This window comes from Variovorax sp. 10N412, from assembly GCF_056394985.1.
Window position 1 is genome coordinate 1049784 of record NZ_JBFTIO010000001.1, and the last position, 55573, is coordinate 1105356.

Annotated in this window: 54 protein-coding genes and 1 tRNA gene (2 of these 55 only partly in view); 21 read left to right on the forward strand and 34 right to left on the reverse strand. The window is 67.6% G+C overall.

Annotated elements, in window-relative coordinates:
* Window positions 1–434: the final stretch of a Bug family tripartite tricarboxylate transporter substrate binding protein gene (locus tag AC1DJH_RS05175; protein WP_478184931.1), read on the forward strand. The gene continues 553 nt to the left of window position 1, outside the view; the window shows 434 of its 987 coding nt (coding positions 554–987); its start codon lies beyond the left edge, outside the window; the stop codon is at window positions 432–434.
* Here AC1DJH_RS05175 and AC1DJH_RS05180 read toward each other — a convergent pair whose 3' ends face one another.
* Window positions 435–998, reverse strand: coding sequence for a putative glycolipid-binding domain-containing protein (locus tag AC1DJH_RS05180; protein WP_478184932.1), 564 nt, complete (start codon window positions 996–998; stop codon window positions 435–437). It abuts the gene before it with no gap.
* A gap of 121 nt (window positions 999–1119) precedes the next feature.
* On the opposite strand from AC1DJH_RS05180, the gene AC1DJH_RS05185 reads away from it, so the two are divergent.
* The 3 genes from AC1DJH_RS05185 (at window position 1120) to AC1DJH_RS05195 (ending at window position 3753) form a co-directional block, all read left to right on the forward strand.
* Complete coding sequence (locus AC1DJH_RS05185; protein ID WP_478184933.1) at window positions 1120–1758, forward strand: YiiX family permuted papain-like enzyme; 639 nt, start codon at window positions 1120–1122, stop codon at window positions 1756–1758.
* A gap of 115 nt (window positions 1759–1873) precedes the next feature.
* Window positions 1874–3061: a Y-family DNA polymerase gene (locus AC1DJH_RS05190; protein WP_478184934.1), complete on the forward strand. Its 1188-nt coding sequence runs from the start codon at window positions 1874–1876 to the stop codon at window positions 3059–3061.
* An 11-nt stretch (window positions 3062–3072) separates the two neighbouring features.
* A complete protein-coding gene (locus AC1DJH_RS05195; protein WP_478184935.1) occupies window positions 3073–3753 on the forward strand; it encodes a TIGR02117 family protein in 681 nt (226 codons plus the stop codon).
* A gap of 10 nt (window positions 3754–3763) precedes the next feature.
* Here the strand turns inward: AC1DJH_RS05195 and AC1DJH_RS05200 are convergent, their stop codons facing one another.
* Window positions 3764–4825 carry a purine-nucleoside phosphorylase gene (locus tag AC1DJH_RS05200; protein WP_478184936.1) on the reverse strand — a complete coding sequence of 354 codons (1062 nt, stop codon included), beginning with the start codon at window positions 4823–4825 and terminating at the stop codon, window positions 3764–3766.
* A gap of 147 nt (window positions 4826–4972) precedes the next feature.
* Here AC1DJH_RS05200 and AC1DJH_RS05205 point away from each other — a divergent pair, with 147 nt between their 5' ends.
* The gene (locus AC1DJH_RS05205) at window positions 4973–6226 is read left to right on the forward strand and encodes a DNA topoisomerase IB (RefSeq protein ID WP_478184937.1); all 1254 of its coding nucleotides are present in this window, start codon (window positions 4973–4975) and stop codon (window positions 6224–6226) included.
* Here AC1DJH_RS05205 and AC1DJH_RS05210 read toward each other — a convergent pair.
* From AC1DJH_RS05210 to AC1DJH_RS05230, 5 genes are all read right to left on the reverse strand, one after another.
* Window positions 6169–6849, reverse strand: a complete 681-nt coding sequence (locus AC1DJH_RS05210) for a hypothetical protein (RefSeq protein WP_472116297.1) — start codon at window positions 6847–6849, stop codon at window positions 6169–6171. The two genes, AC1DJH_RS05205 and AC1DJH_RS05210, sit on opposite strands and share 58 nt — an antisense overlap.
* A gap of 171 nt (window positions 6850–7020) precedes the next feature.
* Window positions 7021–7200 carry a DUF3606 domain-containing protein gene (locus AC1DJH_RS05215; RefSeq protein WP_435435151.1) on the reverse strand — a complete coding sequence of 60 codons (180 nt, stop codon included), beginning with the start codon at window positions 7198–7200 and terminating at the stop codon, window positions 7021–7023.
* Window positions 7201–7314: 114 nt separating this feature from the next.
* Window positions 7315–8811, reverse strand: a complete 1497-nt coding sequence (locus tag AC1DJH_RS05220) for a class I adenylate-forming enzyme family protein (RefSeq protein WP_478184938.1) — start codon at window positions 8809–8811, stop codon at window positions 7315–7317.
* A 3-nt stretch (window positions 8812–8814) separates the two neighbouring features.
* On the reverse strand, window positions 8815–9810 hold the full coding sequence (locus AC1DJH_RS05225) for a Bug family tripartite tricarboxylate transporter substrate binding protein (RefSeq protein WP_478184939.1): 996 nt from the start codon (window positions 9808–9810) through the stop codon (window positions 8815–8817).
* Between the two features lie 42 nt (window positions 9811–9852).
* The gene (locus AC1DJH_RS05230; protein ID WP_478184940.1) at window positions 9853–12180 is read right to left on the reverse strand and encodes an acyl-CoA dehydrogenase; all 2328 of its coding nucleotides are present in this window, start codon (window positions 12178–12180) and stop codon (window positions 9853–9855) included.
* Between the two features lie 139 nt (window positions 12181–12319).
* On the opposite strand from AC1DJH_RS05230, the gene AC1DJH_RS05235 reads away from it, so the two are divergent.
* From AC1DJH_RS05235 to AC1DJH_RS05245, 3 genes are read left to right on the forward strand one after another with little or no spacing between them, the layout of a single operon-like run.
* A complete protein-coding gene (locus AC1DJH_RS05235) occupies window positions 12320–13102 on the forward strand; it encodes a citryl-CoA lyase (RefSeq protein ID WP_478184941.1) in 783 nt (260 codons plus the stop codon).
* Window positions 13103–13115: 13 nt separating this feature from the next.
* The gene (locus AC1DJH_RS05240; RefSeq protein WP_478184942.1) at window positions 13116–14279 is read left to right on the forward strand and encodes an acyl-CoA dehydrogenase family protein; all 1164 of its coding nucleotides are present in this window, start codon (window positions 13116–13118) and stop codon (window positions 14277–14279) included.
* Between the two features lie 14 nt (window positions 14280–14293).
* The gene (locus AC1DJH_RS05245; RefSeq protein WP_478184943.1) at window positions 14294–15655 is read left to right on the forward strand and encodes an MmgE/PrpD family protein; all 1362 of its coding nucleotides are present in this window, start codon (window positions 14294–14296) and stop codon (window positions 15653–15655) included.
* Here AC1DJH_RS05245 and AC1DJH_RS05250 read toward each other — a convergent pair.
* The 10 genes from AC1DJH_RS05250 to yaaA all read right to left on the reverse strand — a co-directional run bounded on the left by AC1DJH_RS05250 (window position 15624) and on the right by yaaA (window position 25353).
* Window positions 15624–16370 carry an arylmalonate decarboxylase gene (locus AC1DJH_RS05250; RefSeq protein ID WP_478184944.1) on the reverse strand — a complete coding sequence of 249 codons (747 nt, stop codon included), beginning with the start codon at window positions 16368–16370 and terminating at the stop codon, window positions 15624–15626. The genes AC1DJH_RS05245 and AC1DJH_RS05250 overlap by 32 nt on opposite strands.
* Before the next feature lie 101 nt (window positions 16371–16471).
* Window positions 16472–17482 carry a Bug family tripartite tricarboxylate transporter substrate binding protein gene (locus tag AC1DJH_RS05255; protein WP_478184945.1) on the reverse strand — a complete coding sequence of 337 codons (1011 nt, stop codon included), beginning with the start codon at window positions 17480–17482 and terminating at the stop codon, window positions 16472–16474.
* Between the two features lie 94 nt (window positions 17483–17576).
* The gene (locus tag AC1DJH_RS05260) at window positions 17577–18731 is read right to left on the reverse strand and encodes a mandelate racemase/muconate lactonizing enzyme family protein (protein ID WP_478184946.1); all 1155 of its coding nucleotides are present in this window, start codon (window positions 18729–18731) and stop codon (window positions 17577–17579) included.
* A 100-nt stretch (window positions 18732–18831) separates the two neighbouring features.
* Window positions 18832–19719: a LysR family transcriptional regulator gene (locus AC1DJH_RS05265; protein ID WP_435435141.1), complete on the reverse strand. Its 888-nt coding sequence runs from the start codon at window positions 19717–19719 to the stop codon at window positions 18832–18834.
* A 13-nt stretch (window positions 19720–19732) separates the two neighbouring features.
* Window positions 19733–20623: a LysR family transcriptional regulator gene (locus AC1DJH_RS05270; protein ID WP_435435140.1), complete on the reverse strand. Its 891-nt coding sequence runs from the start codon at window positions 20621–20623 to the stop codon at window positions 19733–19735.
* Between the two features lie 101 nt (window positions 20624–20724).
* Window positions 20725–21630, reverse strand: coding sequence for an SDR family NAD(P)-dependent oxidoreductase (locus tag AC1DJH_RS05275; protein ID WP_478184947.1), 906 nt, complete (start codon window positions 21628–21630; stop codon window positions 20725–20727).
* Window positions 21631–21752: 122 nt separating this feature from the next.
* Complete coding sequence (gene queF / locus AC1DJH_RS05280; protein ID WP_478184948.1) at window positions 21753–22652, reverse strand: NADPH-dependent 7-cyano-7-deazaguanine reductase QueF; 900 nt, start codon at window positions 22650–22652, stop codon at window positions 21753–21755.
* Entirely contained in the window at window positions 22649–23551 is a 903-nt protein-coding gene (locus AC1DJH_RS05285; protein WP_472116259.1) for an alpha/beta fold hydrolase, read from the reverse strand. Before AC1DJH_RS05285 ends, queF begins: the two co-directional genes overlap by 4 nt.
* A 20-nt stretch (window positions 23552–23571) precedes the next feature.
* On the reverse strand, window positions 23572–24414 hold the full coding sequence (locus AC1DJH_RS05290; protein ID WP_435482945.1) for a 2OG-Fe(II) oxygenase: 843 nt from the start codon (window positions 24412–24414) through the stop codon (window positions 23572–23574).
* A gap of 153 nt (window positions 24415–24567) precedes the next feature.
* A complete protein-coding gene (gene yaaA / locus AC1DJH_RS05295; protein ID WP_472116257.1) occupies window positions 24568–25353 on the reverse strand; it encodes a peroxide stress protein YaaA in 786 nt (261 codons plus the stop codon).
* Window positions 25354–25459: 106 nt separating this feature from the next.
* On the opposite strand from yaaA, the gene AC1DJH_RS05300 reads away from it, so the two are divergent.
* Both AC1DJH_RS05300 and galU read left to right on the forward strand, forming a co-directional pair.
* Window positions 25460–28339, forward strand: a complete 2880-nt coding sequence (locus AC1DJH_RS05300) for a valine--tRNA ligase (protein ID WP_478184949.1) — start codon at window positions 25460–25462, stop codon at window positions 28337–28339.
* Window positions 28340–28441: 102 nt separating this feature from the next.
* Complete coding sequence (gene galU, locus AC1DJH_RS05305; RefSeq protein WP_472116251.1) at window positions 28442–29332, forward strand: UTP--glucose-1-phosphate uridylyltransferase GalU; 891 nt, start codon at window positions 28442–28444, stop codon at window positions 29330–29332.
* A 69-nt stretch (window positions 29333–29401) separates the two neighbouring features.
* On the opposite strand, the gene AC1DJH_RS05310 is transcribed toward galU, so the two are convergent.
* From AC1DJH_RS05310 to cysM, 3 genes are all read right to left on the reverse strand, one after another.
* Window positions 29402–29635 (reverse strand): sulfurtransferase TusA family protein, encoded by a 234-nt coding sequence (locus tag AC1DJH_RS05310; RefSeq protein ID WP_472116248.1) that lies wholly within the window; start codon window positions 29633–29635, stop codon window positions 29402–29404.
* A complete protein-coding gene (locus AC1DJH_RS05315; protein WP_472116245.1) occupies window positions 29625–30200 on the reverse strand; it encodes an NUDIX domain-containing protein in 576 nt (191 codons plus the stop codon). Before AC1DJH_RS05315 ends, AC1DJH_RS05310 begins: the two co-directional genes overlap by 11 nt.
* A gap of 61 nt (window positions 30201–30261) precedes the next feature.
* A complete protein-coding gene (gene cysM, locus AC1DJH_RS05320) occupies window positions 30262–31164 on the reverse strand; it encodes a cysteine synthase CysM (protein WP_435435129.1) in 903 nt (300 codons plus the stop codon).
* 42 nt (window positions 31165–31206) lie between these two features.
* On the opposite strand from cysM, the gene AC1DJH_RS05325 reads away from it, so the two are divergent.
* A tRNA-Leu gene (locus tag AC1DJH_RS05325) sits at window positions 31207–31291 on the forward strand.
* 130 nt (window positions 31292–31421) lie between these two features.
* Here AC1DJH_RS05325 and AC1DJH_RS05330 read toward each other — a convergent pair.
* Complete coding sequence (locus tag AC1DJH_RS05330; protein WP_478184950.1) at window positions 31422–32354, reverse strand: SDR family oxidoreductase; 933 nt, start codon at window positions 32352–32354, stop codon at window positions 31422–31424.
* 55 nt (window positions 32355–32409) lie between these two features.
* Here AC1DJH_RS05330 and AC1DJH_RS05335 point away from each other — a divergent pair, with 55 nt between their 5' ends.
* Both AC1DJH_RS05335 and AC1DJH_RS05340 read left to right on the forward strand, forming a co-directional pair.
* Entirely contained in the window at window positions 32410–33474 is a 1065-nt protein-coding gene (locus AC1DJH_RS05335) for a CDP-6-deoxy-delta-3,4-glucoseen reductase (protein ID WP_472116239.1), read from the forward strand.
* A 29-nt stretch (window positions 33475–33503) separates the two neighbouring features.
* Window positions 33504–34481 (forward strand): Bug family tripartite tricarboxylate transporter substrate binding protein, encoded by a 978-nt coding sequence (locus AC1DJH_RS05340; RefSeq protein WP_478184951.1) that lies wholly within the window; start codon window positions 33504–33506, stop codon window positions 34479–34481.
* Between the two features lie 106 nt (window positions 34482–34587).
* On the opposite strand, the gene AC1DJH_RS05345 is transcribed toward AC1DJH_RS05340, so the two are convergent.
* From AC1DJH_RS05345 to AC1DJH_RS05380, 8 genes are all read right to left on the reverse strand, one after another.
* Window positions 34588–35349, reverse strand: a complete 762-nt coding sequence (locus AC1DJH_RS05345; RefSeq protein ID WP_435440664.1) for an ABC transporter ATP-binding protein — start codon at window positions 35347–35349, stop codon at window positions 34588–34590.
* A 16-nt stretch (window positions 35350–35365) separates the two neighbouring features.
* Complete coding sequence (locus AC1DJH_RS05350; protein ID WP_435440652.1) at window positions 35366–36145, reverse strand: ABC transporter ATP-binding protein; 780 nt, start codon at window positions 36143–36145, stop codon at window positions 35366–35368.
* A 20-nt stretch (window positions 36146–36165) separates the two neighbouring features.
* Window positions 36166–37374 (reverse strand): branched-chain amino acid ABC transporter permease, encoded by a 1209-nt coding sequence (locus AC1DJH_RS05355; protein WP_472116230.1) that lies wholly within the window; start codon window positions 37372–37374, stop codon window positions 36166–36168.
* A 10-nt stretch (window positions 37375–37384) separates the two neighbouring features.
* Window positions 37385–38314 (reverse strand): branched-chain amino acid ABC transporter permease, encoded by a 930-nt coding sequence (locus tag AC1DJH_RS05360; RefSeq protein WP_435440650.1) that lies wholly within the window; start codon window positions 38312–38314, stop codon window positions 37385–37387.
* Window positions 38315–38555: 241 nt separating this feature from the next.
* Window positions 38556–39848 carry a replication-associated recombination protein A gene (locus tag AC1DJH_RS05365; RefSeq protein WP_478184952.1) on the reverse strand — a complete coding sequence of 431 codons (1293 nt, stop codon included), beginning with the start codon at window positions 39846–39848 and terminating at the stop codon, window positions 38556–38558.
* Between the two features lie 16 nt (window positions 39849–39864).
* A complete protein-coding gene (gene lolA, locus AC1DJH_RS05370; protein WP_435482933.1) occupies window positions 39865–40497 on the reverse strand; it encodes an outer membrane lipoprotein periplasmic chaperone LolA in 633 nt (210 codons plus the stop codon).
* 181 nt (window positions 40498–40678) lie between these two features.
* On the reverse strand, window positions 40679–43114 hold the full coding sequence (locus tag AC1DJH_RS05375) for a DNA translocase FtsK (RefSeq protein WP_478184953.1): 2436 nt from the start codon (window positions 43112–43114) through the stop codon (window positions 40679–40681).
* A 95-nt stretch (window positions 43115–43209) separates the two neighbouring features.
* The gene (locus tag AC1DJH_RS05380) at window positions 43210–43884 is read right to left on the reverse strand and encodes a Crp/Fnr family transcriptional regulator (protein WP_435440646.1); all 675 of its coding nucleotides are present in this window, start codon (window positions 43882–43884) and stop codon (window positions 43210–43212) included.
* Between the two features lie 180 nt (window positions 43885–44064).
* On the opposite strand from AC1DJH_RS05380, the gene trxB reads away from it, so the two are divergent.
* From trxB to rpmG, 3 genes are all read left to right on the forward strand, one after another.
* Window positions 44065–45024: a thioredoxin-disulfide reductase gene (trxB, locus tag AC1DJH_RS05385; protein ID WP_472116222.1), complete on the forward strand. Its 960-nt coding sequence runs from the start codon at window positions 44065–44067 to the stop codon at window positions 45022–45024.
* A 181-nt stretch (window positions 45025–45205) separates the two neighbouring features.
* A complete protein-coding gene (rpmB, locus tag AC1DJH_RS05390; protein ID WP_007830293.1) occupies window positions 45206–45439 on the forward strand; it encodes a 50S ribosomal protein L28 in 234 nt (77 codons plus the stop codon).
* 11 nt (window positions 45440–45450) lie between these two features.
* Window positions 45451–45624, forward strand: coding sequence for a 50S ribosomal protein L33 (gene rpmG, locus AC1DJH_RS05395; protein ID WP_007830291.1), 174 nt, complete (start codon window positions 45451–45453; stop codon window positions 45622–45624).
* 171 nt (window positions 45625–45795) lie between these two features.
* Here rpmG and AC1DJH_RS05400 read toward each other — a convergent pair whose 3' ends face one another.
* The 3 genes from AC1DJH_RS05400 to AC1DJH_RS05410 form a co-directional block, all read right to left on the reverse strand.
* Window positions 45796–47010 (reverse strand): DesA family fatty acid desaturase, encoded by a 1215-nt coding sequence (locus AC1DJH_RS05400; protein ID WP_435482930.1) that lies wholly within the window; start codon window positions 47008–47010, stop codon window positions 45796–45798.
* A gap of 132 nt (window positions 47011–47142) precedes the next feature.
* On the reverse strand, window positions 47143–48414 hold the full coding sequence (locus AC1DJH_RS05405; protein WP_478184954.1) for an RsmB/NOP family class I SAM-dependent RNA methyltransferase: 1272 nt from the start codon (window positions 48412–48414) through the stop codon (window positions 47143–47145).
* Between the two features lie 53 nt (window positions 48415–48467).
* A complete protein-coding gene (locus tag AC1DJH_RS05410; protein WP_478184955.1) occupies window positions 48468–50321 on the reverse strand; it encodes a M48 family metallopeptidase in 1854 nt (617 codons plus the stop codon).
* Window positions 50322–50369: 48 nt separating this feature from the next.
* Here AC1DJH_RS05410 and AC1DJH_RS05415 point away from each other — a divergent pair, with 48 nt between their 5' ends.
* Window positions 50370–50603: a DUF1653 domain-containing protein gene (locus tag AC1DJH_RS05415; protein WP_478184956.1), complete on the forward strand. Its 234-nt coding sequence runs from the start codon at window positions 50370–50372 to the stop codon at window positions 50601–50603.
* A gap of 69 nt (window positions 50604–50672) precedes the next feature.
* On the opposite strand, the gene AC1DJH_RS05420 is transcribed toward AC1DJH_RS05415, so the two are convergent.
* Entirely contained in the window at window positions 50673–50990 is a 318-nt protein-coding gene (locus AC1DJH_RS05420; protein WP_435493828.1) for an I78 family peptidase inhibitor, read from the reverse strand.
* A gap of 36 nt (window positions 50991–51026) precedes the next feature.
* On the reverse strand, window positions 51027–51623 hold the full coding sequence (gene purN / locus AC1DJH_RS05425) for a phosphoribosylglycinamide formyltransferase (protein WP_478184957.1): 597 nt from the start codon (window positions 51621–51623) through the stop codon (window positions 51027–51029).
* A 133-nt stretch (window positions 51624–51756) separates the two neighbouring features.
* Here purN and AC1DJH_RS05430 point away from each other — a divergent pair, with 133 nt between their 5' ends.
* The 4 genes from AC1DJH_RS05430 to AC1DJH_RS05445 form a co-directional block, all read left to right on the forward strand.
* On the forward strand, window positions 51757–52938 hold the full coding sequence (locus AC1DJH_RS05430; RefSeq protein WP_478184958.1) for an acyl-CoA dehydrogenase family protein: 1182 nt from the start codon (window positions 51757–51759) through the stop codon (window positions 52936–52938).
* Between the two features lie 12 nt (window positions 52939–52950).
* Window positions 52951–54066, forward strand: a complete 1116-nt coding sequence (locus tag AC1DJH_RS05435) for an acyl-CoA dehydrogenase family protein (protein ID WP_478184959.1) — start codon at window positions 52951–52953, stop codon at window positions 54064–54066.
* A gap of 85 nt (window positions 54067–54151) precedes the next feature.
* On the forward strand, window positions 54152–55522 hold the full coding sequence (locus tag AC1DJH_RS05440; RefSeq protein WP_478184960.1) for an alpha/beta fold hydrolase: 1371 nt from the start codon (window positions 54152–54154) through the stop codon (window positions 55520–55522).
* A 9-nt stretch (window positions 55523–55531) separates the two neighbouring features.
* Window positions 55532–55573: the 5' portion of an enoyl-CoA hydratase gene (locus AC1DJH_RS05445; protein ID WP_478184961.1), read on the forward strand. The gene runs 747 nt beyond the window's last position; only the first 42 of its 789 coding nucleotides appear in the window; the start codon lies at window positions 55532–55534; its stop codon lies beyond the right edge, outside the window.

The following is a 55573-nucleotide window of genomic DNA, read 5'->3' on the forward strand; positions in this document are numbered from 1 at the left end:
ACATTCCCTACCAGGGCGGCGGGCCGCAGCTCAACGATGCGCTCAGCGGGCAGTTCGAGGTGCTGTCGACCAACGTCGCGGCGCAGCAGCTGCAGTACATCGAGAGCGGGCGCTTCCAGGCACTGGCGGTCGGTGCGCCCGCGCGCATCGAGGCGCTGCCCGCGGTGCCCACGCTGGCGGAACTGGGTTTCGAGAAGGCCAACCGCGACTCGCTGTTCGGCATCTTCGCGCCGGCGCGCACGCCGGCGGCGCTGGTGCAGCGGCTCAATGCGCAGGTCAACCGGGTGCTCGGGAGCGAAGCGGTGCGCGAGCGGTTGCGCGGTGCGTACAACCTGCCGGCGGGTGGAAGCAGCGACGACTTCGTGCAAGAAATCGCCGCCGACCGCCGGCGCAACCGCGCGCTGGTGGCGGGGGATCGGTCGCAGTTCGACTGATCAGTTGTCGGCGGCCCAGAGCCGCGGATAGTCGCGCACAAAGCCGTCTTCAGTGACACCCAGCGTGGCCGCATAGTCGAAGCGCTTGGCTTCGTAGGCGTATTCGCCGTCGCCCGTGCGCCGGTAGCGCTGCGCCAGCTCGCTCAGCACGCCGCCGCCCTCCAGGTCGACCCAGGCGGCCGGCGCATCGGCGCTCTCGCCCTGTGCCAGGTTGAGCCGGCGCAGCTGCAGCAGGTTGGTGGCGGGCGTGAAGCCCAGGTCGAGGTCCACGCAGTGCGACAGGTCGGGCACCGCCTCGTCGTTGAGCTTCCAGTGGCCGCGCGCGTCGCGGGCAATCGACAGGTCGACCGCCGCATCCCCCAGCCAGCCGCGCACCGTGCCCCATTGCGTGTGCCAGTGCAGGTCGCAGCGCACGCGGTAGTGCAACTGGCCGATGCGCCCGCCTTCCAGGCGGAACACGGCCGCGCCGTCGAGCTGCCAGGCCGAGGCGTTGCGTTCGAGACGGCAGGCATCGTGACCCGGTGCGTCGAGCCTGCGCCAGAGGATGGAGGCGACGGTTTGCATGGCGCGGATGATGGCACCGCCATGCTGCAGTGCGCAAGCAATGACCCGCGGCGCCCGCAGGTGGCGGTCAGGTTCGCGGTTGCCTGGCTAGGCGCGAGGTGTGCCGCACAATGCGCGCCACATGACCTTCAAGCTCCCCGCGGCGCTGGCGCTGCCTCTGTCCGCAGCGCTCGCGCTGCTCCTGTACGCCCTGCCCTTCGGCACCAGCCACGCCGCCGCGCTGAAAGACGGCGACATCGTCTTCCACACCTCGCGCTCGGCCCAGAGCGTCGCGGTGCAGCGCGCCACCGGCTCCCGCTACAGCCACATGGGCATCGTGCTGTTGCGCGGCGGCAAGCCCTACGTGTTCGAGGCGGTGCAGACCGTGCGCTACACGCCGCTGGCACAGTGGACGGCGCGCGGCAACGGCGGGCACTACGTGGCGAAGCGGCAGCGCAATGCCGACGCGCTGCTGACACCCGGCGCCATCGCGCGCCTGCACGCGAAGACCTCGGACTTCGAAGGCCGCCCCTACGACCTGACCTTCGAATGGTCGGACGGGCGCATCTACTGTTCCGAGCTGGTGTGGAAGCTCTACCAGCGCGCGCTGGGCGTGCGCATCGGCGAGCTGCAGAAGATCCGCGAATTCAACCTGAACGACCCGGCGGTGCGCGCCAAGATGCGCGAGCGCTACGGCGACAGGGTGCCGATGGACGAGCCCGTCATCTCGCCGGTGGCGATGTTCGACTCGCCCCTGCTCACGACCGTGGAAACACGCTGACCCAATCGCCCCGCGCGGGCGCGCGGCGCCGGGCCGGGAGACAATTGTTGCCGTGAGTTCCCAGAACCCGTCCTCCCCATTAGCGCCCCCCATCCGCCGCATCGCGCACCTCGACATGGACGCCTTCTACGGCTCCGTCGAGCTGCTGCGCTATCCGCAGCTCAAGGGGTTGCCGGTGGTGATTGGCGGCGGGCGGCGGCGCGTGGACGAGGCGATTCGCGACCTGCCCGAAGGCGGCACGCTGGCCGACATTCCGGTCGATTCGTTTCCCCGGCTCAAGGACTACACCGGCCGCGGCGTGATCACCACCGCCACCTACCCGGCGCGCCAGTTCGGCGTGGGCTCGGCCATGGGGCTCATGAAGGCCGCCAAGCTGTGCCCGCAGGCCATCATTTTGCCGGTGGACTTCGACGAATACCGGCGCTACTCGCGCGCCTTCAAGCAGGTGATCCTGGAGATTGCGCCGCTCATGGAGGACCGCGGCGTGGACGAGGTGTACATCGACTTCACCGACGTGCCCGGCGGCCAGCGCGACGGCGGGCGCTCGCTGGCGCGGTTGATCCAGAAGGCCATCCTCGACGCCACCGGCCTCACCTGCTCCATCGGCGTGGCGCCCAACAAGCTCATCGCCAAGATGGCGAGCGAGTTCGAGAAGCCCAAGGGCATCTCGGTGGTGTACGAGGGCGACCTGGAAAGCCGCATCTGGCCCCTGCCCTGCCGCAAGGTGAACGGCATCGGCCCCAAGGCCGACGAGAAGCTCAAGCGCTTCGGCATCGAGACGGTGGGCCAGCTGGCCGCGCGCGACCGCGACTGGCTCATGGCCACCTTCGGCAAGGCCACTGGCGCCTGGATGCACGAGGTGTCCTGGGGCCGCGACGACCGGCCCGTGGTGACCGAGAGCGAGCCGGTGTCGATGAGCCGCGAGACCACCTTCGAGCGCGACCTGCATGCGGTGCGCGACCGCGCCGAGCTGGGCGCGATCTTCACGCACCTGTGCGAGAAGGTGGCCGAAGACCTGCAGCGCAAGGGCTATGTGGGCAAGACCATCGGCATCAAGCTGCGCTACGACGATTTCAAGATCGCCACGCGCGACCAGACCATCGAGCGCTTCACGGCCGACGCGAAGACCATCCGCCAGACCGGCGGCCAGTGCCTCAAGCGCGTGCCGCTGGAGCGGCCGCTGCGCTTGCTGGGCGTGCGCGTGGGGGCGCTGGCCAGGGCGGACAGCCCCGAGGCGCAGGCGCCGGCCGGCCCGGGACGTGCGGCGACGCAGCCGGTGGCGACCACGGGGTCGCTGTTCTGAATGGGCCCGCGATGAAACGCTGGCTGCGCCGCGTCGCCTTCGCCTTGCTGGGCTTCGCGGCGCTGGTCGGCCTTTATGTGGCGACGGCCTGCGCGCTGATGTTCTGGCCGGCCAACGCCAAGTCGCCAGGCAAGGCCGCGCCCGAGGTGCAGGCCTGGGTGCTCAGCAACGGCGTGCACACCGACTACGTGTTCCCCATCCGCTCGGCCGCCGTCGACTGGCTGCAGGTGTTCCCGCTGCAAGACTTTCGCGCGCCGCCGCCCGATGCCGAGTTCATCGCCATCGGCTGGGGCGACCGCGAGTTCTACCTGAACACGCCCACCTGGGCCGACCTGACGGCGTCGCGCGCCTTCGGGGCGCTGTCGGGCGGCAACCGCGCGCTGTTGCATGTGAGCTACCTGCGGCGCGGGCAACTGGGGCGCGGCGCCTACGCGCTGCCGCTGTCGCAGGCGCAGTACGCCCGGTTGGTCGGCTACGTCCGAGCCGCCCTGCCCCAGGGCCGGGCCACGCCCATCGCAGGCGCGCACTACGACGACCAGGACGCCTTCTACGAGGCCAATGGCGGCTACAACCTGTTCGAGACCTGCAACACCTGGACCGGACGCGGGTTGCGGCAGGCGGACGTTGCCGTGAGCCGCTGGACACCGTTCGACTTCACGGTGACCTGGCACCTGCAAGCTGCGGCGCCTTGAGCGGTGGTGTTCAGGGCTTCGGCACGCCCACCGACCACGTCGGCCAGTTCGCGACGATGTGGTCCACCACGCGGCTGCCCACCAGCTCGATGTTTTCCACCGTCTCCGCAAAGCCGCCCGCCGTCTCGCCCGGCGCCGGGTCCAGGTGCTGCAGCGTGGTTTCCTTCGGGCTGCCCTGGTCGAAGTTGACCGCGCCGCGCAGGCTCATCACCCGGTCGGTGCCGTGGGTGCGCTTGATGACGAGGGTGATGGCGGCGGCTTCCATCTCGGTGATGACGTAGTCGTCCGCGCCGTAGAGCTTCGCGATGTACTGCGCCTGCTTCGACATGCCCGGGCCGTGGAAGAAGGTGTCGCCGGTCATGTGCGTGCCGGTGCCCACGAAGGGCGCGCGGCGGGCGGCCGCGTCGGGGTAGCGCAGGCGGTACTTGCGGGCCGACTCGGAGTCCTTGAGCGGCGTGTCGCCCGAGAGCTTCATGGCCCAGCTCACCAGGTCGGGGTTGAGCCGGAAGCGGCGGTAGTCCTCGTAGCCCTTGCGCGGCATGAAGGTCGGCTCGCCGGCCTTGTTCTCCTCGGGCGCCCAGCGGTGGCCCAGGTCGTAGTCGACCAGCCAGGTCGCCCAGCTCACCTCGCCGATGGTGCCGCGCGAAGGCGGCGTGCCGGCCACGCCCGAAATCACGTAGTAGGCCTGCGAGAAATCGAGCTGCGGGTTCAGCAGGATGGCCTGCATCGACGACGACGAATTGACCTTGCCCATGCCCAGCACCGCGCCGCACACGCCGTCGGCGTTGCAGTACACCGGCTGCAGCGCGCCCGGCACGGCCAAGGGCCTGGCGCCCTTCCAGTAGCGCTCGTACCAGTGCTGGAACTCGCCGGCGCGGTCGCCCGTGTTCTGGCCGATCTCGAACATGGCGGCGACGAAGACCTTGACCTTCACGGGTGCGGCCGGCGCCGGCGCCGATGCTGCCGGCGTGGATGTGGGTGTGGATGTGGCCGCGCACGCGGTGAGAAGCAGTGCCGCGGCGGGCACTGCCAGCCAGCGGGCGGTGAAGACGCAAGACGCGAGGGAAGTCATTCGGGTGGTCGATCGAAAGAAAAAGAAAAGGGAATGCGACGGCAAAAGCAACAAGCGCGCCCAGCGCACGGCCGGCTCTTGCGGCGTCCTACAGGCGGCCATTGTCGGCGCTGGCACAAGCGGGTTGTCGCTTCACCATCTCACCCCATGCCGGCCACCACCGTTTCTTCCGCCCCCGCTGCCAAGCCCCCGTCGAAGCCCACGCCCATCGCCAACGGGCTGGTCTACGTGAACCCCGACATGCCGGGCATCCAGCGCCTGAAACACGGCGAGCGCTTTCGCTACCGGGACGCGAAGGGCCGGTGGCTGCGCGATGTCGACGAGATCTCGCGCATCCGCATGCTGGCCATTCCGCCGGCCTACACCCAGGTGTGGATCTGCCCGCTGCCCAACGGCCACCTGCAGGCCACAGGCATCGACGCGCGCGGGCGCAAGCAGTACCGCTACCACGCCGACTGGCGCTCGATGAAGGACGAGAGCAAGTTCGAGCGCCTCGAGGCCTTCGCCCTGGCGCTGCCTCGCATCCGCGCCCGTGTGGCGCGCGACCTGCAATTGCCCCGGGGCAGCAAGACGCCCGGGCGCAGCCAGGTGCTGGCCGCGGTGGTGCGCCTGCTCGACACCACCCTGCTGCGCGTGGGCAACGAGGAATATGCGAGCACCAACGGCTCCTACGGCCTGACCACGCTGCGCAACCGCCATGCGGCGGTGCAGGGCCAGGCGCTGCGGCTGCGCTTTCGGGGCAAGAGCGGCGTGATGCACGACGCCAGGCTAGACGACCCGCGCGTGGCCAAGGTGGTGCGCCAGTGCCAGCAACTGCCCGGGCAGACGCTGTTCCAGTACGCGGACGACGACGGCGTGCCGCACAGCGTGTCGTCCACCGACGTGAACGAATACCTGGCCGAGGCCGCGCGCGGGGAACGCTTCACGGCCAAGGACTTCCGCACCTGGCACGGTACCGTGCAGGCGCTGGAACTCACCCGGCTGGCTTGCGAGCCCGGCCGCGCCGCCGCAGATGGCACCCGCTACACGGCAAAGGACATCCTGGCGGCCGTGGCCAAGCAGCTGGGCAACACGCCCGCTGTCTGCAAGAAGGCCTATGTGCACCCTGCGGTGCTGGCGCTGGGTAGCGCGCTGTCGGACGGCGACGAGGCCACGAGCGCGCTGTTCGAGAAGATCGGCGGCAGCAGCAAGGCCCGCACCTCACGCGGGCTGCATGCGGCGGAGCGCCGGATGCTGGCCTTCCTGAAGGTGCAACGCCAAGGCCAGGCGCGCGAGCGGCGTGCCACCCGGGTGGCCGTGCCCTCGCGCAAGGGCGCGGCGAAGCCGGCCAGCAACAGCAAGGCTCAGTTGCCGGTGGCCAGGACCAGGCGCACGCTGTCCGCCTCCAGCGTCACGGCATAGCCCAGGTCTTCGGCCAGGCTCTGCAGCGCGACCGCGTCGATGGCCAGGGCGCGCGGCGCACGGTGTGCTTCGAACACCGCATGCGTGGCACCCGGCTCGCGTGGCACGGCCGTGAGGCGCAGCGCATTGGCGCCGTCCGCCACGACGCGAATGGCGCCGGCGTCGTCCACGCTGTCGTGCAGGAAGCCCAGCGAACCCAGGAACAGGTAGCGCAAGGCGGCGGCGGCGGGCCAGCGCTGCTCGCCCTCTTGCGGCGCGAGCGCGTCGTCGGTCTCGAGCGACACACCGTGCAGGTCGAAGGCGGCGCGCATCAGCGTCACGCATTGCGCCACCAGCGCGCTGCGGCTGATGCCATCGTCGGTCGTGGCCAGTTCCCAGTCGCGCAGGGAACGGATAGCCTCGACCAGTTCGCTCACCTGGTTGTCGATCAGCGCCACGCGTTCCTCGCAGGCCTTGGGGTCGATGGCGGGCGCGGCGACTTGGCGCTTGAGCATCAGCAGCGCCATGCGGATCACCGAAACGGGCGCCGCCATGTCGTGGCGCAGGGCCGGCAAGGCCCGGGTCAAGAGTTCGTGGCGCACGCCGGCGGCGATCCAGCTGCGCGCGCTGGGAGAAGCTTTCATCGCGCGGCGGCCACGGGTGCAGGGTTGAACGGCACGGTCACGGTGTACTTCCTGAAACGAGAGGGGGAAATACGAGTATCGTGCCCACCCCTGGCAACGGGTGTAGGAGCGTGCCTACGATGACCACCCTGGCAGCCCGGCGGGCGCCGCACGGCGCGGCCAGGGCCCGGTTCAGGGCTTGCCGAGGTAGGTGCGCACGTCCTTCACCTCGACGCCGGCGGCGGCGATCGCCGAGCGCAGTTGCGCTTCGGTCACGCCCAGCGTCTGGGTCCAGTAGCGCACTTCGTGCAGCTCGTTCACGTTGATGCGGGCGGCGTCCTGCGGTCCGCGCTTGCTCAGGTCATCGGCCATGGTGGGTGTCCTTTGTAGAAGACCGCACGATGGCGCGCATGGCGGCACCGGGCTGGAGGACGCCGGCGCGCCTGCGTGCAGGAGAACGCCCGAAGACCCGAAGGGGCCTCCCCCTCAAGGCAGGCGGCAGCGTTCCTGCAGCGCGCGCTTGAGCAGCTTGCCGTTGGCCGTGGTGGGCATCGCGTCGATCACCTCGATGCGCGCCGGCCGCTTGTAGGGCGAGAGGTGCTCGACCAGATGGGCACGCAACGCCGCCTCGTCGAGCAACGCGCCGGGCTTGAGCTCGACGAAGGCCACGATCTGCTCGTTGCCGTCGGCCTCCGGCACGCCCACCACCGCGCACACGTGCACGCCGCCGAAGCGCCCGATCACCGCCTCGATCTCGGCCGGGTACACGTTGAAGCCCGAGCGGATGATCATTTCCTTCAGCCGCCCGACCACGAACAGTGCGCCGTCGCTGTCGAAGCGGCCCAGGTCGCCGGTGGCATACCAGCCGCCGGGGCGCGTCACCTGGGCCGTGGCGCCGGCGTCGCGGAAGTAGCCCAGCATCAGGCCGGGCCCGCGCAGCCAGATCTCGCCGGTGTCGCCCGGCGCCACATCGTGGCCGTCGACGGACACGATGCGGGCCTCGCCGCCCGCCACCGCGTAGCCCGCCGATGTGTCAGCGCGCGGCGCCTCGGTGCGCGTGAGGAACACCGAGCCCGCGTACTCCGACAGGCCGTAGCCGTAGTGCAGCGGCTGGCCGAACAAGGCCTCCACCCGCTGCTTGAGCGCCAGGTCGAGCGGCGCGGAGCCGGTGTACACGTAGCGAAGCTGCGGAAAACGCGGCGCGATGCCCTCGGCCTCGATGTGCGCGAGCAGGCGCGCATACATCGTCGGCGGGCCGAGCAGGTTCGACACCTGTTCGTGGGCCAGCGCCTGCAGCATGTCGGCCGGAGAGAAGCCGCCGCGCAGCACCAGCGACGCACCGCCCGTGAGCGCGGCCATCAGCACGGTGCCGATGCCGAAGATGTGCGTCATCGGCAGGAAGGCGTAGGCCCGGTCGCGCTCGCCCAGCGCGCGCACCTGCGCCGACACGCGCCCGAAGTGCAGCAGGCCACCGTGCGACACCATCACGCCCTTGGGCGTGCCCGAGGTGCCGGAGGTGAAGATGATCGCGGCGGTGTCGGCGAGTGCGGCGTCGGGCTCGGTGCGCGCCTGGGCACGCACGGCCGAGCGCATCACGCCCGGCAACGCGGCGGGTTGTGCACAGGCGCGTTGCGCATGCTTTTGGGCAGCCTCCGACGCGGCGACGGTGAAACAGCACAGCCGCGCATCGGCCCGATCGACGATGGCCGAAATCTCCCCCGGCGACATGCGCGCATTCACGCCGCACGACCACGCCCCCACGCGGCTGCAGGCCATGATCAGCGCGATGTGGGCGGCGCAGTTCTCCGCCACCAGCACCACGCGGTCGGTCGGCCGCACGCCGGCGTTCCGCAGGTCTTGCGCGGCCGCGTCGACCATCGCCTGCAAGGCCGCATAGGTCGTCGTGCCGCCTGGCTCGAAGAGAAAGACCGTGTCGGGCGTGCGCGCCGCGCGCGCCTCCAGCAGGTGATGAATGCGCTGCATCGCTTACTCGGCCTCGATGCCCTTGGACGCCGTGGCCCAGAGCCTGCGGTCCGACTGCCCCTTGGTCGCCAGCACCTCGGCCGCGCCCGACCACACGTCGTAGCCCTGCTCGCGCAGCCGGTTCGCGATGTCTTCGCGTGCCAGCATCTTCTGCGCGGCGGCGTTGATACGCGCGGCCAGCGCCGGGTCCATGCGCGCGGGGCCGTACAGGCCGAACCAGCCGCCCACGTCGTAGCCCGGCACGCCCGACTCGACCATGGTCGGCACGTCGGGCAGCATGCGGTTGCGCTGGCGCGAGGTCACGGCCAGCGCGCGCACCTTGCCCGACTGGATGAAGGGCTTGGAGGTGGCGATGATGTCGAACATCATGGTCACGGTGCCGCCCATCACGTCGGCCAGCGCCGGCGCGCTGCCCTTGTAGGGCACATGGGTCATCTGCACGCCGGTCATCTTCTCCAGCAGCGCGCCGCTCAGGTGGTTGGACGCACCCACGCCCGCCGAGCCGTAGAACACCTTGCCGGGGCGCGCCTTCGCATAGGCCAGCAGCTCGGCCACGTTGCGCACCGGCACGTCGTTGTTGACGACGAGCACGTTGGTGTAGTCCACCAGCGGCGCGAGGGGTGTGAGGTCCTTCATCGGGTCGAAGGCCATCCTGCGCTGCACGTTCGGGTTGATGGTGATGGTCGGGCTGGCGCCGAAGAACAGCATCGCGCCGTCCGGCGCGGCCTTGGCCACGGCGTCGCCGCCCAGCGAGCCGCTCGCGCCGGGCCGGTTGTCCACGATCACCTGCGTGCCCAGCTCCTGGCTCAGCGCGGGGGCCAGCAGGCGGGCCGCACCGTCCACCGGACCGCCGGCGGAGTAGCCGACCACCAGCTTGATGAGAGACGGCAGAGGGGGCAAGGGTTGCTGCGCGAACACGCTGGCAGGCAGTGCAGCGAGTGCCGCGCCGCCTGCCATCGCGGCCATGAGGTGGCGGCGCGAGAAGTGGGTCGATGTCATGAGCGTTGTCTCCTGTTATGAATTCTTCGGCGGCCGCATCGCTCAGGCCGGCAGGTCCAGAACCTGCCTGGCGAGGATGTTGCGCTGGATCTCGTTGGTGCCGCCGTAGATCATTGCGGCCGTGGACCCGATGAGCGGCGAGAGCACGTTGAAGGTCTGCCCGTCGAGCAACTGGTCGCCGGCGACGGCGCCCTGCTCCTCGCCCGTCTCGACCAGCAGCGCGCCGATGCGGTGAAAGGTCTCGCTGGCCCAGATCTTCAGCAGCGACACCGACGCGGGCAGCGGCTTGCCCGCGCGCACGATGTTCGCGAAGCCGGTGTAGGCGGCCGACAGGTCGAGCACGTCGAGCCGCAGCGCCGCGAAGCGCTGCGCGAACACCGGGTCGGCGAACAGGCGCCTCGCCTGCGCCAGCCGCGCGAGCTGGCCCAGCGCGTACTGCGACTGCTTGGGGCTGCCCAGAAAGATGCGCTCGAAGCCCAGCAGCGCCTTGGCAATCGTCCAGCCGCCATGCAGCTTGCCCACGAGGTTCTCGGCCGGCACGCGCACGTTGTCGAAGAACACCTCGCAGAACTCGGGCTCGCCCGCGAGCGTGTGGATCGGGCGGATGGTGACGCCCGGCGTGCGCAGGTCGCACAGCAGGAAGCTGATGCCCTCCTGCTTGCGTGCGTCCTTGCCGGTGCGCACCAGCATGAAGATGTGGTCGGCGTCCTGCGCGAGCGTGGTCCAGATCTTCTGGCCGTTGACGACGAAGTGCTCGCCCTGCGCGTCGCGCGCGGGCAGCGCCTCGGTGCGCAGGCCCGCGAGGTCGGAGCCGGCGTTGGGCTCCGAGTAACCCTGGCACCAGATGTTCTCGCCGCTCAGGATGCGCGGCAGAAAGCGCTGCTGCTGCTCGGGCGTGCCGTGCTGGATGAGCAGCGGCCCGATCATCACGATGCCCTGGTCGGGCGCACGCGCCACGCCGTGCTGTTCCAGCTCTTCGATCCAGGCGATCAGCTTGTCGGCGGGCAGGCCCATGCCGCCGTGCGCCTGCGGCCAGGCGGGCGCGATCCAGCCTTGCGCCGACAGCGTGAGGTACCAGTCGCGCATCTCGCTCCAGCGCGCGCGGTGCGACAGGTAGCGCAGCGCCTGCGGGTAGCGCTGCTGCAGAAAGGCGCGCACCATGCGGCGGAAATCGGCCTCTGGCATCGCGGACCAGTCGGCAGTGCGCGGGAACTCGCCGGTCCAGGTGGCGGCGCCGGTGGCCGCCTCGGCCTCGCCGGCCAGCACCGCATGCCGGCGCTGGTGCGCGCTGGCGTTGCCCAGCCACGCCGACAGGCACAGCACGCGCTTGTAGAACAGGCTCAGGTCGCACTCCTGCGTGTAGCCGATGGCGCCATGCAGTTGCACGCAAGCGCGCGACGCCTGCAGCGCGGCGGACGTGCAGCGCGCGTTCACGCGGCTGGCCTCGGCCTCGAGCCGTTCCGGTGCGAGCCCCTTGTCCGCCAGCGCGAGCACCTCGTCCAGCGTGGCCTGCGCCACTTCGAGGTGAATGAACATGTCGACGCAGCGGTGCTGCAGCGCCTGGAAGCTGCCGATGGGCTTGCCGAACTGCGAGCGCGTGCGCAGGTAGGCCAGCGTTTGCGCAAGCATGGCCTGCCCTGCGCCCAGCAGCTCGGCCGATTGCAGGATCTGCCCGGCCGCGAGCGCATGGCGCAGCGCGTCCTGCGCGGCCGGGCCTTCGGCCAGCACCGCACCGGGGGGCAGCGCGACCTGCTCGAAGCGCAGGTTGGAGGCCTGGCCGCCGTCGACCAGCGGCACCGGGGTTTCCGTCACGCCCTCGGTGCCGCGCGGCACCCACAGCAGCACCGCGTTGTCGTTGCCGCGCGCCGACACCAGCCAGCCGCTCGCGGCCGCGCCGGGCAGCACCATGAGCTTCTCACCCTGCAGCAGCACGCCGCCGGCGTGGCCCCCGCGCGCTTCGCAACCGCAGGCCAGCGGCACCGCGCTCAGGTCCCCGGCACTCTCCTGCCAGGCCAGCGCGGGCAGGCTGCGGCCGGCGACAAGCTCCACCAGCAGGCTGCGGGCCGGCGGTGTGTCCAGACGTGCCAGCAGCAGCGCGCTGAGACCGGCCACGGCCAGCAGCGGCTCGGGCGCCACGTGCTCGCCAGCGGCGCGCAAGACTTCGGCGGCGCCGTCGAGACCCAGCGCCAGGCCGCCGGCCGATTCGGGTGCCAGCATGCCGGGCCAGCCGAGCTCGGCGACGTGGCGCCAGCCTTCGGCCTCGTCGGCATGCGGCTGTTCCATGCCGCTGCGCCGCCGGGCGATGGCGCGGCTGCGCACGAAGTAGTCCAGGGCGGCTTCGCGCACGGCCGCGAGTGATTCGGAGTCCATGTGTGGGGTTGCCTCGTTGCGTTGCAAAGACGAACCGCAGCGTGCCCCAAGACCCCGGCGGCGGGCATTTGCATTTGCCGAAGGGAGGGTTTCGCAATCAGAGAACCTCCTCGCGCGCTGGAGGACTAGATTCGCAGCCATGACGAAAATCAAGAAATCGCTGCACACCGAGCTGGGCCACAGCACGCCGGACAAGATCACCGTGCGCGGGCGCGACCTGCCCTCCGAGATCCTCGGCCACCTGAACCTGGGCGACATGGCCTTCCTGGAGCTGACCGGGCGCATCCCGACGCCGCAGGAGTCGGTGACCTTCAACGCCATCGTCGTCACGCTGGTGGAGCACGGCATCACGCCCAGCGCACTGGCCGCGCGGCTCACCTACGCGGGCGCCCCCGAGGCGCTGCAGGCCGCGGTGGCAGCCGGCCTGTGCGGCCTTGGCACGGTGTTCGTCGGCAGCACCGAAGGCGCGGCCCGGATGCTCTACGAGGCGATTCCCTTCGGCGAGAAGCCCACGCGCCCGCTGGCCGACATGGCACGGGACATCGTGGCCGACCACCGCGCGCGCAAGCAGATCGTGCCGGGCCTGGGCCATCCGCTGCACAAGCCGATCGACCCGCGCACGCCGCGGCTGTTCCAGATCGCGGCGGAGAACGGCCTCTCCAGCCACTACGTCGCGCTGCTGCAGGCGGTGCAGGAAGAGGCCGAGCGCGTGTCGGGCAAATCGCTGCCGATCAACGCGACCGGTGCCATCGGCGCGATTGCGGCGGAGTTCGGCTTTCCGTGGAAGATCATTCGCGGCTTCGGCGTGATGGCGCGCGCCATCGGCCTGGTGGGCCACATCCTCGAGGAGATCGACGACCCGATGGCCATCGAGATCTGGCAACGCGTGGAAAAAGAGGCCGGTGGCCCGCGCTACGACTGACGAGCAACGACCGATGAACAACGCCAACGACAAGAGCTACCCCGACATCCGCGACGCCGTGCGCGACCTGTGCGCGCAGTTTCCCGACGCCTACTTCCGCAAGATCGACGAGGCGCGCGGCTACCCCGCCGAGTTCGTCGACGCGCTCACCAAGGCCGGCTGGATGGCCGCGCTGATCCCGCAGGAATACGGTGGCTCGGGCCTGGGCCTGACCGAGGCCTCGGTCATCATGGAAGAGATCAACCGCTGCGGCGGCAACTCCGGCGCCTGCCACGGCCAGATGTACAACATGGGCACGCTGCTGCGCCACGGCAGCGAGGCGCAGAAGCGCGACTACCTGCCGCGCATCGCGAGCGGCGAGCTGCGCCTGCAGTCGATGGGCGTGACCGAGCCCACCACCGGGACCGACACCACCAGGATCAAGACCACCGCGGTGAAGAAGGGCGACCGCTACGTCATCAACGGGCAGAAGGTGTGGATCTCGCGCATCCAGCATTCGGACCTGATGATCCTGCTGGCGCGCACCACGCCGCTGGCGGACGTGAAGAAGAAGTCCGAAGGCATGTCGATCTTCATCGTCGACCTGCGCGAGGCCATCGGCCACGGCATGACCGTGCGGCCCATCCTGAACATGGTGAACCACGAGACCAACGAGCTGTTCTTCGAGAACCTGGAGATTCCGGCGGAGAACCTCATCGGCGAGGAAGGCCAGGGCTTCAAGTACATCCTCGACGGGCTGAACGCCGAGCGCACGCTCATAGCGGCCGAGTGCATCGGCGACGGCTACTGGTTCATCGACCGCGTGACGGCCTACACCAAGGAGCGCGTGGTGTTCGGCCGGCCCATCGGCCAGAACCAGGGCGTGCAGTTTCCGATTGCCGAGGCGTTCATCGAGATCGAGGCGGCCAACCTGATGCGCTACGAGGCGTGCCGCCTGTTCGACGCGCACCAGCCCTGCGGCGCACAGGCCAACATGGCGAAATACCTGGCGGCCAAGGCGAGCTGGGAGGCGGCCAATGCCTGCCTGCAGTTCCACGGCGGCTTCGGCTTCGCATGCGAATACGACATCGAGCGCAAGTTCCGCGAGACGCGGCTGTACCAGGTGGCGCCGATCTCGACCAACCTGATCTTGAGCTACGTCGCGGAGCACATGCTCGGCCTGCCTCGGTCGTTCTGAAGGACGCCATTGCCATGAACCCCGTCGATCATCCGAGCAAGCTGCTCGCCACCTTCGCGGCCGAACTGCAGTTCGCCGACATTCCCGCGCCCGTGCTGCGCCGCACCGAAGACCTGATGCTCGACTGGCTGGGCTCGGTGCTCGCGGCGCGCACGGCGCGGCCCATCCGCAGCATCGAGCGCTTCGCGCAGCTGATGGGCCCGGCCGACGGCCCCAGCGAAATACTGACCTCGCGCCGCACCAGCTCACCGCTGTTCGCGGCGATGGTCAATGCCGCGGCGTCGCACTTCGTGGAGCAGGACGACGTGCACAACGGCTCGGTGTTCCACCCCGCCGCAGTCGTCATAGCGCCCGCGCTCGCGGTGGCGCAGAGCATTGGCGCGAGCGGCGCGCAATTGCTGACGGCGGTGGTCGCGGGCTACGAGGTCGGCATCCGCGTGGGTGAATTCCTAGGCCGCTCGCACTACAAGACCTTTCACACGACGGCGACGGCGGGCACGCTCGCGGCCGCCGCCGCAGTCGGTCGCCTGCTCGATCTCACGCCACAGCAGATGCTGCACGCCTTCGGTTCGTCCGGCACGCAGTCGGCCGGCGTGTGGGAGTTCCTGCGCGACGCGGCGGATTCCAAGCAGCTGCACTGCGCGCATGCGGCAACCAGCGGCCTGATGTCGGCCTACCTGGCGCAGGACGGCTTCACCGGCGCGGCGAAGATCCTCGAAGGCGCGCAGGGCCTGGGCGTGGGCATGTCGAGCGATGCAGACCCCGCGAAGCTCACCGACGGGCTCGGCACGCGCTGGACGCTGGCCGAAACCTCGTTCAAGTACCACGCCTCCTGCCGCCACACGCACCCCGCCGCCGACGCGCTGCTGCAGGTGATGACGCAGCACAGGCTGCAACCCGCCGACGTGTCGCGCGTGACCACGCACGTGCACCAGGGCGCCATCGACGTGCTGGGCCGCGTGACGGTGCCGACCACGGTGCACCAGGGCAAGTTCTCGATGGGCACGGTGCTGGGCCTGATCGCGGTGCATGGCCGCGCGGGCCTGGGCGAGTTCGACCGCGACTTTCTCGCGCCCGAGGTCTCGGCCTTCCGCGACAAGGTGGCGATGCAGCTCGACGACGAGGTCGACAACGCCTACCCCGCGCGCTGGATCGGCAAGGTCAGCGTGCACACCGCCGACGGGCGCACGCTGCAGGGCCGGGTCGACGAGCCCAAGGGCGACCCGGGCAACAGCCTGAGCCGCGCGGAGATCGAGGACAAGATGCAGCGCCTTGCGCACTACGGCGAAGGCGCCACGCCCGGCGAGGCGAAGGCGCTGTGCGAGCGCGTGTGGCAGCTGGAAGCTACGCCGCGCGTAGGCCGCTGGCTGGCCTGAACGGACTCCAGGCGAACAGCCGGCCCTGCCCGGGGGACCGCGCATCGAGCCCCGCGGTGCCCGCCAGGTCCCAGAAGCCGGCGGGCGAACTGGACACCACGGGCACTTGCAGTTGCGCCTCGACTTCGCGCACCGCATCGAGGGTGACGAGTCCGCCGCACGAAATGAGGATGCCGTCGGCGCCGGGCTGCGCCTCGAACACCTTCACACACAGGTCGACCAGCACCTGCGTGGGCACCTGGCCGACGGCCTGCACATCGGAGATCGAAAGCCCTTCCAGCGCCAGCGGCTCGAAGTCGCTCTGTTCGAGGTACTTGCGCAAATGCACGTTGACCTCGTCGATGTATGCCGTGGCGACCGCCACGCGCCGCACGTTCAGGTGCCGCAGCGCGCGGACGATGGCGTTGCTCATGGTGGTGCAGGGCAGCCCGGTGGCGCGCGCCATTTCGAGTTCGAGCTGCCGGTTGAACGCCACGCCGCGAAAGAAGCTCAGCGATGTCCCCATGAGCGAAACCGCGCTCACGCCCTCGTTCTTGAGCGCGACGGCCTTCTCGACCACGGTGTCGATCACGTCGAGGTAGCCGCGCGTCGATATTTCTCCAAGGCCCAGGCCCAGCGCGCTGAAGCGGATGCGATTGCCGTAGAGCAGCGCGCCGTCCACGGGCACTGCGCCGGCTGCTGGAGGAACGATCAGGCCCAGGTGAGGGATTGCCATGTCAATGTCTCCGGTTTGTGTTGTGCGTGCTGTCGTTCAGGGCGAGTGCACAGGCCATCGGGTACTCCCGCCGGCGTGAGCGTCACCGCGAACGGCAGGCGTCAGTTCCCTTCAACCACGATGTGCTGATCCGAGATGATCTTTTTCCATCGCACGGTCTCCGCAGCCATGTCCTTCCCAAGCTGAGCCGGCGTGGCGTAGGCCCGCAAGGTGCCCAGCGTGGCCGCGGCGGTGCCTGCCTCCGGCGCCTCGAGCACCGACTTCACGGCGGCCGAGAGCCTGTCGACCACATCGTTCGGCGTGCCGGCCGGCGCCAGCACGAAGATGCGCGGCGCCACGTCGAAACCGGGCAGCGCATCGGCCAGCGGCGCAACGCCTTCCACGCCTTCCAGCGGGGCCGTGTTCATCAACGCGAGCGCGCGCAGCTTGCCCGCCTTGGCCTGCGCCATGCCGGCCGTGGCGCTCACCACGCCGATGGGAATCTGCCCGCCGATCACGTCCGGCACGATCTGCGCGGCGCCGCGGTACGGCACGTGCACCACCGTGCTGCCGGTGGCCTGCTTGAGCATCTCGAAACCCAGGTGCTGCACCGTGCCCACGCCCGAGGTCGCGTACGAGTAGCGCGACGGATGCGCCTTGATCTCCTTCACCAGCTCGTCCGGCGTCTTCGCGGGAAAGTCGTTGCCCGTGACGATCATCAGCGGCGAGATGAACGCGCCCGCCACCGGCTTGAAGCTGGTGAGCGGATCGATGCCGATCTTCGGCTGCAGCAGCTTGGCGATGAGCAAGGCGCTGTCGCCCATCATCAGCGTGTAGCCGTCGGGCGGGGCCTTGGCGACGAACTCGGCCGCGATGAGGCCGGTGGCGCCGGTGCGGTTTTCCACCAGCACTTGCTGGCCCAGCGCGGCCGACAGGCGCACGCCCAGCAGGCGCGCCACCGCATCGACGCCGCCGCCGGCCGAATAGCCGACCACCAGGCGAATGGGCTTGTCGGGGTACTTCTGGGCCCAGGCCATGGGCGTGGCGAGGCTGAAGGCACCCGCAAGACCCAGGGCCGCCATTGCGCGCAATGCATGGCGGCGCACGGGTCGAATCGTTTTTCTGACTTTCATCTTGTCTCCGTTGTCTTTGTCGGAATCGCCGGCCGTCTGTCGCGGCCTGGTCGTTAAGGAAAGTGTCGCCGGAAGGCCGCAGCTGGCCGGCTGCTCAGGCCTTGCCCTTGCCGTGCGAGGTCGGCAGCTTCGCCAGTTCGCGCACGCGCTCTGCGTTGGGTGTGAAGCCCAGGCCCGGCGTCTCGGGCAGCGTGAGCCAGCCTTGGTCGGGCACCGGCAGGCCGTCGAAGATCTGCTTGAGCATCTGCACCGCCACGTAGTGGTACTCGACCAGCCCGCCGTTCGACACGCCCGCGTGCAGGTGCATGTTGTGGAAGGGCCAGGCGCCGCCGTTGTCGATGGGCACGTTGAAGGCCTGCGCCATGCCGGCGATCTTCAGGCACTGCGAGTAGCCGCCGGAGATGGTCACGTTGGGCTGCAGCACGTCCGCTGCCTGGTTCACCAGCAGGTCGCGAAAGCGGTAGGCCAGGCCCTCGTTCTGGCCGCAGGCCAGCGGAATGCGGGTGCGCGCGCGCAACTGGGCCATCTGGCGCACGTCGTTCTGCGTGAGCGGCTCCTCGAAGAAGGCGATGCCGTAGGGCTCGATGCGCTGCGCGAGTTCGGTGGCGTGGAACAGGTCGAGTCCGCAGTTGGCGTCGACGTACAGCTTCACGTCGGGGCCCACGGCCTCGCGCACGGCGGCCACGCGGCGCACGTCTTCTGCAATGACTTCGTCGAGCGGGCGCGGTTCGTCGCGGCGCGCGAGCGCGTGGTTGCCCACCGTCATCTTCAGGCGCTGGAAGCCCTGCGACACCCACAGCCTGGCGGCCGCGGCCAACTGGTCGCGTTCGAAGAAACCGAAACCGAAGGTGGCGTACACCGGCACCCTGGCGCGCGCGCCGCCCAGCAGGCGCCACAGCGGCTGGCCGAGCGCCTTGGCCTTCAGGTCCCACAGGGCGATGTCGAGCGCGGCGATGGTGTGGCTCGCATAGCCGGTCTGGCCGCGCGGCGAGAGCAGCCAGTAGAGCTTGTCCCACAGGCGCTCGGTGGCCATCGGGTCTTCGCCGATCAGCGCGGGGCCGGCCACCTCGCGCACGGCGGCGGCAATGATCTCTTCCTCGGTGATGGCGGTCATGCCATGGCCGACGAGGCCGGTGTCGGTCTCGACCTCGGTCAGGCACAGCGACAGCGAGGTCTGCTTGTTCAGGCCGAGCACGTCGATGGTGACGGGAATGTTCAGCGGCGTGGCGCTGACGCGAACGATCTTCAAGGCTGTCTCCTTCGGTTTGCACGCATCTTTGCGCGCGGGCCGCGGGAGAACAATTCGTTTTTGGCGAGTTCGAGCCTTCGCGCGGCGCGAAGGCTCACGCTCAGTCGGGCCGACCCAGGTGCTCCAGCACCGAGCGCGCGGCCACGGTCAGCTCCTGCTGCCTGCGCACGCACAGCAGGTGGCGGCGCAGCGCCCAGGGCGCGTCGAGCTTCAGGCAGCGCAGCTTCAAGATCTGCAGCTGCGGCAGGATGGCCGCATAGGGCAGCACGCCGATGCCGATGCCCTGCTCCACCATGCGGCACACCATGTCGAAGCTGCCCACCTGCATGCGCACCTTGAGCGGCACCTGGGCCTCCAGCGCGGCGGCCAGCAGCACGCGGTGCAGCGCGGTGCCTTCGCGCACCACGATATGGTCGTAGCCCAGCACTTCTTCCACGCCGATGCGCTTGCGCCGGGCCAGCGGATGGTCGCGCGCAATGACCACGGCCAGCTCGTCGGTGCGGTACGGCAGGCATTCGAGGCCGTCGGCCTGGGTGTGGCCCTCGATCACGCCGATGTCGGCCAGGCCCGCCTGCACGGCCTTCACCACCTCGGTGCTGGCACGCTCCTGCAGGTCGATCTTCAGCACCGGGTGCAGGCGCAGGAAGGAGCCGATCTGCGCGGGCAGGAACTGGGCGATGGTCGAGGCGTTGGCCGTGATGCTGACCACGCCCGCCACGCCGTGCTGGAAGTCGTCGAACTCGGCGCCCAGCCGGTCCATGGCCGAGAGCACGGCGCGCGCATGCAGCAGCAGGCCGTGCCCCGCCGAGGTGAGCGTGACGCCGCGCGCGTGGCGCACCAGCAGCGGCAGCCGCGCACGGGCCTCGAGGTCGGAGATGCGCTTGCTGGCGGCCGCCAGCGCGATGTGGCAGCGCTTGGCGCCCTCGCTGATGCTGCCGTGGTCGGCCACGGTGACGAACAGGCGCAGCGACTTCAGGTCGGCGGACATGGCGGGCGCGCCTTCAGGGCGCGACCAGGTGGTCGAACAGCTCGCGCGCGGAAGCCGGCAGCTGCTCGCGGTTGCGCGCGATCAGCTTCAGCTCGCGCTCGGCCCAGGGGTCGCTGAGCGACACCGTGGCGATGCGCATCGCCATCGACAGCCGCTGCGCCGAAGATGCCGGCAGCACGCCGACGCCCACGCCCGCCTCGATCATCAGGCAGATGGCCTCGAAGCTGCTGACCTGGATGCGCGGATTGAAGCCCCGGCCCGCCAGCTCGGCGCGGCGCTGCAGGAAGCGGTGGATGGCGCTGCCGTGGTGCAGGCCCACGTGCTGCTCGTCGAGCGTGTCGGCGAAGGCCACGGCGCTCGCACCCGCCAGGTGGTGCGTGGTGGGCACCACCAGCACCAGCTGGTTGCTGCCGAAGGCGCGCGCGTCGAAGTCGCCGGTGTGCACATCGCCGGCCAGGATGCCGATGTCGGCCTCGCCGTCGGCCACGGCGCGCACGATTTCCTCGCTCAGGTATTCGCGCAGGTCGACCTGCACGGCCGGGTGCTGTGTAAGAAAGCCCGCGAGTTTCTGCGGCAGGTACTCGGTGATGGAGGTGGTGTTGGCGAACACGCGCACGTGGCCCTTGATGCCCTTGCCGAAGTCCTGCATGTCGCAGCGCAGGTGCTCCATCTGCTGCATCACGCGCTTGGCGTGGTACAGCACCGCCTGCCCTGCGGCAGTGAGGCTCACGCCCTGGGCGCTGCGGTGCAGCAGCTTGCCGCCCACGGCTTCTTCCATCTGCTTGATGCGGGTGGAGGCGGCGGCCAGCGAGATGCAGGCCTTCTCGGCGCCGCGCGTGAGGCTGCGCGCGTCCGCCACGTAGACGAACAGTTTCAGGTCGAACAGGTCGAAATGCAGGTTCACCGGGCAGCCGCAGCAAGGAGAAAGGGAACGCGCATTGTCCGGCGAACGCGGCGGCGCGCGGCCCTCTGCGCGCGCGTCACCGGGTTAGTCCCCGGATGCCGTCACACCGGGTCCCAGCTGAACACGTCGGCCGAGCGGTCCAGTGGGAAGAAGCCGGCGCGCATCGCGGGCATGGCGTGCTCGGCAATGCTCTGCGGCGTCCATCCTTCGGACCGATGAATGGAGCGCACCGGGCGCGGCTGGCTGATGAGCGAGATCTCGTTGTTGCGCACCGAGAAGATCTGCCCGTTGACCGCGTTCGCTGCATCGCTCGCCAGGTACACCGCGAGCGGCGCCACCTTGGCCGGCGTCATCTGCCTGATCTTGTCCACGCGCACGCGCTGCTCCTCGGTGTCCGTGGGAATGGCGCCGATCATGCGGCTCCACGCGAACGGTGCGATGCAGTTGGAGCGCACGTTGAACTTGAGCATGTCCAGGGCGATCGACTTCGACAGCGCCACGATGCCCAGCTTGGCCGCCGAATAGTTGGCCTGGCCGAAGTTGCCGATGAGGCCCGAGGTCGAGGTCATGTGCACCATCGCGCCCGCGTTCTGTTCCTTGAAATGCGTCGCGGCCGCCCGGCTCACGTAGTAGGCGCCGTACAGGTGCACCTTGATGACGGCGTCCCACTCGTCCATCGACATCTTGTGGAAGAAGCGGTCGCGCAGGATGCCAGCGTTGTTGACCACCGCGTCGATGCGGCCGAAGCTCTGCACGGCGCATTCGACGATGCGCGCGGCGCTGGCCGGGTCGGCCACGCTGTCGGTGCTGGGCACGGCCTGGCCGCCTGCGGCGCGGATCTCGTCGACCACCTGCTGCGCGGGGCCTGCACTGCCGCCCTCGCCGTCGAGCGCGGCGCCGATGTCGTTGACCACCACCTTGGCGCCGTGGGCCGCCATGGCCAGTGCGATGTCGCGCCCGATGCCGCCGCCCGCGCCCGTGACGACGACCACTTTGTCTTCAACCATTGTTGTCTCTGCTCCGGAAGTTCGGCCGCGGGTTTCGCGGCTGAATTTCAGAATGCCACAGGCAGGGCAGGAGCGGGTTTCAGGTTTCCGAAGAGGGGCTTCGGTGGCGGCCTGCTTTTTTCCTATTGCCGCGCGGTGCGGATGTTCGCCGGCAGCGCCTGCGGCCAGCTCGTGCGGAACGGGTTGATGTCCAGCCCGCCACGCCGCGTGTAGCGCGCGTACACGGCGAGCTTGACCGGCTTGCAGTGCTTCCAGATGTCCGTGAACATGCGCTCGGCGCAGGGCTCGTGGAATTCGTTGTGGTTGCGAAAGCTCACGATGTACGCCAGCAGCCCGGCCTGGTCGATGGGCGGGCCGCTGTAGCGGATCTGCACGCTGCCCCAGTCGGGCTGGCCGGTGACCAGGCAGTTGCTCTTGAGCAGGCGGCTGGTGAGGGTTTCGTTCACGTGCACCTGCGTGGTGTCGCTCGCGAGCAGCTCGGGCGCGGGCTGGTAGTGGGTGCACTCGATGTCCAGGCGGTCGAGGTCCAGGCCGTCGAGTTCGTGCACCGGCTCCCGGTCGAACATGTCGGGCGCCAGCAGCGTCACGCCGATGCCGCCCGAACGGTCGCTGCCGCGCCACGCGGCTTCGGCCAGGTCGGTGCGCAGGTGCTCGCGCACCGCGTCCACGCTCGCGAACTGGCTGTTGTTGAAGCTGTTGAGGTAGAGCTTGAAGCTCTTGCTCTCGATGATGTTGGGCGTCTCGCACGGGATGGTGAAGTGCGCGATGGCCAGCTGCGGCTTGCCGCGCAGGTTGAGCCAGCTCACTTCGAAGGCGGTCCAGAGGTCGGCGCCGAAGAAGGGCAAGGCGCCGGCCTGGATGCCCATGGCCTCGCGCTGCGTGGCGCGCGCGATGGGAAACAGCAGCGTGGGGTCGTAGCGGTCGGCGTAGGCCGAGGCGCGGCCGAGCTGCGATTGCTCGGGGGTGTTCCCGTTGTTACCGTTGTTCGGGTTGTGCGGGTCAAGCGGGGTGTCGTGGCTCATGGGGCTTTGTCCTTGGCGTCCGCGGCATGGGCGAACGCGGCGATGTGGTTGGCGAGGATGGTGCACACCTCGGGAGGCAGGTCGTGGCCCATGCCGGGAACGGCGACGAACTGCGCGCCCGGAATGCGCCTTGCGGTGTCTTCGCCGCAGGCGATGGGCACGAGCGCGTCGGCGTCGCCGTGCAGCACCAGCGTGGGCGACTGGATGCGAGGCAGCACCTGCGGGCGCTCGGCGTCGGCGCCGATGGCCAGCATCTGGCGCATCAGGCCGGCCGGGTGGTAGGCGCGGCGCATGCTGAAGGTCAGGCGCTCGGCCAGCTCTTGGTCGGTCTGCGGATAGGCCGGGCTCTGGATGAGCCGCAGCAGCCTGATGCTGTGCGCGACCAGCTCGGGCTCGCTGCGGCCCAGCGGGCGGCGCATGAGCATCGTCGTCACTTCGCGGCGCGGGCCGGGCAGGCCGCGCGCACCGCTGGAACTCATGATGCTCACGAGGCTGGCCGTGCGCTGCGGCGCGGTGGCGGCCAGGCGCTGGGCGATCATGCCGCCCATCGAGGCGCCGACGATGTGGGCCCTGGCGATGCCCAGCGCGTCGAGCACGCCGAGCGAATCGAGCGTCATGTCCTGCAGCGTGTAGGCCGAGCGCACCTTCAGGCCGAGGCGATGGCGGATGGTCTGCCACACCACGTTGCCGGTGCCGGCGTGGTCGAAGCCCTGGCTCAGGCCGATGTCGCGGTTGTCGTGGCGCACCACGCGAAAGCCCGCGTCCACCAGCTGCTGCACAAAGCCCGTGGGCCAGGCCACCAGCTGCATGCCCAGCCCCATGATGAGCAGGATGACGGGGCGCCCCTCGCCGCCGGTGTCGTCGACTTCGATCTGCAGCCCGTTGGCGGTGACTTTCATCCGGCTCCTGTTTGCTGGGTCTATTTGAATTCGCGCTCGCGCAGCCACTTGGTGGCGACCCACTTCTCGCCCGCCAGCACGGGCGCGCCGCCGTGCAGGGTGCGGGTGACGGGGTCGGGGCGGTCGTAGCTGAAGAACACGCCGGTGCCGCGCACGGGCGCCACTTCGAGGCCCACGTCGGGGAAGGTGGTGGCACCACCGCCCTCGGGCTCCTGCAGGTACATGACGAGCGTGGCGACGCGCTGGCCGCCGCGCTTGAGGATGGTGGGCGTGCCGGGCTCGCCGGGGTCGAAGTAGTCGTAGTGCGGGCGGTACTGCGCGCCGGGGGCATAGCGCAGGATCTGCAGGCCTTCGCCGAATTCGAGCGGCCAGCGCAGCAGCATGGCGATGCGCTGCTCCAGGCGCGCGACGATCTCGTTTTCGCCGCGCTCGAAGAACATGCCTTCGCTGGTGCGGTCCACGTTGAGCACCTCGCCGCCGGTGCGGGTCTCCACCGTGAGCGAGCGCGCCAGGCGCACGCGCGCGGCGGCGATCAGCGCTTCGCACTCCTCGCCCGACAGCAGGTTGCCGAACACCACCACCCGGGGATGCCGCAGGGTCTGCAGCACCTGCACGCGGCGGTCGCCGGCGTCGAGGTAGAGCGGCGCGCCGTCGAGGTCGGGGCCGGGCATTTCGGTGCGCACGGGCGCCAGCGCGGCTTCCACGTGCGGGAAACCGGCTTCGAGCTGGGCCAGCGCCGTGTCGGCGGCGGCGTCCTGCCAGCCGGCCGCCCGCATCGACACGCGCAGCGCCGACACCGTGTGCCCGGCCGCGAGCTGGGCCACCAGCCATTCGCGCAGTTCCGGACTGATCGCTTGCGACATTTCAGTATTCCTTCCAGCTGAGGCGAGGCCCGCAACGCACGACCTCGCAGCGACCCGTTCCAGAAGCACCGCGGAACCGGCTTTGCCGGGCCGCTGGTGCCGCCCCCTGAAAGGGGGTTGGCGAAGCGACACGAAGTGCGCGAAGACCGGGGGTCAATCCAGCCTCCGCCTGAACACCAGCCTTTCGGCCGTGGACACGCTCGCGTCGAAACCATAACCCTCGAGGTCGAACTTTTCCAGCGCCTTGGGCGTGGCTGCCTTGTGCAGCACGGCCCAGCGGGCCAGCAGGCCGCGCGCGCGCTTGGCGAAGAAGCTGACGATCTTGTACTTGTCGCCCTTCCATTCCTCGAACACGCATTCGACCACACGCGCCTTGAGCACCTTCTTGTCGACCGACTTGAAATATTCCTGCGAGGCGACGTTGACGATCACCGGCGTGCGGTCGGCCGCCAGGCGCTCGTTCAGGTGCTCTGCGATGCGCGAGCCCCAGAAGGCGTACAGGTCCTTGCCGTGGCGGTTGGCCAGCTGGGTGCCCATTTCGAGGCGGTAGGGTTGCAGCAGGTCGAGCGGGCGCAGCAGGCCGTACAGGCCGCTGAGGATGCCGATGTGGTCCTGCGCCCAAGCCAGTTGCGCCGGGTTGAGCGTACGGGCGTCGAGGCCGCCGTAGACGTCGCCGTCGAACGCGAAGGCGGCCTGGCGCGCGTTCTTCGGGGTGCTCTTGCTGGCCCAGGCCTCGTAGCGCGCCACGTTCAGCGCGGAGAGCTTGTCCGACAGGTGCATGAGCTCGGCGATCTGCTGGGGCGACTTCTCGCGCAGCAGCTTGATCAGCTCGACCGAAGGGCCGCGGGCGGACTCGAAATGGGGCTGGGTGGCGGGGATTTCGGAAGGAACCGGGGTGTCGTAGTCGAGCGACTTTGCAGGGGAGAGCAGGAAGAGCATCCCGGAATTATGAGTGGGTGAAGTGACGCCAGGCCACGCCGGTAAAATCGCGGGCAATCCCACCCTGTCACCGACGGCGCCCCGAGGCTGCCGTTCTGCATTCCCCATGAGCGAACCCACCACTCCCCTTGCCCAACCCGGCCTCGACAGCCTGTCGAAATCGTTCGAACCCGCCGCCATCGAGGCGCACTGGGGCCCGGAATGGGAAAAGCGCGGCTATGCCAAGGCGGGCTTTCGCGGCACGCAGCAGCCCAAGGACGGCGCCGATTCGTTCGCCATCCAGCTGCCGCCCCCGAATGTGACGGGCACGCTGCACATGGGCCATGCGTTCAACCAGACGATCATGGACAGCCTCACGCGCTACCACCGCATGAAGGGCGACAACACGCTGTGGCTGCCGGGCACCGACCATGCGGGCATCGCCACGCAGATCGTGGTGGAGCGCCAGTTGCAGGAGCAGAAGGTCAGCCGCCACGACCTGGGCCGGAAGAACTTCGTGGCGCGCGTGTGGGAATGGAAAGAGAAGTCGGGCAACACCATCACCCAGCAGATGCGCCGCATGGGCGACACGGTGGACTGGAGCCGCGAATACTTCACGATGGACGAAGACCTTTCCGCGGTCGTGACGCAGACCTTCGTGAAGCTCTATGAAGAAGGCCTCATCTACCGCGGCAAGCGCCTGGGCAACTGGGACCCGGTGCTCAAGACCTCCGTGAGCGACCTCGAAGTCGAGAGCGAAGAGGAAGATGGCTCGCTCTGGCACATCGCCTATCCGCTGGAAGACGGCAGCGGCACGCTGACCGTGGCCACCACCCGGCCCGAGACCATGCTCGGCGACACGGCGGTGATGGTCCACCCCGAAGACGAGCGCTACAAGCACCTGATCGGCAAGCACGTGAAGCTGCCGCTGGTGGACAAGCTGATCCCGATCATTGCCGACGACTACGTCGACAAGGAATTCGGCACCGGCGTCGTGAAGGTCACGCCCGCGCACGACTACAACGACTATGCGGTCGGACAGCGCCACAAGCTCGAGATGATCGGCGTGCTGACGCTGGACGCGACCATCAACGACAACGCGCCCGGGAAGTACCGCGGCATGGACCGCTTCGTGGCGCGCAAGGCCATCGTGGCCGACCTCGATGCGCTGGGCCTGCTGGTCGAGGTGAAGAAGCACAAGCTCATGGTGCCGCGCTGCGCGCGCTCGGGCGCCATCGTGGAGCCGATGCTCACCGACCAGTGGTACGTGGCCATGACGCGCCCCGGCGCCGACGGCCAGTCGATCGCGCAGAAGGCCATCGACGTGGTGAAGTCGGGCGAGGTGCGCTTCGTGCCCGAGAACTGGGTCAACACCTACAACCACTGGATGGAGAACATCCAGGACTGGACCATTTCGCGCCAGCTCTGGTGGGGCCACCAGATTCCGGCCTGGTACGACGAGGAAGGCAATGTGTACGTGGCCGAGAACGAGGCCGATGCACAGGCCAAGGCGCCGGGCAGGACGCTGCGGCGCGACGAGGACGTGCTCGACACTTGGTACTCGGCGGCGCTGGTGCCCTTCTCTTCTTTGGGTTGGCCCGAAAAGACGCAAGACCTGGAGCTGTACCTGCCCTCGCAGGTGCTCGTGACGGGCTACGACATCATCTTCTTCTGGGTCGCCCGGATGATCATGATGACCAAGCACTTCACCGGCAAGGTGCCGTTCAAGGACGTGTACATCCACGGCCTGGTGCGCGATGCGCAGGGCAAGAAGATGAGCAAGTCCGAAGGCAACGTGCTCGACCCGGTCGACCTGATCGACGGCATCCAGCTGCCCGAGCTGCTCGACAAGCGCACGCAGGGACTGCGCAAGCCCGAGACGGCGCCCGCGGTGCGCAAGAACACGCAGAAGGAGTTTCCGGACGGCATTCCGGCCTTCGGCGCCGATGCGCTGCGCTTCACCTTCGCATCGCTCGCCTCGCTGGGCCGCAGCATCAACTTCGACTCGAAGCGCTGCGAGGGCTACCGCAACTTTTGCAACAAGCTGTGGAACGCCACGCGCTTCGTGCTGATGAACTGCGAAGGCCAGGACTGCGGCCTGCTGGAGCACACCAAGGAAGACTGCAAGGTCGGCGGCCCGGCCCACGGCTACCTGAAGTTCAGCCGCGCCGACTATTGGATCGTGTCGCAGCTGCAGCGCGTGGAGGCCGAGGTGGCCAAGGGCTTCGAGGAATACCGCCTGGACAACGTGGCCAACGCGATCTACCAGTTCGCCTGGGACGAGTTCTGCGACTGGTACCTGGAAATTGCCAAGGTGCAGATCCAGACCGGCGACGACTCGCAGAAGCGCGCCACGCGCCGCACGCTGATCCGCACGCTCGAGACGCTGCTGCGCCTGGCGCACCCGGTGATTCCGTTCATCACGGAAGCGCTGTGGCAGAAGGTGTCGAAGGTCGCGGGCCGTGACGGCGAGTCGGTCATGGTGGCGGCCTACCCGAAGAGCCAGCCCGAGAAGATCGACGAAGCGGCCGAAGCCCATGTGGCGCGGCTGAAGGCACTGGTGGATGCCTGCCGCACGCTGCGCGGCGAGATGAGCGTGTCGCCGGCGACCCGGCTGCCGCTGTATGCGGTGGCCGACGACGCCGAGGGCGCGGCCTTCCTGCGCGAGTCGGCGCCGGTGCTGCAGGCGCTGGCCAAGCTCAAGGAAGTGAAGGTCTTCGACGACGAGGCCTCGTGGCAGGCAGCCGCCGAAGCGGCGCCCGTGGCGGTGGTGGGCGCAACGCGCCTGTGCCTGCACATGGAGATCGACAAGGCAGCCGAGAAGGTCCGCATCGGCAAGGAAATCGCGCGCATCGAGGGCGAAATCGCCAAGGTGCACGGCAAGCTGGGCAACGAGGCCTTCGTGGCCAAGGCCCCGCCGGCGGTGATCGACCAGGAGCGCAAGCGTCTGGCCGACTTCACCGCCACGCTGGAGCGCCTGCGCGACCAGCTTGTGCGCCTCGGCTGACAGACGTGCGAAATCGCGGGCGTTTAGGATGCTGGTTCGGCAATTGCTTGCCGTTTCAGCACACTGATTTACATCTTCCAACGAACTGAGCCGAACCTGCCCATGCCCACACCATCGACACGTATCCGCAAGGCTGTATTTCCCGTGGCGGGCTTCGGCACCCGCTTTCTGCCCGCCACCAAGGCACAGCCCAAGGAAATGCTGCCGGTGGTCGACAAGCCGCTGATCCAGTACGCGGTGGAAGAGGCCTACGCCGCGGGCATCCGCGACATGATCTTCGTGACCGGCCGCAACAAGCGCGCCATCGAAGACCACTACGACACCGCCTACGAGCTGGAAAGCCAGCTCGAGGCCAGCGGCAAGACCGCCCTGCTGAACATCGCGCGCTCGGTCATGCCCGACGACATGACCTGTTCCTACGTGCGCCAGCCGCGCATGCTGGGCCTGGGCCACGCCGTGCTCTGTGCCGAGCACCTGGTGGGCGACGAGCCCTTCGCCGTGCTGCTGGCGGACGACCTGATGGTCGGCCCCGTGGGCGGCCAACCGGTGCTGGCCCAGATGACCGCCGCCTTCGACCGCCTCGGCGCTTCGCTGCTGGCGGTGCAGGAGGTGCCCCTGGAACACGTGAAGCGCTACGGCATCGTGGCCGGCGACGCCATCGAAGATGGCCTGGTCAAGGTCACCCGCATGGTCGAGAAGCCCAAGCCCGAAGATGCGCCGTCGCGCCTGGGCGTGGCGGGCCGCTACATCCTCACGCCGGGCGTGTTCGCCGAGATCCGCAACCAGCCCAAGGGCGCGGGCGGCGAGATCCAGCTGACCGACGGCATCGCGGCGCTGATGAAGAAGGAATCGGTCTACGCCTATTCGTACAAGGGCGTGCGCTACGACTGCGGCAGCAAGGAAGGCTTCCTTCAGGCCTCCGTCGAGCTGGCGCTGGCGCACCCCGAGGTGGGCGCGGAGTTTCGCGAGTACCTCAAGAGCCTGAAGCTGTAGCCCCGCCGATTGCGCTCGTCACGCTTGTGAAAAGGGCCGCTGCTGCGGCCCTTCTGCTTTTTGGCCGGGTCAGCGGCGCTTCAAGACGTGGATGAAGTCGCTTCCCACCGTCTCCTGCCCCATCAGCTCGTTGCCCGTCTGGCGCGCAAAAGCCTGGAAGTCGCGGATCGATCCGGGGTCGGTCGACACCACCCTCAGCAGTTGCCCGCTCGTCATCTCGTTGAGCGACTTCTTCGCCTTGAGGATGGGCAGCGGGCAGTTCAGCCCGCGCGTGTCGAGTTCGCGGTCGACTTCAACTGGCATTGCCAGGCTCCGGCGGCAGGGCCAGTCCGCGGCGACGCTCTTCGTTTTCGGCGGCGGTGAAGAACACCGGCTCGTGCCCGCGCGTGCGCAGCCAGTCGGCCAGCGCATAGCCGGTGCCGGCGGGCCAGCACCTCAGGTCGGGCAGGTCGTACAGGCGGTAGTCGACCAGTTCGGGCGAGAGCTTCACCTCGCCGTCGGCCACCACGTGGTAAGCGATGATGATCTGGTTCATACGCTGGAAGTCGTAGGCGCCGACCAGCTTGGTGGCGCTGACGTCGAGGTTGGTTTCTTCCTTCACCTCGCGCGCGATGCCCTCCTCGGGCGTCTCGCCGGCCTCCATGAAGCCGGTGATCAGCGCGAACATCTTGCCCGGCCACGCCGCGTTTCGCGCCAGCAGCACCTGGCCGCGGTATTCGACGATGGCGGCGAGCACGGGCGTGGGGTTGTTCCAGTGCGTGTGACCGCAGTTGGGGCAGCGCAGGCGCTCCTTGGGGCCGCCGTCTTCCATCAACGCGATCCATTCGAGCGGCGTGGCGCAGACCTGGCAGAACTTGGGATGGGGCATGGGGGCTCTTTTCTTTTTTATGGCAGCGCATCGCCCAGGGGGCGGGGCAGCGGGTTGTCGTTTATGCCGGGAAGACGCCCGTGGAGAGGTAGCGGTCGCCACGGTCGCACACCACGAACACGATGGTGGCGTTCTCCACGGTCTTCGACACCTCCAGCGCGGCCCACAGGGCGCCGGCCGCCGAGATGCCGCCGAAGATGCCCTCTTCGCGCGCCAGGCGCCGGCACATTTCCTCGGCGTCGTCCTGGGTCACGCTGATTTCCTGGTCGACCCGGCTCGGATCGAAGATCTTGGGCATGTACTCGGCCGGCCACTTGCGGATGCCGGGAATGCGGGAGCCTTCGGCCGGCTGCGCGCCGACGATGCGCACCGCGGGGTTCTTCTCCTTCAGGAAACGCGACACGCCGGTGATGGTGCCGGTGGTGCCCATGGCGCTCACGAAGTGCGTGACCTTGCCCTTGGTGTCGGCCCAGATCTCGGGGCCCGTGGTCTCGTAGTGGATCCGGGGGTTGTCGGGGTTGGCGAACTGGTCGAGCACGCGGCCCTTGCCCTGCCCCACCATCTGCTCGGCCAGGTCGCGCGCGTATTCCATGCCGCCGCTCTTGGGCGTGAGCACAAGCTCGGCGCCGAAGGCCTTCATGGTCTGGGCACGTTCGACGGAAAGGTCCTCCGGCATGATCAGCACCATGCGGTAGCCCTTGATGGCCGCGGCCATGGCCAGCGCGATGCCGGTGTTGCCCGAGGTGGCTTCGATCAGCGTGTCGCCGGGCTTGATCTCGCCGCGTTCTTCGGCACGCTTGATCATGGAGAGGGCTGGCCGGTCTTTCACCGAACCCGCCGGATTGTTGCCCTCCAGCTTGCCGAGAATCACGTTGCCGCGCTTGGCATTTTCTGCGGCGTGGATGCGTTGCAGGGCGACCAGGGGCGTCTTGCCGATGGCATCTTCGATCGTCGGATAATTCATGTCGGCCACTGTGCCATAATTTTGGGCTTGCTTCAGAACCCTGCCCGGGTGGTGAAATTGGTAGACGCAGGGGACTCAAAATCCCCCACCGAAAGGTGTGCCGGTTCGATTCCGGCCCCGGGCACCACATTTTTTCTCGCCCCCAGGCTTCGCGCACTTCGTGTCGCTACTCCTTCCCCCTACCGGGGGCGATACCGGCGGCCCGGCCGAGCCGGTTCCGCGGTATCCCTGGAAAGGGGCCGCTCCCTCCCCCCAGATCAGGCCTCCTCTCGCAGGCCGGTGTGCACCGTCGGATACACCAGCCGTACCCGCAATTCGCGCTTCAGCCGCGTGTTGTCCAGCAGGCGCGACTCCCCCATGAAACTCAACAGCTGCACCGGCAACTGCCGCTCGGCCTCGCCGCGTGCCACGCGGGGCGGGCGCGGCAGGCCGTAGAGGTCGGCGGCCAGGTCGATGTAGTCGCCCATGCGCAGCTCGGTGTCGTCCGACGCATGCACGATGCGCTGCGGCTTGCCGCGGAACAGCGCCGCCACGCAGGCGCGCGCCAGGTCGTCGGCGTGGATGTGGTTGGTGTAGACATCGTCCTCGCGCCGCAGCACCGGCGTGCCGCGCAGCAGGCGGGCGCGGGGCGTGCCGTTGTCGCGGTCAGGGGCATAGATGCCCGGAATGCGCAGGATGCTGGCGCGCACGCCCGCGCTGCGGCCCAGCCAGCGCACGGCGCGCTCGGCATCCACGCGGCGGTGGGCGCGCGGGGTGTCGGGCCTCACGGCACGGGTTTCGCCCACCCAGGCCCCGCCGCAGTCGCCATAGACGCCGCTGGTCGATCCGTAGACGAAGGCCGAGGGCACCGAGCGCAGGCGCAATGCCCGCGCCAGCGCCGTGGTCCGATGGTCGCGCCACCATTCCTTGCCGCCCTCGCGAGCGGGCGGCGCCAGGTGGAGCACGCGCGTGGCGATGCCCGCCAGCCGGCGCAGGGTGGCGGCATCGTCCAGATTGCCCACCAAGGGGCGAATACCGGCCGCCCGCAGGGCGCCCACCCGGTCGGCCGACGACGTGAGCGCCACCAGCTGCACGCGGCCTCTCAGGTCGCGCGCCACGCGCTGGCCGACGTCGCCGCAACCGACGATCAGGAGGCGCTCGCGCCGAAACCGCGCCGGCAGTGCGCCGGAGGGGCTATTGATTGAAGGCAAAATCCTGTTCCCTTTCCGTTTTCAGACACAGGCTGAAACAAGCCGAAGAATACCGATGACTGCTACAGCGCCGCTCGACGCGGGTTTTTCGATCACTGTCGAACCCAGCGGGCGGCATTTTGTCGTTCAGGGGGACGAAACCATCCTCGCGGCCGGCATTCGGCAGGGCATCGGCCTGCCCTACGGCTGCAAGGACGGCGCCTGCGGCTCCTGCAAGTGCAAAAAGCTCTCGGGCGAAGTCACGCTCGGCCCGCATCAGAGCAAGGCCCTGAGCGCCGAGGAACAACTCGCCGGCTTCGTGCTGACCTGCTGCGCCCATGCCAAGAGCGACGTGGTGCTCGAATCGCGCCAGGTCACCGAGGCCGGGGCCATGCCGATCCGCAAGATGCCGGTGCGGGTGCAGGCGCTCACCCGCCTGTCGCACGACGTGATGATGATGCGCCTGCAACTGCCCGCCGGCGAGCCGCTGCAGTTCCACGCGGGCCAGTACGTGGAGTTCATCCTGCGCGACGGCGCGCGCCGCAGCTATTCGATGGCCAATGCGCCGCACACGCTGGGCGAGCCCGGCACGGGCATCGAATTGCACCTGCGGCACCTGCCGGGCGGCAAGTTCACCGATCATGTGTTCGGCACCATGAAGGAAAAGGAAATCCTGCGCATCGAGGGCCCGTTCGGCAGCTTCTTCCTGCGCGACGACTCCAGCAAGCCGATGGTCCTGCTGGCGTCCGGCACGGGCTTCGCGCCCATCAAGGCGCTGCTGGAGCACCTGAAGTTCAAGGCCAGCCAGCGGCCCGCCACGCTCTACTGGGGAGGCCGCCGGCCTGAAGACCTCTACATGGACGCCTGGGTGCACGAGCAGATGGCGCAGATGCCCCACCTGCGCTACGTGCCCGTCATCTCCAACGCCACGCCCGACGACAACTGGACCGGGCGCACCGGCTTCGTCCACCAGGCCGTGCTCGAAGACTTTGCAGACCTGTCGGGCCACCAGGTGTATGCCTGCGGTGCGCCCATCGTGGTCGACTCGGCCAAGCGCGACTACGTGGCGCTGGCCGGCCTGCCCGAAGAAGAGTTCTTCGCCGACGCGTTCACCACGGAGGCCGACAAGGCCGTTCCCTGAATTTCCCGAGACCACTACCGCTAGAACAAATGAAGACGAGACACTTCCTTCTCACGCTGCTCGCCAGCGCCACGGCCCTGATGGGCGCAGCGCCGGCGACGGCCCAGCAACAGCGCCCCATCCGCCTCGTGGTTCCGTACGCCGCGGGCGGCCCCATCGACAACACGGCGCGCATCCTGGCCGAACGCGTGAAGGACACGCTGGGCCCGGTCATCATCGACAACAAGCCCGGCGCAGGCGGCAACATCGGTGCCGACATCGTGGCCAAGGCGCCCGCCGACGGCCTCACGATCGGCATCGCGGCCACCGCCACCAACGCGGTGAACCCCTGGCTTTACAGCAAGATTCCGTTCAACGCCGCCACCGACTTCGCGCCCATCACGCAGATGGTCCGCGTGCCCAACGTGCTGGTGATGAACGCCGACACGGCCAGGCGCCTGAACATCAACACCGTGGCCGACCTGATCCGCTACGCCAAGGCCAACCCCGCCAAGCTCAACTACGGCAGCGGCGGGAACGGCAGCGCCGGGCACCTGGCAGGCGAGCTGTTCAAGAAGGAAGCGGGCATCTTCGCGCTGCACATTCCGTACAACGGCGGCAGCCCGGCGCAGCTGGCGCTGATTTCGGGCCAGGTCGACTTCAACTTCGACAACCTCGCCACCGCCGCGCCGAACATCCGCTCGGGCAAGCTCAAGGCGATTGCCGTGACGACGCTGCAGCGCAGCAGCTCGCTGCCAGACGTGCCGCCCATCGCGGACACGCTCAAGGGCTTCTCCATTGATACGTGGTGGGGCCTGGTGGCACCGGCCGGCACGCCGCACGACGTGGTCTTGAAGCTGAACCAGGCCTTCGTGGCGGCACTGAACGCACCGGAAACGAAGACCCGTTTCGCCGGCCTGCTGGCCGAGCCGGTGGCCAGCTCGCCGGAGCAGTTCGGTGCTTTCATGAAGAGCGAGCTCTCCAAGTACGAAGCGGTCGTCAAGGCGACCGGCGCGAAAGTGGACTGACCCCCGGGCTTCGCGCACTTCGTGCCGCTTTCCCCCCTTGCAAGGGGGCAATACCTGCGGTCCGGCAGAGCCGGTTCCGCGGTATTTCCGGAAGGGAATCCGGCGGCTATTCGCCCAGGTAGGCGGCCCGCACGCGCGGGTCGCTGAGCAGGGCCTTGGCTTCACCGTTCATGGTGATCAGGCCCGACTCCATAACATAACCGCGGTCGGCCAGCTGCAGCGCGCGGTTGGCGTTCTGCTCCACCAGCAGGATGGTCACGCCCTGCGAGGCCACGGTCTGCACCACCTCGAAGATCTTGTCGCACATGATGGGCGACAGGCCCATGGTCGGTTCGTCGAGCAGCAGTACCTTGGGGCGCGCCATCAGCGCGCGGCCCATCGCCAGCATCTGTTGCTCGCCGCCCGACATGGTGCCGGCCAGCTGGTCCTTGCGCTCGCGCAGGCGCGGGAAGGTGACGAAGACGCGCTCCATGTCGCTGGCGATCTCGGCCTTGTCCTTGCGGATGTAGGCGCCGATCTGCAGGTTCTCGGTGATGGTCATGCGCGTGAACACGCCGCGGCCTTCCGGCACCATCACGAGGCCCTCGCCCACCAGGTCCCAGGCGCCGCGACCCTTGATGCTGCGGCCCAAGAACTCGATGGTGCCGGCCCCGGGCGGCAGCGTGCCGGTGATGGCCTTCATGGTGGTGGTCTTGCCGGCGCCGTTGGAGCCGATCAGCGAGACCAGCTCGCCCTCGCGCACCTCGAAGTCCACGCCCTTCACGGCCTGGATGCCGCCGTAGCCCACTTTCAGGCCGCTGACCTTCAGCAGCGTCTTGCCTGCCGCCTTGGCCTGCGCCGCGTTCGACACGGTTTCTTGTTCGCTCATGGTTGCGGTGCTCATGTCAGTGGCCTCCGGTGCCGAGGTAAGCCTCGATCACCTTTTCGTTCTTCTGCACGTCGGCCGGCGTTCCTTCGGCAATCTGCTTGCCGTAGTCCAGCACGGTGACGCGGTCGCACAGGCCCATGATGAGCTTGACGTCGTGTTCGATGATCAGGATGGTGCGGTTGTCGCGCCGGATGCGGTCGATCAGCTCGCGCAGTGCCACCTTCTCGGTGGAATTCATGCCGGCGGCCGGCTCGTCCAGCGCGATGAGCTGCGGGTCGGTGGCCAGGGCGCGCGCAATTTCCAGGCGGCGCTGGTCGCCGTAGCTCAGCGTGCGGGCCTTGTAGTCGGCGAACTTGCCGATGCCCACGTAGTCGAGCAGCTCGTGCGCGCGGTCGGCAATGGCCTTCTCTTCGGTCTTGAAGCTGCGGGTGCGCAGCATCGCGCCGAACACGCCCGAATTCGTGCGAATGTGGCGCCCGACCATCACGTTTTCCAGCGCCGTCATTTCGGCGAAAAGGCGGATGTTCTGGAAGGTGCGCGCAATGCCGGCCTTGGCCACTTCATGCACGGCCGTCGGCTGGTAAGGCTTGCCCGCAAGCTCGAAGCTGCCGCTGTCGGGCGTGTACAGGCCGGTGATCACGTTGAAGAACGTGGTCTTGCCCGCGCCGTTGGGGCCGATCAGGCCGTAGACCTGGCCGCGCTTGATGGTGATGCCCACGTCCGAGAGGGCCTGCAAGCCGCCGAAGCGCTTGGAGATGCCGCGCACGTCGAGGATGGTGTCCGTAGTCGTCGTCATGTTGATGGGTCCTGCGGCGTTCACGGATTGATCGACATGGGGCGCGAGGCCGCGCCCGGCAATTCGTCGGCGGGCGAGTCGATGCCCGGCGCATGCGTCTGCAGCGACCCCGGCGCCACGGCCGCATGGGCCGGGTCCACAGGCACGCCGCCCTTCTTGGTCAGCGTCTTGCCGTGCTCCGGCGAAGGCCACAGGCCACGCGGGCGCACCAGCATGATGATGATCATGGCCAGCGCAATGAAGAGCTGGCGCAGGATCGACGCGTCGAGGCGTCCGCCCGTGATTGATTGCAGCGGGCCGGCCACGTAGCGCAGCACCTCGGGCAGCGCGGCCAGCAGCACCGCGCCCAGAATGACGCCGGGCAGGTGGCCGATGCCGCCGAGCACGACCATGGCGACGATCATCACCGACTCCATCAGGCTGAAGGATTCCGGAGACACGAAGCCCTGGAAGGCCGCGAACATGGCGCCCGACACACCGCCGAAACTGGCGCCCATGCCGAAGGCCAGCAGCTTCATGTTGCGGGTGTTGATGCCCATGGCCTTGGCGGCGATCTCGTCTTCGCGAATGGCCATCCAGGCGCGCCCGATGCGCGAGACCTGCAGGCGGTGCGAGATGATCACGGTGGCGATCACCAGCACCAGGAACAGGTAGTAGTACAGCGACACCGACGAGATCGTGAAGCCGTCGAACTTCCATGCCTTGCCCAGGTCCAGGCCCCAGAACTTGATGGAGTCGATGGCCGTGATGCCCTTCGGACCGTTGGTGATGTTCACCGGCTGGTCCAGGTTGTTCAGGAACACGCGGATGATTTCGCCGAAGCCCAGCGTCACGATGGCGAGGTAGTCGCCGCGCAGCTTGAGCGTGGGCGCACCCAACAGCACGCCGAGGCAGCCGGCCACCACCAGGGCCAGCGGGACCACGATCAGCAGCGAGGTGTGCAGGCCGTTCGGGAACATCTGCGCGAACCAGGGGAAGGTCTCGGTCAGGTGCGACGACCCCATCAACGCATAGAGATAGGCACCCACCGCGAAGAAGGCCACGTAGCCCAGGTCGAGCAGGCCGGCGTAGCCGACCACGATGTTCAGGCCCAGGGCCAGCAGCACGTAGAGCAGTGCGATGTCGGCGATGCGCACCCAGGCGTTGCCCTGCATCTGCAGCAGCAGGGGCAGTGCCAGCACGGCGATGATGCCGACGACGTAGAGAGCGAGGTTCTTGCTGTTCTTCATGGTTCGCTCCTTAGGCACGGTCCGCCACGCGCTCGCCGAGCAGGCCCGACGGCCGCAGGGTGAGCATGACGATCAGCACGATGAACGCGAAGATGTCGCTGTAGTTGCTGCCCAGCACACCGCCCGTCAGCGTCCCGATGTAGCCCGAGCCGATGGCCTCGATGAGGCCCAGCAGGATGCCGCCGACCACTGCGCCCGCGAGGTTGCCGATGCCGCCGAACACGGCCGCGGTGAAGGCCTTCAGGCCGGGCAGGAAGCCCATTGCATGTTGCGCGATGCCGTAGTTCGACGCGTACATCACGCCGGCGATGGCCGCGAGCACGGCGCCGATGATGAAGGTGGCCGAGATGACCATGTCGGGGCGGATGCCCATGAGGGCCGCCACGCGCGGGTTCTCCGCGGTGGCGCGCATGGCGCGCCCGAGCTTGGTGTAGTTGACCAGCCACATCAGCACCACGAGCGAGAACGCCGTGACGCTCAGGATCATGACCTGGGTGGGCGAGATGACGGCGCCGCCCAGGTGGATGGGGTCGGTGGGCAGCAGGTTCGGGTAAGCCTTGTTGGTCGGCTTCCAGATGATCATGGCCAGCGTCTGCAGCAGGATCGACATGCCGATGGCGGTGATGAGCGGCGCGAGCTTGGGGCTGTTGCGCAGCGGCCGGTAGGCCACCTTCTCGATCACGAAATTCAGGGTTGCCGCAACGATGCAGGCAATGACCAGGGAAATGAGGAGGATCAGCCACCCGGGCGTTCCGGGCATGGCGTCCTGCATGAGCCCGATGATGGTCCAGCTCGTCAGAGCCCCCACCATCAATACCTCTCCGTGTGCAAAGTTGATCAGATTGATGATGCCGTACACCATGGTGTAGCCCAAGGCTATCAAGGCATACATGCTGCCCAGTACCAGACCGTTGATGATCTGCTGCAGCAATATTTCCATAACGCGATTTCCTATGTGTTGCACCGACGCGGGGTGCCATTCACCCACCGAGGCACCGGTTTGGCGCCCTTGGCATGACAAGCAAAAAACCAGCCAGCATGTGTCGCTGGCGGATTTGTGGGCGGGATTGTAAGCACGCACCAGCGCTGAATTGGTGCGTGTTGACCGGGGTTTACCCGCTCACCTCATGCTGTATGCGCGTGAGGTCATGCACTCGCTGGGTGCATGTTGCAAGACGGTATCAATCGTTGGTTTCAGCGTTTCGGCGTCGCAGTTCGCGCAGCTTCTCGCCGATGCGAATTTCGAGTCCGCGATCCACCGGTTCGTAGAAGACCTGGCCTTCCAGGCCGTCCGGGAGGTAGCGCTCGCCAGCGGCAAAACCGCCCTCCTCGTCGTGCGCGTAGCGGTATCCCTTGCCGTAGTCGAGCTCCTTCATGAGCTTGGTGGGCGCGTTGCGCAGGTGCATGGGCACCGGGCGCGTGCTGTCCTTCTTGATGAGGGCGCGCACCGCGTTGTAGGCCTTGTAGACCGCGTTCGACTTGGGTGCGATGGCGAGGTAGACCACGCACTCGGCCAGCGCCAGTTCGCCTTCGGGGGTACCCAGGCGTTCGTAGACCTCGGCCGCGTCCAGCGCCAAGCGCAGCGCGCGCGGGTCGGCCAGGCCGATGTCCTCGCTGGCCATGCGCACCAGGCGGCGCGCCATGTAGCGCGGGTCGGCGCCGCCGTCGAGCATGCGCACGAACCAGTAGAGCGCGGCGTCGGGGTCGCTGCCGCGCACCGACTTGTGCAGCGCGCTGATGGTGTCGTAGAACTGTTCGCCGCCCTTGTCGTAGCGCCGCATGCGCTCGCCGAGCACGCGCAGCAACCACTCGTCGGTGATCTGCCCGAGCTTTTCGGCCTGCGCCGCGACAGCAAGCGTCTCGAGGGTGTTGAGCAACCGGCGCGCATCGCCGTCGGCATAGGCCACGAGGCGTTCGACCGCGGCGGCCTCGATGCCGGGCACGGCCTGGATGGCCTGCGCGCGCACCACGATCTGCTGGAGGTCTTGCTCGTTGAGCGACTGCAGCACGTACACCGCGGCACGCGAGAGCAGCGCGGAGTTGACTTCGAAGGACGGGTTCTCGGTGGTCGCGCCGATGAAGGTGAAAAGACCGGATTCCACATGCGGCAGGAACGCGTCCTGCTGGCTCTTGTTGAAGCGGTGCACCTCGTCCACGAAGACGATGGTGCGCCGCTGCTCGAGCCCGTCGCGCGCCGAGGTGGCGCGGTCGACCGCTTCGCGGATGTCCTTCACGCCACCCAGCACCGCGCTGATGCTGAGGAACTGGGCATCGAAGGCATCGGCCATGAGCCGCGCGATGGTGGTCTTGCCGGTGCCCGGCGGCCCCCAGAGGATGCAGGAATGCGGCTGGCCCGACTCGAAGGCGATGCGCAGCGACATGCCCGGGCCGAGCAGGTGCTGCTGGCCGATCACCTCGCCCAGCGTCTTGGGACGCAGGCGTTCGGCAAGGGGCTGGTGGGCGGAGGTGGCCAAACCGATGGAGATTGCGCTATTGCTTGACGACGTCGGCGCCGGCGGGCGCCTTGAAATCGAACACGCTCGCGGGCATCGACGGGTTCACTTCGACCTTGCTGAACTTGAGCACCGAGCGCTGGCCGAAGCTGTCGAGAATCTCGAGCGCCGCCAGCGCGTCGCCCTGGAAGCCGACCTGCACGCTCTGCAGCTGGCCGTCCTTGTTCTTCGGCGTGGCCTTGACCCATTGCAGGCCATCGCGCTCCGGCGCGGCTTCCAGCGTGAAATCGGCCTGCAAGGCGCGCAGGTCGGGCGCCGCGGCAATCAACGCCGCGGGCGTGGAGCCCAGCGCCTGGGCCTGCGTACGTTGCGTGACCTGGTTGAGGTCGGCGTCGTACAGCCAGAGCGTCTTGCCGTCGGCCACGATGCTCTGTGCAAAAGGCTTCTGGTAGTCGAACTTGAACTTGCCGGGACGCTGGAATTCGAAGGTGCCCGTGGAGGTCTTGGTGCGGCCCGGCTGGCCTTCGCGCGGCGGGGCGGTCACGGTCTGGGTGAAGTCGGCGCGGCCCGACTTGACGGTCTTCACGAAGGTTTCGAGGCTCTCGAGCCCGCCGGCCCATGCATTGGCGGAACACAGGAGGCCGATCAATAGCCAATGACGCAATTTCAATTTGGATTCCTCGCGATTGCTCGCAATAGCTGTGCTGTGGCACGGGGCTGTGCCACGGGCCTCGACCCTAGCTGCCGTCAATTGCGGCAGCTGTAGGTCTGGATGAAGATTTGCAATGCCGTACAGCGCTTTTGCAAATTGCCTTTCAGCACGTAACCTGATTTCGAAGGTTCGCGGCGAATTACTCCGACGCGCGTGCCGGCACCAGAATTTCGCGCTGGCCGCTGCCGCTCATGGAACTGACCAGACCGGCCTTTTCCATGTCTTCGACAAGGCGCGCCGCGCGGTTGTAGCCGATCTTCAGGTGGCGCTGCACCAGCGAGATGCTGGCCTTGCGATTCTTGAGCACGACCTCGACCGCCTGGTCGTACATCGGGTCTTTTTCGGCATCGCCGCCACCCAGCAGGTCGCCGTCACCGTCGCCGTCGACCGTGCCGCCCTCGAGCACGCCTTCGATGTAGTCGGGTTCGCCCTGGCTCTTCAAGTAGGCGACCACGCGGTGCACTTCCTCGTCGCTGACAAAGGCGCCATGCACGCGGATCGGCAGACCCGTGCCGCTGGGCATGTAGAGCATGTCACCCATGCCGAGCAGCGCTTCGGCGCCCATCTGGTCGAGGATGGTCCGGCTGTCGATCTTGCTCGACACCTGGAACGCGATGCGGGTCGGGATGTTGGCCTTGATCAGGCCGGTGATCACGTCGACGCTGGGACGCTGCGTGGCCAGGATCAGGTGGATGCCAGCGGCACGTGCCTTTTGCGCAAGGCGTGCAATGAGCTCTTCGATCTTCTTGCCGACCACCATCATCAGGTCGGCCAGTTCGTCGATGACCACCACGATGTGCGGCTCGCGCTTGAGGGGCTCCGGATCGTCGGGCGTGAGGCTGAACGGGTTGTAGATGAACTCTTCGCGCGCCTTGGCTTCGTCGATCTTGGTGTTGTAGCCCGCCAGGTTGCGTACGCCGAGCTTGCTCATGAGCTTGTAGCGGCGCTCCATTTCGGCCACGCACCAGTTCAGGCCGTGCGCGGCCTGGCGCATGTCGGTGACCACGGGCGCCAGCAGGTGCGGAATGCCTTCGTAGACCGACATTTCAAGCATCTTGGGGTCGATCATGAGCAGGCGAACGTCGCGTGCCTCGGCCTTGTAGAGCAGCGACAGGATCATGGCGTTGATGCCGACCGACTTGCCGGAGCCGGTGGTACCGGCCACCAGCACGTGCGGCATCTTCGCGAGGTCGGCCACCACCGGGTTGCCGATGATGTCCTTGCCGAGCCCCATGGTGAGCATCGACTTGCCTTCGTTGTAGATCTGCGAGCCCAGGATTTCACTGAGCTTGATCGACTGGCGCTTGGCGTTCGGCAATTCGAGCGCCATGTAGTTCTTGCCCGGAATCGTCTCGACCACGCGGATCGACACCAGCGAGAGCGAGCGCGCGAGGTCCTTGGCCAGGCCAAGGATCTGCGAGCCTTTGACGCCGGTGGCGGGCTCGATTTCGTAGCGCGTGATGACAGGGCCGGGCGACGCAAGCACCACGCGCACCTCGACGCCGAAGTCCTTGAGCTTCTTCTCGATCATGCGCGAGGTCATCTCGAGCGTGTCGGAAGACACCGTTTCCTGGCGCACCAGCGCCGCATCGAGCAGGTCGACCTGAGGCAGCTTGCTGTCGGGCAGTTCCTTGAAAAGCGGCTTCTGGCGCTCCTTGACGACGCGATCGCTCTTGGGCACTTCGGCCAACGCGGGCTCGATCTGCACCGGCGGGGAAGCGGCGCGGCGCTTGGGCCGCGGCTCGATGAGAATTTCTTCGTCGTCGTCAGCGAAACCGCCCGGCGCCGGCGCCATGGAGGGCTCGGCCTTGCCGAGCGAATCGCCGCGCATGAAGGCCGGCTCGTCAGCCTCGGCGCGCTCGCGGGCGGCCTGCTTGCCCATGGCGATGTCGGCCGCCATTTCGCGTTTCTCGCGGCGCGACTCGAAGAGCGAATACGCACGCGCGCCGATGCGCTCGGCGATCAGGCTCCATGAGAAGCGGAACACCAGCGCCGAACCGATCACGCCGCCCGCGATGGCAATCAGCGCCGAACCTGTGAAGCCCATCCAGCGAACGCTGGCCGGGCCCACGAGGTAGCCCAGCGCGCCGCCGCCGGAACCCGGCAGATGGGCTTCGAGACGATACAGTCGCGACCATTCGAGTACCGTGCTCGCGCACAGCAGCAGCACGAGGCCGAACCAGAACGCCAGGCGGCTGCGATTGAAACGGCCGCGCGGGGGCTGCTCGGCCGCCGGCGCAGACTCACCGCCGCGCAGCCATCCTGCGAGCGAAGAGAGCCAGGCACGCAGCCCGGCGGCAAGGCACCACCAGACGGAATAACCCGCAAGGAAATAGCTGCCGTCGGCCAGCCAGGCGCCGATGCGCCCGCCCCAGTTCTTGATTTCGCCCCCGGTGCCCGATGTCGACCAGGCCGCGTCGGAAGGCGTGAAGCTCAGCATGGCGAGCAGCCAGAACAACAGCGCTGCGAATCCTGCAATCAGCGTGATCTCGTGGGCGAAGCGCATGGCGCGCACGCGCACGGGTTGGCCCTGGGCGGCAGAAGAAGATTGAAGCGTATTGAGCGAATAGGTCATGAAAAACACGGCGTCCGGCCCGGAAAAACGGAGGCGGACGCACGAACACTACAACAAAAGGCCAGGGCCGCCAGTGATGGGCCGACCCCGCAGGCTCAAGCCAGGGACAGGAGCCGTTCCTTGACGATCATCGAGCCGTCTTCCTGGGTCTGCACGAAACCGCGCTCTTCGAGGTCCTTCATGACGCGGCTCACCATCTCGCGCGAAGCGCCCACCATCTTGGCCAGGTCCTGGCGGGAAATCTTGTCACGCACCTTCAGGTTGCCCGCGCCGTCCTCGATGGCGAACTCGAGCAGCGAACGCGCCACGCGACCATACACGTCCATCAGCGCCAGCGATTCGATCTTGCGGTCGGCGTGGCGCAGGCGCTGCACCAGGCCGCGCATGATGTTGTATGCCATGGAGGAGTTCTCGGGCAGGCAACGCGCGAAGGCGTCGCGTCCCAGCATGAGCACGTCGCACTGGATTTCGGTGCGCACGGTGGCCGAATGCGGCTCGTCGTCGATCAGGCTCATCTCGCCCAGGTAGTCGCCGGGATGCAGCGTGGCCAGGATGACTTCGCGCCCGCGGCTGTCGGCGCTGGTGACGCGCGCGCGCCCCGTCAGGATGATGTAGAGCGCGTCGGACTTCTTGCCTTGCTCCACGACGACCTCGGAGCGCTTGAATCGCTTCTTGATGATCGCGTCCGCGATGCTTGCGGACTGCGTGGCCGTCAGGGACGCGAACAAGGGAACGCGCCGAAGCAATTCGAGGTTGGACAGCATCGACATTAATCAATCCCTGAGACAGCGCACGGAGCAGTCCAGAAGACCCGCCAATGGATTACTACAATCGCGCGCATTGAAAACACCGTTTACCCGGTGTTGAACCGGGCAGTGATACTCCATACATATCGCTACCACCCTGAAAATGTACACGCTGACGAAGCGTTCATCCTAGGTTTTCCACTCATGTCCGCACCCCAACACGCCCAGGTTTTGATTCTCGGCTCCGGCCCCGCCGGCTACACCGCCGCCGTCTACGCAGCGCGCGCAAACCTGAAGCCATTGCTCATCACCGGCATCGCTCAAGGCGGCCAGCTGATGACCACCACCGAGGTCGACAACTGGCCCGCCGACGTGCACGGCGTGCAGGGCCCGGACCTGATGCAGCGCTTCCTGGAGCACGCCGAACGCTTCAACACGCAGATCGTGTTCGACCACATCAACAAGGTCGACCTGAGCAAGCGCCCCTTCACCCTGACCGGCGACAGCGCCACCTACACCTGCGACTCGCTCATCATTGCAACGGGCGCCTCGGCCAAGTACCTGGGCCTGGCTTCCGAAGAAAAGTTCATGGGCCGCGGCGTCTCTGCATGCGCCACCTGCGACGGCTTCTTCTACCGTGAACAGGAAGTCTGCGTGATCGGAGGCGGCAATACGGCCGTCGAGGAGGCGCTTTATCTCTCCAACATCGCAAACAAGGTCACGCTGGTGCACCGCCGGGACAAGTTCCGCGCCGAGCCGATCCTGATCGACAAGGTGATGGAGAAAGTGGCCGAGGGCAAGATCGTCCTGAAGCTGCACAGTGAACTCGACCAGGTGCTGGGCGACGATTCGGGCGTGACGGGTATCCGCCTCAAGAGCACGAAGACCGGCGCCACCGAACAGATCGACCTCAAGGGTTGCTTCATTGCCATCGGCCACCACCCCAACACCGACATCTTCCAGGGCCAGCTGGACATGAAGGACAACTACATCCTGACCCGCTCCGGCCTGCAAGGCTTTGCCACGATGACCAGCATTCCCGGCGTCTTTGCCGCAGGCGACGTGCAGGACAACGTGTACCGCCAGGCGATCACCAGCGCAGGCACCGGCTGCATGGCGGCCTTGGACGCGCAGCGCTTCCTGGAACAGGACGGCACGCTTTAAACCAGGCGGCGGGGGAAAGGGCTATAATCCGAGGCTTTGCCGAAATAGGACCACCCTTCAACAAGGACAGGTTACGGCAAAGCCGGGGTACCGCCACCCGTTTCTGGCGAGGTCAAGCTGCAAAACACCCTGCGACTTTTCGGTTGCGAGCGGTGCCAGCTGTTCAAGAAAGAGTGTCCTCATGGCACGCGTATGCGACGTAACGGGCAAAGGCCCGATGGTCGGAAACAATGTTTCCCACGCCAACAACAAAACCAAGCGCCGGTTCCTGCCGAACCTGCAATACCGCCGTTTCTGGGTCGAAACTGAAAACCGCTGGGTTCGCCTGCGCGTTTCGAGCGCTGCCCTGCGCCTGATCGACAAGAACGGTATCGACGCCGTGCTCGCAGACCTGCGCGCACGCGGCCAAGCTTAAGGAGCTGAATCATGGCAACGAGCAAAGGCGGACGCGAAAAGATCAAGCTGGAATCCACTGCGGGTACCGGCCACTTCTACACGACCAGCAAGAACAAGAAGACGATGCCTGAAAAGATGTCGATCATGAAGTTCGACCCGAAGGCGCGCAAGCACGTCGAATACAAGGAAATCAAGCTGAAGTAATTCAGTTTCCGTTTTCCAAAACAAAAAACCCGCTGCTTACCCAGCGGGTTTTTTGTTGCCTGCACTTTTTTCGCCTCACTGCACTTCTCGCAAAAGCAGGGCCGGCGCGCGAAACTGACAGACGTAAAAAAGCCGGCCCTCAGGCCGGCTTCTTGATTGGCTTGGCTCGCGTCAGGCGCGTGCGGCACGCAGGCGGGTCGAGAAGTCGCGCAGACCGGCAATGCCGCTGGCTTCCGCACGATGGCACCATGCCGCCAGATCGGCCGCAAGTTGCTCACGAGACTGCGAGGTGTTCAGCCAGAGCTGGCGCAACTCTTCGCGCATCGTGACCATCTTGTCGAGCACCGGATGAGCAGCGCGGGCCTGCACAACGTGCGTGCGGGCCGACGCTGGCACCTTGTCGTCGTCACGGTGCAACCAGCGCTTGGCGGCCTTGAGCACCGACAGGTCGGCACCCTTGGTCTTCAGCGCATCCAGCTCCAGGCTGGTGGCGCGGCGCATTTCACGCGCATAGCCGGCCATGACTTCGTAGCGGTTGGCAATGACGGCTTCGAGGGTCTTCTCGTTGGCCACGGGCTGGATGTCGCCCATCTGCATCTTCGGCGGCACCTTCTTGACCTTAGCCCAGCCGAGTTTCTGGAACACCTGGATGTAGACCCAGCCGATGTCGAACTCGTACTTCTTGACCGAGAACTTGGCCGAGGTCGGGTAGGTGTGATGGTTGTTGTGCAACTCTTCGCCACCGATGATCAGGCCCCAAGGCATGATGTTGCGGCTGGCGTCCTGCGCCTCGAAGTTGCGGTAGCCCCAATAATGGCCGATGCCGTTGATGATGCCGGCGGCGGTGATGGGGATCCACAGCATCTGCACCGCCCACACGGCCATGCCGAGCGTGCCGAACAGTGCCAGGTTGATGACCAGCATCAGGCCGACGCCTTGCCAGCTGTAGCGCGTGTACAGATTGCGCTCGATCCAGTCATCGGGCGTGCCGTGACCATAGCGCTCCATCGTTTCCTTGTTCTTCGATTCGGCGCGATAGAGTTCTGCGCCGCGCCAGAGCACTTCGTCGATGCCCTTGACCTGCGGGCTGTGCGGATCGTCGACGGTTTCGCACTTGGCGTGGTGCTTGCGGTGAATGGCAACCCACTCCTTGGTCACCATGCCGGTGCCGAGCCACAGCCAGAAGCGGAAGAAATGCGACGGAATCGGGCCGAGGTCCATCGCCCGGTGCGTTTGCGTCCGGTGAAGGAAGATCGTGACCGCGGCAATCGTGATGTGCGTGGTGACGAGCGTGTACAGCACGACTTGCCACCATGCGAGGTCCCACAGGCCGTGTCCGAGCCATTGAATGGCCGCGTCGAGAACGGCGGAGTCAGGAAGCAACATTGAGTCAGGTACTCCATGGCCGCACGAAGGTGCAGCCTTAAGGTAACCTGCGATTTTAAAGGGGTGGACCCGAAACGGGCCCTTTAAACCTTCAAGAAAACCGCAGATTTACCCTCGTTTGGAGTGCTGTCCCTATTTGCGGTTCCACACGGCAGCAAAGAAACCGTCGGTGGAATGACGGTGGGGCCACAGGCGCAGGTAGCGCAGCCCCCCCTCCCCGCCGGCGCACAGTGCTTCAAAACCCTCGACTTTCAGGCCTTGCAGCAGTTCTGCCGCGTCCACCGGCACGAAATCGGGGTTGGCAGCACCGAAAGCCTCGGCAATGGCCTCGTTTTCCTCCGGCAGCACGCTGCACGTGGCGTAAACCAGACGGCCACCCGATTTCACGAGCCGCGCCGCGCTTTGCAGGATGGCGGCCTGCTTGACCGTCAGTTCCTCGACAGATTTGACCGACTGGCGCCATTTCAGGTCCGGGTTGCGCCGCAACGTGCCCAGCCCGGAGCACGGCGCATCGACCAGCACGCGGTCGATCTTGCCCGCCAGGCGCTTGACGCGGTCGTCGCGTTCATGGGCGATGGCGGCCGGATGCACGTTCGACAGCTTGCTGCGCGCCAACCGCGGCTTGAGCGCGTCCAGCCGGTGCGCCGACGTGTCGAACGCGTACAGGCGCCCGGTGTTGCGCATCGTCGCGCCGATGGCCAGCGTCTTGCCGCCCGCGCCGGCGCAGAAGTCGACCACCATTTCACCGCGCTTGGCGTCCAGCAGCAGCGCGAGCAGTTGCGAGCCCTCGTCCTGCACCTCGACCGCGCCGCGGGCAAATGCATCCAGCTTGGTCAGCGCCGGCTTGCCTTCGATGCGCAAGCCCCAGGGCGAGAACGGCGTTACTTCAGATTTGATAGCAGCCTTCGCAAGCTCCGCCTTCACTTCCGCGCGTTTGTCGGTCAACGCATTGACGCGCAGGTCGAGCGGGGCGGGTTGCTGCAGGCTCTCGACCAGCGGCCAGAAGCCGTCGCCCAGTTGCGCCTTCAGCGGCGCGACCAGCCACTCGGGCAGGTTGTGGCGATGGCGTTCGAGCAGGTCGTCGGGCTTGACGGCGTCGCAGTTGTCGAGCCAGCGCTTCTCGGTGTCGTTGAGCGCGCTCTTCAGGAAGTCGCGCGGGCCATAGAAGCCGAGGATCGCCATGCGGCGCTCCTTCGAGCCGCTGCCCGAGGGCGAGAGGTGGTCGAACAACAGCTTCTTGCGAAGCACGGTGTAGACGGTTTCGGCGAGCGTCGCGCGCTCGCGCGGGCCGAACTCGCGGTGGTCGCGGAAAAAGCGCGAAACGACCTGGTCGGCCGGGTGATCGAATTTCAGGACAAGGCCGACCAGATCGGCGGTGGCCTCCAACAGGGCTTTGGGGTGCATCCCCCCATTGTCTCAGCCAGCCGACCCCTTCGGTCCGGCGCCGCATTCAAGGGTTATGCGGTGCGTGCCCAGACCTCGCCAAACGCCTGCTGTTCGATGTCTTCCACCGAGGGCGAATGGCCCGCCCACAGCACCAGCGTGGCGCCCGGCAGGGTCAGCGTCTGCTCCAACTGGCGGCACATCTGCCAGCGGTCCTCGTCGTCGAGCCCCGGCAGGTCGACGAACACGATGTAGGCACGGCGCCATGGAAACTCGCGCAGATTCTTGCGCACAAGCCAGGCCCGCGAGGCGGGCAGGCAGCGCACGAGGTCGGCGCGAAGTTCTCCCAGCTCGTAGTCGCTGAGGTCGTGCCGCGAGATCTGGCTGAAGAACGGCGTGCCCGTGATTTCCTCCCAGGCGCGCGCCTCGGCCTCCTCCGCCTCCTTGAGACGGCCGCGCCACAGCTTGAGCGCCTCTTCCTCGTGCGGTCCCGCATCGGGGTCTTCCAACGTGCCCACCGCACTCCTGGCGGCCCACCAGCGGCTGGCCGCGCCGGAGCCGTGCAGCCGCTCGAGCACGGCGAGCCGCGACGCACGGTCGCTCGCGGGCAGCATCTGGGCCAGGCCGCGCAGTGCGCCCGGATGCTCCGGAGCGATGCGCAGGGCGCTTTCGTAGCGCACACGAACAGGCGCCGCCGGGTCGAGCCGCCGCTCCGAATCGGCCCACTCGACCATCTCGTCGGGCGTGTTGTGCTCGCCGCGCGCAGCCAGCACCGAGATGCGTTCACGAATGCGCAAGCGGTGCGCATGGTGCTGCTTCCAGTCGGCCGCGTGCGCGCGGCGCCACTGGTTGTCGAAGTACTCGATCCACTTCTTGCGGTCCGCGAGCAATTCGAGCGCCGAGCGCTGGGACCATTCGGGGAGGGCCGCCTTCTGGTGGAGTGCCTCCAGCCGGTCACGCAGCACCGGGTGGGTGTCGTCCAGGTCGCTGACGCGGCGCATCGCCTCGCGCAGCGCCTGGCGCGCAAAGTCGTCGTCGGGGGGCGTACGCACGCGCTTGCGCAGTGCCGCGAACGGGCCTGGCGGCTGCGGATCGTGCTCGGCGCGCGACCAGTGCCAGGGCCAGAATTCGTTGGCATACCAGCTGCCCCTGATCGCGATCTCGGTCAGCGCGGCGGCCGCCACCGAGGTGCCCAGCAGACGACCCGAGATGCGGTCGGCCTCGTACTCGTCCTGCCGGGCCAGTGCGAAGGTCTTGGCCGCGAAGCGCGGGAAATACCAGCGAAAGAAAGCCTGCGAGAACAGCGCCATCACGCCTTCGTTGCGCTGCAGGTTGGCGTCGAGCTTGAGCCAGGACAGCCGCGTGCGGTAGATCCACGCGCTCAGCTTGCCATGGTTGCCGCGCAGGTGGCCGTACTCGTGCGCCAGCACCGACAGCAGGCGACGACGGTCGAGCATCATCAAGAGCGGCAGGCCGATGCTCAGAGAATTGATCGCGCCGCCGAAGAGGCCGAAGCGCGGCACCTGGCGGATGCTGGCGTTGAATTCGTCGTCCAGGTAGACGTGGTGGACCAGCGGGCCCTTGATCTTGCTTCGGATGCGGTCCAGCGCCTCGAACAGCGCGGGCGCGTCGTCGCGCTGGAGTTCCACGCCCTCGGGCTCGTCGAAGCGCACCCAGAGCGCGCGCAGCGTGGCCCAGAGCAGCCCGCCCGCAAACAGCAGCACCCAGCCGCGAGTGAAGCTGAAGCGCTCGTCGCGAATCGACACAAGCACCCAGACAATGAGCCCCACCGCAAGTCCGAGGCAGCCCAGCACCCAAACATAACCGAGCGCGGCAAAGGCCGCCACGCTGCGTCGATAGCGCGCACTGTCGTCCGCACTGGCATGCTCGCTCAGTCGAACCAGATGAACAAAATCCGCGCGATCCATCCGACTCCCGTCACATCAATCCCAGACAGTTCCTGAAAGAAGCCCCCGTTGAACGACGAAGACCTCCCGCCCCTGATCGAAACACCGCCCGGCCGCTACCGTCACTACAAGGGCGGCGAATACGAGGTGATCGGCACCGTGCGCCACAGCGAAACGCTGGAGCCGATGACGCTGTACCGTGCCTTGTACGGCGCCCGCGGACTCTGGGTCCGGCCGGCCGCCATGTTCGGCGAGACCGTCGACATCGACGGCACACCGCGGCAAAGATTCACCAAAATCTAGTCATTCAAGCCGAAAACGCTTGTCCATCTTGAATTGTTTGCTACTTTTTCAATAGCAAACAAATTCACCTCAACCGCAGCGGACGTCGGTCACGCGGTTGCGCGCATCCACATCGAGATTGAGCCGTCCGCCATTCAGTTCGGTCGTGGCTGCGTCACCTGGCTTCAGCACACGCACCGTGCCGGCCGCTGCGCGCACGCGGGCGGCGGCTTCGAGCTGGGGCGTCAGGGGCTGGCCCACGGCAAAACGTGCACCGTCGGCGCTGCACTGGAAGACCGGCTCCGGCGGCGGTACGGGTGCAGCCGCTGCGGGCGCGGGCGCGGGCGCCGCACAGCCGGCCAGCAGGGCGGCGGCGAAGGCGGCCAACAGCAACGATTGGGTTTTCACGTCAACACTCCCGAAAACCCGCGAATATAAACAACTTTAAGGTTTGTGACTCAATGTATCTGCAAGCCATCCCGCGATGGCACGCGGATACAACAGATGCTCCTGCGCGAGCACCCGGCCGGCCAGTGTGGCGGCAGTGTCGTCGGGCAGCACGGGCACCACGGCCTGCGCCAGGATCGGTCCGTGGTCGAGCTCTGTGGTCACCTGGTGCACCGTGACCCCGGCCACCTTGCAGCCCGCCTCGATGGCACGCTGGTGCGTGTGCAGCCCCGGGAAAGCCGGCAGCAGCGAGGGGTGGATGTTCACCAGCCGCCCCGCATAACGCCCGACGAAGCCCGGCGTCAGGATGCGCATGAATCCGGCCAGGACCACCAGCGCGGGCGCGTGGGCGTCGACCGCCTGCGCCAGTGCTTCGTCGAAAGCCTCGCGGGTGGCGAACGCCTTGTGCGGAACCACGGCCGCGGCGATGCCGTGCGAGGCGGCAATCGCCAGCCCGCCGGCCTCGGCCTTGTTGCTCACCACCGCGGCAATGCGCGCGCCGAAGCGCTCGGCCCAGCGCTCGCGCTCTGCGGCGCGCACGATGGCCGCCATGTTGGAGCCGCCGCCGGAGATCAGGATCACGATGTTCTTCATGGGAGGCGGGATTATCCGTGCCTGTCTCCCTTGTCGCGGCGCGGACACCGCATAGCAGCACGACCGTGCTAAAACTCCGGGCTCCGGAGACACACCGCGTCTGCGGCGAAACGATCAACACAGCGAGGCACGCATGGATTTGAGCTTCACACCCGAAGAACAGAAGTTCCGCGAAGAAGTTCGCGCCTGGGTCAAGGACAACCTCCCCAAGGAGATTTCGCACAAGGTGCACAACGCGCTCGAACTGACGCGCGACGATCTGCAAGGCTGGGCCAGGATCCTCGGCAAGAAGGGTTGGCTGGGTTACGGCTGGCCCACCGAATTCGGCGGCCCGGGATGGACCGCCATCCAGCGCCACCTGTTCGAGGAAGAAACCGCACTGGCCGGCGCGCCGCGCATCATCCCCTTCGGCCCCGTGATGGTCGCACCGGTGATCATGGCCTTCGGCAACGCCGAGCAGCAAAAGCGCTTCCTTCCCGGCATCGCCAGCGGCGAAGTGTGGTGGAGCCAGGGCTACAGCGAACCGGGCTCGGGCTCCGACCTGGCCTCGGTCAAGACCAAGGCCGAGCGCAAGGGCGACAAATACATCGTCAACGGCCAGAAGACCTGGACCACCCTGGGCCAGTACGGCGACTGGATGTTCAACCTCGTGCGCACCAGCAACGAAGGCAAGCCGCAGACCGGCATCAGCTTCCTGCTGCTCGACATGAAGTCGCCCGGCGTCACCGTTCGCCCCATCAAGCTGCTCGACGGCGGCCATGAAGTGAACGAGGTGTTCTTCGACAACGTCGAAGTGCCGGCCGACAACCTGATCGGCGAAGAGAACAAGGGCTGGACCTACGCCAAGCACCTGCTCTCGCACGAGCGCACCAACATCGCCGACGTGAACCGCGCCAAGCGCGAGCTCGAACGCCTCAAGCGCATCGCCAAGAGCGAGGGCGTGTACGAAGACGCGCGCTTCCGCGACGAGATCGCCAAGCTCGAGGTCGACATCGTCGCGCTCGAGATGATGGTGCTGCGCGTGCTGTCGGCCGCCACCTCGGGCAAGAACTCGCTCGACGTGGCCGGCCTGCTCAAGATCCGCGGCAGCGAGATCCAGCAGCGCTACAGCGAACTGATGATGCTGGCCGGCGGCCCTTATTCGCTGCCGCTGATCCGCGAAGCGATGGAAGCCGGCTGGCAGGGCAACTTCCCCGGCGGCAACCCGGCGCTCGCACCGCTGGCATCGACCTTCTTCAACATGCGCAAGACCACCATCTACGGCGGTTCGAACGAAGTGCAACGCAACATCGTCGCGCAGACGGTCCTGGGCTGAGGAGACACGAACATGGATTTCAATTTCACCGACGACCAGGAACAGCTGCGCGACGCCGTTCGCAAGTGGGTCGACAAGGGCTATGACTTCGAGCGCCGCCGCGGCATCGAGGCCAAGGGCGGCTTCTCGCGCGAGGCCTGGGACGAACTGGCCGAGCTGGGCCTGGGCGGCCTGTACATCAGCGAGGACGACGGCGGCCTGGGCATGGGCCCGGTGGCCGGCATGGTCGTGATGGAAGAACTGGGCCGCGGCATCGTGCTGGAGCCCTTCGCGCAGACGCTGATCGCCGGCGCGGTGCTCAGCGGATATGCCGACGGCAGCATCAAGGAAAGCTGGCTGCCGCGCATCGCCGGCGGCCAGGCCATCGTGGTTCTGGCGTACCAGGAACGCAAGGCGCGCTACCGCCTCGACGTGTGCGACGCCACGGCCGTGAAGTCGGGCAGCGGCTATTCGCTGACCGGCGCCAAGAGCGTGGTGCCGGTGGGCGACGAGGCCGACGCGTTCATCGTGCCTGCCAAGGTCGACGGCAAGATCGCCCTCTTCCTGGTCGAGCGCAGCGCCAGCGGCGTCGAGGCCCGCGGCTACGGCACGCAGGACGGCAGCCGCGCGGCCGAGGTGGTGTTCGACAAGGCCGACGCCACCCTGGTCACGGCCGACGGCCTGGCCGCGCTCGAACACGCGGTCGACGTCGGCATTGCCGCCCTCTGCGCAGAAGCGGTCGGCGTGATGGACAAGACCGTTGCGCTGACCATCGACTACATGAACCAGCGCAAGCAGTTCGGCGTGGTCATCTCCAGCTTCCAGGCGCTGCGCCATCGCGTGGCCGACATGAAGATGCAGCTGGAGCTCGCGCGCTCCATGAGCTACTACGCCACGCTCAAGCTCAACGCCCCGGCCGACGAGCGCCGCCAGGCGCTGGCACGCGCTAAGTACCAGCTGGGCACCTCGATGCGCTACGTCGCCGCGAACTCGGTGCAGCTGCACGGCGGCATCGGGGTGACCGACGAATACATCGGCAGCCACTACTTCCGCAAGCTCACGCAGATGGAAATGACCTTCGGCGACACCCTGCACCACCTGGGCGAAGTGTCGGCACGCATGCAGGACACGGCCGGCGTCTTCGCCTGACGGTCTTTTTCTCATAGCATCCAACGCCCGCCCGCCTTGCGCCGGCGGGCGTTTTCACTTGAAAACTCGCCCTCAGGAACGAAACATGCAGTCCCGTCGCACCCTCCTTGCCATGGCCGTCGTCACGACCTCCGCAATCGCCGCCGCCACCATGCTCACCGCCTGCGCCACCTCCCCGTCGCCGTCGTACACCGAACGCCCGCCCGTCGTCTTCGTGCACGGCAACGGCGATTCGGCTGCGCTCTGGCAGACGACGATCTGGCGCTTCGAGTCGAACGGCTGGCCGGGCGACCGGCTCTTCGCGTTCGACCAGCCCAACCCGCTGGCGCGCGACGACGATGCCGTGGCCCAGGCCGGGCGCAGTTCGACGGCCGATTCGGCCGTGTTCCTCAAGGCCCAGGTCGACCAGGTGCTCAAGGCCACGGGTGCCAGCAAGGTGGTGCTGGTCGGCAATTCGCGCGGCGGCAACACCATTCGCAACTACGTGCAGAACGGCGGCGGCGCGGCCGTGGTGAGCCACGTGGTGCTGGGCGGCAACCCGGCGCACGGCATCTGGGCCGTGAAGGGTTTCCGCGAGAACAACGAGTTCTCCGGGCTCTCGGGCTTCATGCAGCAGCTCAATGCGCCGAAGGGGCCGAACGGCGAAGAGGTCACGCCGGGCGTGAAATGGATGACCCTGCGCTCCGACAACAACGACAAGTACGCCCAGCCCGACGGCGTGTGGATCGGCGCGCCGGGCAAGCCGACGAACATCGGCTTCGACGGGCCGGCGCTCAAGGGCGCGACCAACGTCGTGCTGCCGCGCGTGGACCACCGCGAGACCTCGTTCTCGCCCGCCGCGTTCGCCGCGACGTGGCAGTTCCTGACGGGCCAGGCACCGCGCAGCACCGACATCGCCTTGCAGCCGAACATCGTGCTCGACGGCCGCGCGATCGGCGCCGAGAACCTGGCGCTGAACGGCGCGCAAGTGACCGTCCATGCGGTCGACCCGGCCACCGGCGTGCGGCGCGGCGAAGCCGTCCACACCCAGTCCGTGGGCGCCGACGGCCGCTGGGGGCCTTTCAAGGCACGCAGCGACACGAGCTACGAATTCGTCCTGGCAGCACCTGGCTACGGCGCCACGCACATCTACCGCAGCCCGTTTCCGCGCAGCGGCAACTTCGTGCACCTGCGGCCCGAACGCGTCACGCCGGCAGACAACGGCGCGAGCTCGGTCGTGGTGTTCACCCGTCCGCGCGGCTACTTCGACGCCCAGCGCGACATCCTGCGCTTCGACGGCAAGAGCCCGCCGGCCGGCGTGCCGCCCAAGGGGGCTGGCGTGTCGACCTCCCGGCTGCGCCTGGAAGGCGGCGGTGCGCCGCGCGCGGTGACCGGCGAGTTCAACGGCGAGCGCATCACGGGCCTCACATGGCCGGCCGCGAGCGAACACACGACCGTGCTCGAACTCACCTACTGAGGCATCGCCATGAACGACACGGGCGCTCCCTTCGTGCTGCAGTCACGCGAC

Coding starts and splice junctions, on each gene's coding strand:
- AC1DJH_RS05180 (WP_478184932.1), bottom strand. CDS start 998: ATGCAAACCGTCGCCTCCATCCTCTGGCGCAGGCTCGACGCACCGGGT.
- AC1DJH_RS05185 (WP_478184933.1), top strand. CDS start 1,120: ATGACCTTCAAGCTCCCCGCGGCGCTGGCGCTGCCTCTGTCCGCAGCG.
- AC1DJH_RS05190 (WP_478184934.1), top strand. CDS start 1,874: ATGGACGCCTTCTACGGCTCCGTCGAGCTGCTGCGCTATCCGCAGCTC.
- AC1DJH_RS05195 (WP_478184935.1), top strand. CDS start 3,073: ATGAAACGCTGGCTGCGCCGCGTCGCCTTCGCCTTGCTGGGCTTCGCG.
- AC1DJH_RS05200 (WP_478184936.1), bottom strand. CDS start 4,825: ATGACTTCCCTCGCGTCTTGCGTCTTCACCGCCCGCTGGCTGGCAGTG.
- AC1DJH_RS05205 (WP_478184937.1), top strand. CDS start 4,973: ATGCCGGCCACCACCGTTTCTTCCGCCCCCGCTGCCAAGCCCCCGTCG.
- AC1DJH_RS05210 (WP_472116297.1), bottom strand. CDS start 6,849: ATGAAAGCTTCTCCCAGCGCGCGCAGCTGGATCGCCGCCGGCGTGCGC.
- AC1DJH_RS05215 (WP_435435151.1), bottom strand. CDS start 7,200: ATGGCCGATGACCTGAGCAAGCGCGGACCGCAGGACGCCGCCCGCATC.
- AC1DJH_RS05220 (WP_478184938.1), bottom strand. CDS start 8,811: ATGCAGCGCATTCATCACCTGCTGGAGGCGCGCGCGGCGCGCACGCCC.
- AC1DJH_RS05225 (WP_478184939.1), bottom strand. CDS start 9,810: ATGACATCGACCCACTTCTCGCGCCGCCACCTCATGGCCGCGATGGCA.
- AC1DJH_RS05230 (WP_478184940.1), bottom strand. CDS start 12,180: ATGGACTCCGAATCACTCGCGGCCGTGCGCGAAGCCGCCCTGGACTAC.
- AC1DJH_RS05235 (WP_478184941.1), top strand. CDS start 12,320: ATGACGAAAATCAAGAAATCGCTGCACACCGAGCTGGGCCACAGCACG.
- AC1DJH_RS05240 (WP_478184942.1), top strand. CDS start 13,116: ATGAACAACGCCAACGACAAGAGCTACCCCGACATCCGCGACGCCGTG.
- AC1DJH_RS05245 (WP_478184943.1), top strand. CDS start 14,294: ATGAACCCCGTCGATCATCCGAGCAAGCTGCTCGCCACCTTCGCGGCC.
- AC1DJH_RS05250 (WP_478184944.1), bottom strand. CDS start 16,370: ATGGCAATCCCTCACCTGGGCCTGATCGTTCCTCCAGCAGCCGGCGCA.
- AC1DJH_RS05255 (WP_478184945.1), bottom strand. CDS start 17,482: ATGAAAGTCAGAAAAACGATTCGACCCGTGCGCCGCCATGCATTGCGC.
- AC1DJH_RS05265 (WP_435435141.1), bottom strand. CDS start 19,719: ATGTCCGCCGACCTGAAGTCGCTGCGCCTGTTCGTCACCGTGGCCGAC.
- AC1DJH_RS05275 (WP_478184947.1), bottom strand. CDS start 21,630: ATGGTTGAAGACAAAGTGGTCGTCGTCACGGGCGCGGGCGGCGGCATC.
- queF (WP_478184948.1), bottom strand. CDS start 22,652: ATGAGCCACGACACCCCGCTTGACCCGCACAACCCGAACAACGGTAAC.
- AC1DJH_RS05285 (WP_472116259.1), bottom strand. CDS start 23,551: ATGAAAGTCACCGCCAACGGGCTGCAGATCGAAGTCGACGACACCGGC.
- AC1DJH_RS05290 (WP_435482945.1), bottom strand. CDS start 24,414: ATGTCGCAAGCGATCAGTCCGGAACTGCGCGAATGGCTGGTGGCCCAG.
- yaaA (WP_472116257.1), bottom strand. CDS start 25,353: ATGCTCTTCCTGCTCTCCCCTGCAAAGTCGCTCGACTACGACACCCCG.
- AC1DJH_RS05300 (WP_478184949.1), top strand. CDS start 25,460: ATGAGCGAACCCACCACTCCCCTTGCCCAACCCGGCCTCGACAGCCTG.
- galU (WP_472116251.1), top strand. CDS start 28,442: ATGCCCACACCATCGACACGTATCCGCAAGGCTGTATTTCCCGTGGCG.
- AC1DJH_RS05310 (WP_472116248.1), bottom strand. CDS start 29,635: ATGCCAGTTGAAGTCGACCGCGAACTCGACACGCGCGGGCTGAACTGC.
- AC1DJH_RS05315 (WP_472116245.1), bottom strand. CDS start 30,200: ATGCCCCATCCCAAGTTCTGCCAGGTCTGCGCCACGCCGCTCGAATGG.
- cysM (WP_435435129.1), bottom strand. CDS start 31,164: ATGAATTATCCGACGATCGAAGATGCCATCGGCAAGACGCCCCTGGTC.
- AC1DJH_RS05335 (WP_472116239.1), top strand. CDS start 32,410: ATGACTGCTACAGCGCCGCTCGACGCGGGTTTTTCGATCACTGTCGAA.
- AC1DJH_RS05340 (WP_478184951.1), top strand. CDS start 33,504: ATGAAGACGAGACACTTCCTTCTCACGCTGCTCGCCAGCGCCACGGCC.
- AC1DJH_RS05345 (WP_435440664.1), bottom strand. CDS start 35,349: ATGAGCGAACAAGAAACCGTGTCGAACGCGGCGCAGGCCAAGGCGGCA.
- AC1DJH_RS05350 (WP_435440652.1), bottom strand. CDS start 36,145: ATGACGACGACTACGGACACCATCCTCGACGTGCGCGGCATCTCCAAG.
- AC1DJH_RS05355 (WP_472116230.1), bottom strand. CDS start 37,374: ATGAAGAACAGCAAGAACCTCGCTCTCTACGTCGTCGGCATCATCGCC.
- AC1DJH_RS05360 (WP_435440650.1), bottom strand. CDS start 38,314: ATGGAAATATTGCTGCAGCAGATCATCAACGGTCTGGTACTGGGCAGC.
- AC1DJH_RS05375 (WP_478184953.1), bottom strand. CDS start 43,114: ATGACCTATTCGCTCAATACGCTTCAATCTTCTTCTGCCGCCCAGGGC.
- AC1DJH_RS05380 (WP_435440646.1), bottom strand. CDS start 43,884: ATGTCGATGCTGTCCAACCTCGAATTGCTTCGGCGCGTTCCCTTGTTC.
- trxB (WP_472116222.1), top strand. CDS start 44,065: ATGTCCGCACCCCAACACGCCCAGGTTTTGATTCTCGGCTCCGGCCCC.
- rpmB (WP_007830293.1), top strand. CDS start 45,206: ATGGCACGCGTATGCGACGTAACGGGCAAAGGCCCGATGGTCGGAAAC.
- rpmG (WP_007830291.1), top strand. CDS start 45,451: ATGGCAACGAGCAAAGGCGGACGCGAAAAGATCAAGCTGGAATCCACT.
- AC1DJH_RS05400 (WP_435482930.1), bottom strand. CDS start 47,010: ATGTTGCTTCCTGACTCCGCCGTTCTCGACGCGGCCATTCAATGGCTC.
- AC1DJH_RS05405 (WP_478184954.1), bottom strand. CDS start 48,414: ATGCACCCCAAAGCCCTGTTGGAGGCCACCGCCGATCTGGTCGGCCTT.
- AC1DJH_RS05410 (WP_478184955.1), bottom strand. CDS start 50,321: ATGGATCGCGCGGATTTTGTTCATCTGGTTCGACTGAGCGAGCATGCC.
- purN (WP_478184957.1), bottom strand. CDS start 51,623: ATGAAGAACATCGTGATCCTGATCTCCGGCGGCGGCTCCAACATGGCG.
- AC1DJH_RS05430 (WP_478184958.1), top strand. CDS start 51,757: ATGGATTTGAGCTTCACACCCGAAGAACAGAAGTTCCGCGAAGAAGTT.
- AC1DJH_RS05435 (WP_478184959.1), top strand. CDS start 52,951: ATGGATTTCAATTTCACCGACGACCAGGAACAGCTGCGCGACGCCGTT.
- AC1DJH_RS05440 (WP_478184960.1), top strand. CDS start 54,152: ATGCAGTCCCGTCGCACCCTCCTTGCCATGGCCGTCGTCACGACCTCC.